The organism is Vibrio spartinae (genome assembly GCF_024347135.1).
Classification (GTDB): Bacteria; Pseudomonadota; Gammaproteobacteria; order Enterobacterales; family Vibrionaceae; genus Vibrio; species Vibrio spartinae.
Genome location: NZ_AP024907.1, coordinates 115001 through 172671 on the forward strand (window position 1 = coordinate 115001; position 57671 = coordinate 172671).

At 46.4% G+C, this 57671-nt stretch carries 38 protein-coding genes, 6 tRNA genes and 2 rRNA genes (1 of these 46 cut by a window edge); 30 read left to right on the plus strand and 16 right to left on the minus strand.

Going from position 1 to position 57671, the window contains the following annotated elements; all coding sequences use genetic code 11:
* From OCU60_RS00520 to OCU60_RS00540, 5 genes are all read left to right on the plus strand, one after another.
* Positions 1-1000, plus strand: a 23S ribosomal RNA gene (locus tag OCU60_RS00520) (it extends 1891 nt beyond the left edge of the window).
* 77 nt (positions 1001-1077) lie between these two features.
* Positions 1078-1193: ribosomal RNA gene (gene rrf, locus OCU60_RS00525) — 5S ribosomal RNA — on the plus strand.
* An 88-nt stretch (positions 1194-1281) separates the two neighbouring features.
* Positions 1282-1372 (plus strand) — tRNA-Ser (locus OCU60_RS00530).
* A gap of 260 nt (positions 1373-1632) precedes the next feature.
* A complete protein-coding gene (locus tag OCU60_RS00535) occupies positions 1633-2118 on the plus strand; it encodes a phospholipase D-like domain-containing protein (RefSeq protein ID WP_235862157.1) in 486 nt (161 codons plus the stop codon).
* Between the two features lie 679 nt (positions 2119-2797).
* Complete coding sequence (locus OCU60_RS00540) at positions 2798-4759, plus strand: methyl-accepting chemotaxis protein (protein ID WP_074372360.1); 1962 nt, start codon at positions 2798-2800, stop codon at positions 4757-4759.
* A 117-nt stretch (positions 4760-4876) separates the two neighbouring features.
* Here the strand turns inward: OCU60_RS00540 and ilvY are convergent, their stop codons facing one another.
* Positions 4877-5773 carry an HTH-type transcriptional activator IlvY gene (ilvY, locus tag OCU60_RS00545; protein ID WP_074372359.1) on the minus strand — a complete coding sequence of 299 codons (897 nt, stop codon included), beginning with the start codon at positions 5771-5773 and terminating at the stop codon, positions 4877-4879.
* A gap of 137 nt (positions 5774-5910) precedes the next feature.
* Between ilvY and ilvC the strand changes: the two genes are divergently transcribed.
* On the plus strand, positions 5911-7395 hold the full coding sequence (ilvC, locus tag OCU60_RS00550) for a ketol-acid reductoisomerase (protein WP_074372358.1): 1485 nt from the start codon (positions 5911-5913) through the stop codon (positions 7393-7395).
* 165 nt (positions 7396-7560) lie between these two features.
* Here the strand turns inward: ilvC and ubiK are convergent, their stop codons facing one another.
* The 3 genes from ubiK to OCU60_RS00565 all read right to left on the minus strand — a co-directional run bounded on the left by ubiK (position 7561) and on the right by OCU60_RS00565 (position 12196).
* The gene (gene ubiK / locus OCU60_RS00555) at positions 7561-7818 is read right to left on the minus strand and encodes a ubiquinone biosynthesis accessory factor UbiK (protein WP_074372357.1); all 258 of its coding nucleotides are present in this window, start codon (positions 7816-7818) and stop codon (positions 7561-7563) included.
* Between the two features lie 134 nt (positions 7819-7952).
* Positions 7953-11066, minus strand: a complete 3114-nt coding sequence (locus OCU60_RS00560) for a multidrug efflux RND transporter permease subunit (RefSeq protein WP_074372356.1) — start codon at positions 11064-11066, stop codon at positions 7953-7955.
* An 11-nt stretch (positions 11067-11077) separates the two neighbouring features.
* Positions 11078-12196, minus strand: a complete 1119-nt coding sequence (locus tag OCU60_RS00565) for an efflux RND transporter periplasmic adaptor subunit (protein WP_074372355.1) — start codon at positions 12194-12196, stop codon at positions 11078-11080.
* Between the two features lie 323 nt (positions 12197-12519).
* Here OCU60_RS00565 and rep point away from each other — a divergent pair, with 323 nt between their 5' ends.
* The 12 genes from rep (at position 12520) to OCU60_RS00625 (ending at position 24278) form a co-directional block, all read left to right on the plus strand.
* Positions 12520-14541: a DNA helicase Rep gene (gene rep / locus OCU60_RS00570; protein ID WP_074372354.1), complete on the plus strand. Its 2022-nt coding sequence runs from the start codon at positions 12520-12522 to the stop codon at positions 14539-14541.
* A 200-nt stretch (positions 14542-14741) separates the two neighbouring features.
* Positions 14742-14818: transfer RNA gene (locus OCU60_RS00575), tRNA-Arg, on the plus strand.
* Positions 14819-14850: 32 nt separating this feature from the next.
* Positions 14851-14926: transfer RNA gene (locus tag OCU60_RS00580), tRNA-His, on the plus strand.
* A gap of 119 nt (positions 14927-15045) precedes the next feature.
* Positions 15046-15122 (plus strand) — tRNA-Pro (locus OCU60_RS00585).
* Between the two features lie 10 nt (positions 15123-15132).
* Positions 15133-15208, plus strand: a tRNA-His gene (locus OCU60_RS00590).
* 3 nt (positions 15209-15211) lie between these two features.
* Positions 15212-15288: transfer RNA gene (locus OCU60_RS00595), tRNA-Pro, on the plus strand.
* Positions 15289-16443: 1155 nt separating this feature from the next.
* Positions 16444-18162, plus strand: coding sequence for a dipeptide ABC transporter ATP-binding protein (locus OCU60_RS00600; protein ID WP_074372352.1), 1719 nt, complete (start codon positions 16444-16446; stop codon positions 18160-18162).
* A gap of 65 nt (positions 18163-18227) precedes the next feature.
* Positions 18228-19784 (plus strand): ABC transporter substrate-binding protein, encoded by a 1557-nt coding sequence (locus tag OCU60_RS00605; protein WP_074372351.1) that lies wholly within the window; start codon positions 18228-18230, stop codon positions 19782-19784.
* 185 nt (positions 19785-19969) lie between these two features.
* Complete coding sequence (locus OCU60_RS00610) at positions 19970-20947, plus strand: ABC transporter permease (RefSeq protein WP_074372350.1); 978 nt, start codon at positions 19970-19972, stop codon at positions 20945-20947.
* A gap of 2 nt (positions 20948-20949) precedes the next feature.
* A complete protein-coding gene (locus tag OCU60_RS00615; RefSeq protein ID WP_074372349.1) occupies positions 20950-21888 on the plus strand; it encodes an ABC transporter permease in 939 nt (312 codons plus the stop codon).
* Positions 21889-22052: 164 nt separating this feature from the next.
* The gene (locus OCU60_RS00620) at positions 22053-22994 is read left to right on the plus strand and encodes an SPOR domain-containing protein (protein WP_074372376.1); all 942 of its coding nucleotides are present in this window, start codon (positions 22053-22055) and stop codon (positions 22992-22994) included.
* 192 nt (positions 22995-23186) lie between these two features.
* Complete coding sequence (locus OCU60_RS00625; RefSeq protein ID WP_074372348.1) at positions 23187-24278, plus strand: ABC transporter substrate-binding protein; 1092 nt, start codon at positions 23187-23189, stop codon at positions 24276-24278.
* A 59-nt stretch (positions 24279-24337) separates the two neighbouring features.
* On the opposite strand, the gene yjfF is transcribed toward OCU60_RS00625, so the two are convergent.
* The 4 genes from yjfF to ytfQ form a co-directional block, all read right to left on the minus strand.
* On the minus strand, positions 24338-25336 hold the full coding sequence (yjfF, locus tag OCU60_RS00630) for a galactofuranose ABC transporter, permease protein YjfF (protein ID WP_074372347.1): 999 nt from the start codon (positions 25334-25336) through the stop codon (positions 24338-24340).
* Positions 25323-26348: a galactofuranose ABC transporter, ATP-binding protein YtfT gene (gene ytfT / locus OCU60_RS00635; RefSeq protein WP_074372346.1), complete on the minus strand. Its 1026-nt coding sequence runs from the start codon at positions 26346-26348 to the stop codon at positions 25323-25325. The genes yjfF and ytfT overlap by 14 nt, the downstream gene beginning before the upstream one ends.
* An 8-nt stretch (positions 26349-26356) precedes the next feature.
* A complete protein-coding gene (gene ytfR / locus OCU60_RS00640; protein WP_074372345.1) occupies positions 26357-27862 on the minus strand; it encodes a galactofuranose ABC transporter, ATP-binding protein YtfR in 1506 nt (501 codons plus the stop codon).
* 95 nt (positions 27863-27957) lie between these two features.
* A complete protein-coding gene (gene ytfQ / locus OCU60_RS00645) occupies positions 27958-28917 on the minus strand; it encodes a galactofuranose ABC transporter, galactofuranose-binding protein YtfQ (RefSeq protein WP_074372344.1) in 960 nt (319 codons plus the stop codon).
* Between the two features lie 554 nt (positions 28918-29471).
* Here ytfQ and OCU60_RS00650 point away from each other — a divergent pair.
* Positions 29472-31493 (plus strand): methyl-accepting chemotaxis protein, encoded by a 2022-nt coding sequence (locus OCU60_RS00650; protein WP_074372343.1) that lies wholly within the window; start codon positions 29472-29474, stop codon positions 31491-31493.
* Positions 31494-31565: 72 nt separating this feature from the next.
* Here the strand turns inward: OCU60_RS00650 and gorA are convergent, their stop codons facing one another.
* On the minus strand, positions 31566-32918 hold the full coding sequence (gorA, locus tag OCU60_RS00655; RefSeq protein WP_074372342.1) for a glutathione-disulfide reductase: 1353 nt from the start codon (positions 32916-32918) through the stop codon (positions 31566-31568).
* A gap of 58 nt (positions 32919-32976) precedes the next feature.
* Positions 32977-33816, minus strand: a complete 840-nt coding sequence (locus tag OCU60_RS00660; protein WP_074372341.1) for a 23S rRNA (adenine(2030)-N(6))-methyltransferase RlmJ — start codon at positions 33814-33816, stop codon at positions 32977-32979.
* A 206-nt stretch (positions 33817-34022) separates the two neighbouring features.
* On the opposite strand from OCU60_RS00660, the gene prlC reads away from it, so the two are divergent.
* Positions 34023-36065 (plus strand): oligopeptidase A, encoded by a 2043-nt coding sequence (gene prlC / locus OCU60_RS00665; protein ID WP_074372340.1) that lies wholly within the window; start codon positions 34023-34025, stop codon positions 36063-36065.
* A 155-nt stretch (positions 36066-36220) separates the two neighbouring features.
* Here prlC and OCU60_RS00670 read toward each other — a convergent pair whose 3' ends face one another.
* Positions 36221-38575: a phosphatase PAP2 family protein gene (locus tag OCU60_RS00670; protein ID WP_074372339.1), complete on the minus strand. Its 2355-nt coding sequence runs from the start codon at positions 38573-38575 to the stop codon at positions 36221-36223.
* Positions 38576-38872: 297 nt separating this feature from the next.
* Between OCU60_RS00670 and uvrD the strand changes: the two genes are divergently transcribed.
* Positions 38873-41047 (plus strand): DNA helicase II, encoded by a 2175-nt coding sequence (gene uvrD / locus OCU60_RS00675; protein ID WP_074372338.1) that lies wholly within the window; start codon positions 38873-38875, stop codon positions 41045-41047.
* A gap of 119 nt (positions 41048-41166) precedes the next feature.
* Positions 41167-41484, plus strand: a complete 318-nt coding sequence (gene yqfB / locus OCU60_RS00680; protein WP_074372337.1) for a N(4)-acetylcytidine aminohydrolase — start codon at positions 41167-41169, stop codon at positions 41482-41484.
* A gap of 697 nt (positions 41485-42181) precedes the next feature.
* Here the strand turns inward: yqfB and ggt are convergent.
* From ggt to rarD, 3 genes are all read right to left on the minus strand, one after another.
* Complete coding sequence (gene ggt / locus OCU60_RS00685) at positions 42182-43927, minus strand: gamma-glutamyltransferase (protein ID WP_235862156.1); 1746 nt, start codon at positions 43925-43927, stop codon at positions 42182-42184.
* Between the two features lie 136 nt (positions 43928-44063).
* The gene (locus OCU60_RS00690) at positions 44064-44723 is read right to left on the minus strand and encodes a LysE family translocator (protein WP_074372335.1); all 660 of its coding nucleotides are present in this window, start codon (positions 44721-44723) and stop codon (positions 44064-44066) included.
* A gap of 55 nt (positions 44724-44778) precedes the next feature.
* Positions 44779-45690: an EamA family transporter RarD gene (gene rarD / locus OCU60_RS00695; protein WP_074372334.1), complete on the minus strand. Its 912-nt coding sequence runs from the start codon at positions 45688-45690 to the stop codon at positions 44779-44781.
* 219 nt (positions 45691-45909) lie between these two features.
* Between rarD and recQ the strand changes: the two genes are divergently transcribed.
* The gene (recQ, locus tag OCU60_RS00700) at positions 45910-47751 is read left to right on the plus strand and encodes an ATP-dependent DNA helicase RecQ (protein WP_074372333.1); all 1842 of its coding nucleotides are present in this window, start codon (positions 45910-45912) and stop codon (positions 47749-47751) included.
* A complete protein-coding gene (locus OCU60_RS00705; RefSeq protein WP_074372332.1) occupies positions 47744-48046 on the plus strand; it encodes a DUF3630 family protein in 303 nt (100 codons plus the stop codon). The genes recQ and OCU60_RS00705 overlap by 8 nt, the downstream gene beginning before the upstream one ends.
* Before the next feature lie 85 nt (positions 48047-48131).
* Here the strand turns inward: OCU60_RS00705 and OCU60_RS00710 are convergent, their stop codons facing one another.
* The gene (locus OCU60_RS00710; protein ID WP_074372331.1) at positions 48132-49220 is read right to left on the minus strand and encodes a hypothetical protein; all 1089 of its coding nucleotides are present in this window, start codon (positions 49218-49220) and stop codon (positions 48132-48134) included.
* 602 nt (positions 49221-49822) lie between these two features.
* Between OCU60_RS00710 and OCU60_RS00715 the strand changes: the two genes are divergently transcribed.
* Complete coding sequence (locus tag OCU60_RS00715; RefSeq protein WP_074372330.1) at positions 49823-50962, plus strand: hypothetical protein; 1140 nt, start codon at positions 49823-49825, stop codon at positions 50960-50962.
* 185 nt (positions 50963-51147) lie between these two features.
* Here the strand turns inward: OCU60_RS00715 and OCU60_RS00720 are convergent, their stop codons facing one another.
* On the minus strand, positions 51148-52467 hold the full coding sequence (locus OCU60_RS00720) for a PTS sugar transporter subunit IIC (RefSeq protein ID WP_074372329.1): 1320 nt from the start codon (positions 52465-52467) through the stop codon (positions 51148-51150).
* A gap of 418 nt (positions 52468-52885) precedes the next feature.
* Between OCU60_RS00720 and OCU60_RS00725 the strand changes: the two genes are divergently transcribed.
* From OCU60_RS00725 to OCU60_RS00745, 5 genes are all read left to right on the plus strand, one after another.
* Positions 52886-53200, plus strand: coding sequence for a PTS sugar transporter subunit IIB (locus OCU60_RS00725; protein ID WP_074372328.1), 315 nt, complete (start codon positions 52886-52888; stop codon positions 53198-53200).
* 25 nt (positions 53201-53225) lie between these two features.
* Positions 53226-54554: a PTS sugar transporter subunit IIC gene (locus OCU60_RS00730; protein ID WP_074372327.1), complete on the plus strand. Its 1329-nt coding sequence runs from the start codon at positions 53226-53228 to the stop codon at positions 54552-54554.
* 79 nt (positions 54555-54633) lie between these two features.
* On the plus strand, positions 54634-56019 hold the full coding sequence (locus OCU60_RS00735; protein ID WP_074372326.1) for a glycoside hydrolase family 1 protein: 1386 nt from the start codon (positions 54634-54636) through the stop codon (positions 56017-56019).
* Between the two features lie 39 nt (positions 56020-56058).
* Positions 56059-56367, plus strand: a complete 309-nt coding sequence (locus tag OCU60_RS00740; protein WP_074372325.1) for a PTS lactose/cellobiose transporter subunit IIA — start codon at positions 56059-56061, stop codon at positions 56365-56367.
* A gap of 178 nt (positions 56368-56545) precedes the next feature.
* Positions 56546-57505 (plus strand): LacI family DNA-binding transcriptional regulator, encoded by a 960-nt coding sequence (locus tag OCU60_RS00745; protein ID WP_074372324.1) that lies wholly within the window; start codon positions 56546-56548, stop codon positions 57503-57505.
* Positions 57506-57671: the final 166 nt, after the last annotated feature.

Consider the following 57671-nt stretch of genomic DNA (forward strand, 5'->3'; position numbering starts at 1 on the left):
CGGCCGTAACTATAACGGTCCTAAGGTAGCGAAATTCCTTGTCGGGTAAGTTCCGACCTGCACGAATGGCGTAATGATGGCCACGCTGTCTCCACCCGAGACTCAGTGAAATTGAAATCGCTGTGAAGATGCAGTGTACCCGCGGCTAGACGGAAAGACCCCGTGAACCTTTACTACAGCTTGGCACTGAACATTGAACCTACATGTGTAGGATAGGTGGGAGGCTTTGAAGCGCAGTCGCTAGATTGTGTGGAGCCATCCTTGAAATACCACCCTTGTAGTTTTGATGTTCTAACTTTGGCCCGTTATCCGGGTCGAGGACAGTGCCTGGTGGGTAGTTTGACTGGGGCGGTCTCCTCCCAAAGAGTAACGGAGGAGCACGAAGGTGGGCTAAACACGGTTGGACATCGTGTGGTTAGTGCAATGGCATAAGCCCGCTTAACTGCGAGAATGACAATTCGAGCAGGTGCGAAAGCAGGTCATAGTGATCCGGTGGTTCTGAATGGAAGGGCCATCGCTCAACGGATAAAAGGTACTCCGGGGATAACAGGCTGATACCGCCCAAGAGTTCATATCGACGGCGGTGTTTGGCACCTCGATGTCGGCTCATCACATCCTGGGGCTGAAGTCGGTCCCAAGGGTATGGCTGTTCGCCATTTAAAGTGGTACGCGAGCTGGGTTTAGAACGTCGTGAGACAGTTCGGTCCCTATCTGCCGTGGGCGTTGGAGAATTGAAAGGGGCTGCTCCTAGTACGAGAGGACCGGAGTGGACGAACCACTGGTGTTCGGGTTGTGATGCCAATCGCATTGCCCGGTAGCTAAGTTCGGGATCGATAACCGCTGAAAGCATCTAAGCGGGAAGCGAGCCTTGAGATGAGTTCTCCCTGGCGCTTAAAGCGTCCTGAAGGGTTGTTCGAGACTAGAACGTTGATAGGCAGGGTGTGTAAGCGCTGTGAGGCGTTGAGCTAACCTGTACTAATTGCCCGTGAGACTTAACCATACAACACCGAAGGGGTTTTAGGACTCTTAGAGACTTGATTGTGTACGAGAATCAGCTTTTCGAATTGAAGAAATTTGCTTGGCGACCATAGCGTTTTGGACCCACCTGAATCCATGCCGAACTCAGACGTGAAACGAAACAGCGCCGATGGTAGTGTGGGGTCTCCCCATGTGAGAGTAGGACATCGCCAGGCTTTAATTATCATCTTGAGATAGTGATATCTGAAGATGGACTCTAAATAGAGCGGTCAATTGTCAGACTTTATTTAGATAACAATTTGTGGAGAGATGGCTGAGTGGTTGAAAGCACCGGTCTTGAAAACCGGCGTACGTTAATAGCGTACCTAGGGTTCAAATCCCTATCTCTCCGCCACCTCTAAAAAGCTGTTGATCATCAACAGCTTTTTTTATGTCAAAAAATCACCTATCTATATCTGTTAAACTTGCCCTATTTTCCAATCCAATTTGAAAACTCGATGTTTTCATCCATCTATTCCATCCCTCTGGCGTATCAGAATATTCATACTAATTACATTAATTAACTGGTCAATATAGTCCAATCTCTAAATAAGTTTTGGGAAATCAGGTCGTCATATCAGCTCCTATTGAAGCTGATATGAGATCATAAAATTAGTGCGATTGGTATTATTTATCAATCATGTTGAATATATTTCTGACATTCCAGGTAAGAATGATCGGAAGCATTTTCTTGGTGGCGGAAGTATTACCAAAGATAAGTTGGTTGAACTTGCAGAACAAGCAACTGACAGTATCATTATTCAGACACCATATTTGATTACGACCAAAAGAGACAGGGCGTTTCTACATAAATTAGTTAACAAAGGGGGCAAAATAAAAATTCTCACCAATAGTCTGGCATCCAACGATAATTTAGAGGCTTTTAGCGGCTACCAAAGAAATAGAGACGCACTACTGGATATTGGTATCGAAATTTATGAATTCAGGCCTGATGTCAGAATTAGGCAGAGGGTAATGTCAGATCATATGTATAAACGGTTACCCTCTGTACCGATATTTGGCCTTCATACCAAAACAATGACGATTGATGATAATATCACGGTGATTGGCACTTATAACTTTGATCCCCCGCAGTGCTAATTTGAATACTGAAAGTATGACAATTATTTACTCTCCTGAGATTACGCAAGATGTGACATCTTCCATGTTAAAAGAAATGGAAGTTGAGAACGCATGGCAGGTTACCAGAGATTTTAATCCTGACGGTAAGGTTCGGTTATCTAAACGAATTGGAGTGAAGCTACGGAGAATTGTGCCGAAAATATACTGTAGTGCCTTGATACTAAAATCATCGGTTGGTTTCTTGTCGGAAGTACTGTGTTGCGTTAGCTCCGTTGATTATTCTTTATGGGTCTAATGCATAAAATATTAAATTGAATTCATATTAATAGTCACTCTCTGAAATAAAGTTCATTCAACCGAAAATATTCTCATTCGTTCAATATAAAAATAGGAATCTAATATTCACTGTGTGGAATATCTCGTCAATGTAGCACGATAAGTATAGTTGCAATTGGTTCTATCATTATTCATGTATTGTGCTTCATTCGTAGACCCGCTAAATAGTTCTATTTACGACTCTTTTGCGAAATAATTGACACTCTCTAGTGATTTTTGATTTTATTTGTGTGATAACTGAACGGATTAGAGTATGTGATGGACTTATTGGACAAGTCCAATGAATCTTGCAAAAACGCGACCAGACACTATTTTCAAATTAGGCATAGTATAATGGCCGAGACTTGGTGAGAGAGGGCTCATGAAGATTAGAACAAAGCTGATTGTAACGTTTGTGGTCGCAGTAACAGTGCCTGTTACTTTTTTAGCGATTTTCTCAATAAGAGAAGTGACTGATGCGGCTATCACGCAATTTCAAAAAGCAACGATGAAAGAAATTTCACAAGTTGATCGTGCATTTAATATTTTCTTTGATAACGCGAAAAAAAGTATTGATTACCTTGCATCGATTCCTGAGGTTACCGAGCATTTATCGAATGCCCCAAGCTTTGTTGATCAACAGAAAGTGGACAACTTTAAGGGATGGTCTTCTCTTGAAGGACAGTCAAAGCAACTCTTTGATATCTTCGAACGGTTTGGAAAAGCAAAACAAAATCTGGCTTATGTCTATACCGGGCGTGAAACAGGCAGTTATATTGAATGGCCGGGGAGTCACTTTTCTTCTCCTTTCGATCCCCGCGTTCGCCCATGGTATAAAGCAGCAATGGCCGCGAATGGCAAAGCAATCATGACCCATGCTTATTATTGGAAGGGCGATGATGCTACTTATATCGCGATTGCCAAAGCGGTAAAAGATAAAAGTAATAAAGTCCTCGGAGCCGTCAGCTTGGATATCTCGGTCAATGAGCTGACTGATATCGTCAAGAATATTACGATTGGTGAGAATGGTTATATTGTTTTACTGGAAGATAATGACACGATTCTGGTCGATCCATTCAAGCCGGAGAATAGTTTTAAATCGGTGAGTGATATTGATACGCCATTTTTTAAATTGATGAGTGAACACCCTAAAAATCTATTTGAAGTGAATCGCGGTGGCACTGATTTTCTTGGACAAATCGTTATTTCTAAGCTGGGTTGGCGTTTTGTTGCATTAGTTCCTAAATCCGAAGTGTATGCAGCAGCGGTGAAACAGACTTATGTGACGTTGGCGATTGTGATTCCTTTAGTGATTATTTTCATTCTGATCGCGTTCTATGTTTCAAAAGTCATAACCTCACAGATCAACAGTGTGACGAATGTGTTGCAACAGATCTCTCAAGGTCATGGTGACCTGACGACTAAGCTCGATACGACGGCAAAAGATGAGGTTGGAGAACTTTCGCGCGCCTTTAATGGATTTGTGGATAAGTTAGGGAGCCTGATTGGAGAAGTTGTCAGCCTCAGTGCTGATCTCAAGCATATGGCGGCTATTGCGACGGAGAAAGCACATCAGTGGCAGGCGGATTCAGGGGAACAGTTAGAGAAAGTCACATTGGTAACCGATGCTATCTCTGAGATGTCAAAGGCGACGGCCGAAATTGCATCTAGCTCCGAGCAGGCTGCGGGGATAGCAGAAAGTAGCTCAACGGCATGTACGGATGGAAAATTAGTCGTTGAAAATACCAGAGAGTCGATAGAGATGCTTGCCAGTGAAGTACATACGACGAGTGATATTATCAGTAAGCTCAATGACAATTCTCAGCATATTACCACGATTATTACCACCATTCAGGGAATCGCAGAACAGACCAACTTACTGGCGCTGAACGCGGCCATTGAAGCCGCCAGAGCCGGAGAGCATGGTCGGGGATTTGCTGTGGTTGCTGACGAAGTCCGTAATCTGTCACAGAAAACAACCAGTTCGACGGAAGAAATTCAGCAAATGATCCAAGAGTTGCAACAAACAACGCAACAAGCAGCAAATGTCATGAAAAATAGTAAGTCGATGACCGATAATGCTGTCGAGCAGGCTAATACTGCCAGCGAAAGTTTGATTATACTCGCCAGTTCGATTGATCAGATAAAAGGTGCTTCAATCCAGATTGCGACAGCAACTGAGGAACAGTCCTGTGTGTGTGAGGATATCACGCTCAATACACAGCAGATTAATGGTATTGCAAATCAACTGACAGAAGATGCACAAGATCAGATTGATAGTGCTGAAGCATTCCGTGCTGTCTCGGAGAAAATGTTCGATTTGGTTGGTAAATTTAAAGTGTGATCAATCTATTTGAATTGTTTTGACACAATATAAGAAATGCCTGAGTCGCTGTACTCAGGCATTTTTTTGAAATCAACAATGCTCTTAAGCTTTCTGTCAAAGATGGTGTTGACTGCATTAAGTCACAATACTTCTTTTCGCGGTGACCACCTGCCATAAGGCTTTTACCAGTGGTTGTTCTAACTGGGACTGACGGCAACAGACACCCAGTTGAAACGGTTGTATCCGTTGACTCTCTGGTAAGCGTTGCACCTTTTCCCGGGCCGGACTGTTATTGATGACGACATCCGGTGCAATGCCTATCCCATATCCGAGCGCAACCATACTTACAATCGCTTCATGCCCGGCACTTTGAGCATAGATGTTTGGCTTAATTCTCATTTCCTTAAACCAAGTATTGGCTCTTTCTCTTGCCGTCCCTGATTCAGGGATGATGAATGGAATCATTGACCAGTCAATCGGGTCGGCACAAAGTGCCTGCTCGAAGCTGCTGACGCCGACGGGGGCGATGACTGATAACGGTATCTCACAGATCGGTTCAAATACAATACGGTTAGGAAGTTGCTCCGGCAACGCTGAGATGGCTAGATCAGCTTCATTGTTCAGAACTTTGTCGATTGCCTGAGCGGGGTCGCCCGTTAATAGCTTAAATTCAATAAACGGGTGTTGAGAGCGAAAATCAGCGAGTAATTCGGGAAGATGGCTATAGCTGGCTGTAACCGAACAAAACAGACGAATTTCACCTTTCAGGGTTTGATTGTTCTCATGCAGCTGCGCTTGAAACTGCTGCCACTCACTGATAATTTTTATGGCAACCGGCAGGAGTTGAAGCCCTGTTGGCGTGACTTCTACCCGGCGATTATCCCGGATAAAGAGATGTTGGCCGATTTCATCCTCGAACTTTTGAATCTGGCGACTTAACGCGGACGGACTGATGTGCATTGCCGCTGCGGTTTTACTGAAATTTTTACTGTCACAGAGATGGACAAAAAGTTCTAATATTCTGATATTCATATCGTTGTCTAATGTGTTGCATTTTTTGCAATACTTGGTTGTGAATATATCACTTTCGGCAATAGAATGTCTGATTTAATATGGGACATTCGGTGCCTGCTACCAACATGATGAATCAATAACGAAGGAGCCCCTACATGGCTAACTATTTCAATACACTGAACTTACGTCAGCAACTGGATCAACTTGGCCGTTGCCGTTTTATGGACCGTGAAGAATTTGCCACTGAAGCAGATTACCTCAAAGGTAAGAAAGTTGTGATCGTTGGTTGTGGTGCACAAGGTTTAAACCAGGGCCTGAACATGCGTGATTCTGGTCTGGATGTTGCGTATGCATTGCGTCAGGCTGCTATCGATGAGCAACGTCAGTCCTATAAGAATGCAAAAGACAATGGTTTTGAAGTAGGTAGCTATGAGCAACTGATTCCTCAAGCCGATCTGGTGGTTAACCTGACCCCGGATAAACAGCATACCAATGTTGTTGAAACCATCATGCCTCTGATGAAAGAAGGCGCTGCTCTGGGCTATTCACATGGCTTCAACATTGTTGAAGAAGGGATGCAAATCCGTAAAGATTTGACCGTTGTGATGGTTGCACCGAAGTGTCCGGGAACTGAAGTTCGTGAAGAGTATAAGCGTGGTTTCGGTGTGCCGACACTGATTGCTGTTCACCCGGAAAATGATCCACAAGATGATGGTCTGGAAATCGCGAAAGCGTGGGCCGCTGCAACCGGTGGACACCGTGCGGGTTGTCTGGAGTCTTCTTTTGTTGCCGAAGTTAAATCAGACTTAATGGGTGAGCAAACTATTCTGTGCGGTATGTTGCAAGCTGGTTCTATCGTATGCTACGAAAAAATGATTGCTGAAGGTATCGATGGCGGTTATGCCGGAAAACTGCTGCAATATGGTTGGGAAACGATCACCGAAGCACTTAAGTTTGGTGGTATCACGCATATGATGGATCGTCTGTCGAACCCTGCGAAAATTAAAGCATTTGAACTGTCTGAAGAATTGAAAGACTTGCTACGTCCTCTATATAACAAACACATGGACGATATCATTGTTGGTGAATTTTCTAGCACAATGATGGCTGACTGGGCAAATGATGACGCAAACCTGTTGAACTGGCGTAAAGAAACGGGTGAAACGGCATTTGAGAATTACCCTGAATCAGATGTGACAATCACTGAACAAGAATATTTTGACCACGGTATCCTGATGATCGCGATGGTTCGTGCCGGTGTTGAGTTGGCATTTGAAGCGATGACTGCTTCCGGAATCATTGATGAGTCTGCTTATTACGAATCTCTGCATGAGCTACCACTGATTGCCAATACTATTGCTCGTAAGCGCCTGTATGAAATGAATGTTGTTATCTCTGATACAGCAGAATATGGAAACTACCTGTTTGCCAATGTTGCGACACCGCTGCTACGCGAAAAATTCATGCCTTCAGTGAGCACGGATGTGATTGGTAAAGGCTTAGGTGAAACATCTAATCAGGTTGATAATGGTTATCTGATCGATGTGAACAGCGTGATTCGCAATCATCCGGTCGAGTATATCGGTGAAGAGTTGCGTGGCTATATGAAAGACATGAAGCGTATTGCTGTTGGTGGTTAAGCGGATCGAGTCGTCACCTGCTGAGGTGACGGTGATTCTCGCTACATTGATGAGATAATAAAAAGGCCTGAATTGAATGATTCAGGCCTTTTGCTTTTGAGTGCCATGAAACGGTTTGTCATGAAAACCCGCAGGACATGACAAGTGGTTCTCCGTTCACAGAGGTTACTGATCCTGTTTGGACAACTTATCTTCCAACTCAGTGACTTTTGTTTCCAGCTGAGTCAGCTTTTCACGGGTACGAAGTAATACTTGTGTCTGAACATCAAATTCTTCACGACTGACTACATCCAGCTTATTCAATTGTCCCTGAATCACCTGACGAACTTTTTGTTCAACATCAGCACCAAGGTCTTTGACGGGTTGAGGCATGGCATCATGAATCTGTTTTGCGACTTGCTCTAGTTTTTTGGGATCAAACATATAGGGTAAAACTCCTCTTCTACTGCTGTTATTCTATGTAATTCAGGCAAGAAAGTCGTTATCAAAGTGGACAAAAAAGGCCACAACGTGTGGCCTTTTACTTATCTGGATATCAAACACACCCGGTGAAGTACCTATGAAGCCGTATGGGTTGGTGTTTCATCGGTTGATTGCTTTTCTTCATCGTTTTCCACAAAAACCGGCAGTGGTTTATGTTTCTCTGCCAAGTAACTGTAGATAACCGGGAGAACAAACAGTGTAAACAATGTTCCGATTGCAAGCCCGGCAACAATTACAATACCAATACTGAAACGTTGTTTGGCGCCAGCACCAGTTGCAGACATTAACGGAATCAGGCCGGCAATCATTGCGGCTGTTGTCATCAGGATTGGGCGCAGACGAATCTTAGCAGCCTCCATAACCGCTTCAATCCGGTCTTTATTAAATTTCAACTGTACCTCTTTGGCAACCTCACAAATCAAAATACCATGCTTGGTTATCAAGCCAATCAAGGTAATTAACCCGACCTGAGAATAGATATTGAGAGATGTGAAACCAAAGAATCCACCCCATGCCAACGCGACCAAAGCCCCACAGATTGCAAGTGGTACAGAGACCATGATGACGATTGGATCTCGGATAGATTCAAACTGAATTGCCAGAACCAAGAAGATAATTGCCAAAGCGAGAGCAAAGGTTGTATAGAGTGCGCTCCCTTCGGTAATGAACTGACGAGATTCACCCATGTAGTCGCGGGTGTATCCGATCGGTAGTGTCTTATCGACCTCATGATTCAACCATTCGAGAGCACTTCCCATCGTGACTCCGGGGGTTGGGACTGCACTGATCGTGGCTGAGTTTAGCTGGTTAAAGTGAGGCAATGCCCGAGGTTCTGAAACCACATCAATCTTAATCAGACTGCGTAAGGGAATTGCATCGCCATTGGCGGCCAGTACATAGTAATTGTTCATCGATTCTGGATTGAGTCGGTATTTACGCTCGACTTGCGGAATCACTTCATACGAGCGTCCATAGAGGTCAACGCGATTGACATAGCCGTCAGCCATCAGCGTTGCCAGTGTCATACCAATATCCTGCATCGTTACGCCATAAGCACCTGCTTTGTCTTTATCAATGCTGATCTTCATGGTTGCAGAATCGAAGTTTAGATCCAGTGTTGAGTAGACAAACAAGGGACTATGTTGAACTTTGCCCAGAATGTCTGAAGCCAAAGTAAATAGGTTTTCAAAGCTATTGGGGGTTTTCAGCACCAACTGAATCGGTAGACCTGAACCTGCACCCGGGAGTTCTGGCATCTCGAAGGCTGACACGGACATACTCGGTACTTCTTTCAGCAGCCCTTGGAGTCGTTTCTGTATCTCAGCCTGACTTGCTTCACGTTGACTCCAAGGCACCATGACGGAGAAACCGAGCGACTGATTTGATGTAGGTACACCAGTGAATTCCAAATTTAAGTCAACTTCGGGTTGAGCCATCAGAATGTCATTGACGTGCTCCATGGTTTTTTGCATGTAATCGAGGTTGGCATTTGACTGACCATTGGCAATAAACATCACCACCCCTTTATCTTCAGCCGGCGCCAGCTCGGTCGGAATAAATTTAAAGAGAACCGGGAGGCTGGCAAGAATGATTAATGCAAAAGCAATCACAACGGTACGGTGGAGCATGACCGCAGACAGCATCTTCTCGTAGCGGTTAGTGATTCGATCCAATACAGAGTGAACCTTACTTTCAAATCCGCTAGGAGAACTGTGTGCGACAAGCATCTTTGAACACATCATCGGTGAGAGTGTCAGGGCGATAATCCCGGAAACGATCACCGATCCTGCCAGAGATAAGGCAAACTCTTTAAATAGTGAGCCCGTTATCCCTTGTGTCAGTGCAATCGGTGCATATACCGCTGCCAATGTCAGTGTCATTGCTATAACCGGCAGTGCAATTTCTCGGGTTCCGATGATAGCAGCCCTAAATGGTGTTTCACCCAGCTTGATGTGACGGTCAACGTTTTCAAGAACAACGATTGCGTCATCAACCACCAAACCGATGGCAAGCACCATTGCAAGCAGTGTCATTAAGTTCCAGGAAAACCCGAAAACCTGCATTACCAGAGAAACTCCGATCAGAGACAGTGGAATCGTGATAATCGGAATCATGACCGCGCGGAAAGAACCAAGGAATAGGGTAATCACCACCAATACGATTAAAACGGCTTCTCCGATGGTTTTGATCACCTCGTCAATCGACTCGTTGATGGCTTCGGTCGAGTCATAGAGCATCGTCATCTTGATATTGCTCGGCATATTCTTGTCGATGCGCGGCATGATAGCTCTGACATCTCGTGCAATATCGATCGGGTTAGCACTGGGTGCAGCATTGATCGCGGCAACAATGGCTTCTTTTCCGTTGGCGGTTGCCCGATAGGTATCATGACTCTTTGCCAGCGAGACTTTAGCAATGTCTCCCAAACGAATGATTTGCCCCTCATCCGACTTGATGACCAACCGTTTTAACTCTGTTGTCGTGGAAACCTGTGTATCAGCATCCCCATTATAGAGAACAAACTCTCCTGTCGATTGCCCTGTCGCCGATTGATAGTTATTGGCACTCAGAACACTCATGACTTGCGAAGCAGATAGTTTCAGCGCGGCCATTTTATTCGGGTCTAACCAGATACGCAGGCCATATTTGATCCCGCCATAGAGATCAACCTTCGACACACCACTGACCGAGAATAACTGTGGGTTGACCACGCGCTCGAGATAGTCGTTGATTTGGCTGGCATTAAGTTCATCACTGGAGAAGCCAATATAGACTACCGCAGTCGTTGAGCCGGTTGACATCGTTACACTCGGGTCTTCCGCTTCTTTTGGTAATTGTGAGCGTACCGAATTGGTTTTTGCCAAGATATCTGCCAATGCCGCATTCGGGTCGGTATTGAGCTTCATTTTGACCGTAATTGTTGAACCACCCATTGAGGATGAAGAGGTCATGTAGTCGATATTATCGGCTTGAGCAATCGCTTGCTCTAAGGGTTGAGTGATGAATCCCTGAATCAAATCCGAGCTGGCACCATAGTAGCCAGTCGTCACAGTGATCACGGTGTTCGTCATCTCTGGATACTCTCGGATTTGCAGTTTGAATACGGCTTGTAATCCAAGCAAGGCAATCAAGAGGCTCAGTGATATGGCGAGAACCGGACGTTTGATGAAAATATCAGTAAAGCGCATGCAACCTCCGGTTAAAGCATGGGAACTTCAGATGATGGTGTCAGCGTATCACTTTCCACCACATGAACTTTTGCCCCATTACTTAAGCGGACTTGACCGGAAGTCACAATCGTATCTCCGTCTTTCACACCACTTAATATGTGAGCTACATCTTTTTTGCGCTCCCCGACCTCAATGACATGTTGCTTGACACGCTTTTCACCATCTTTTTCGGTCACAATGTAAACACTGTCACCATAAAGCGTATAGGCAATTGCCACCTGAGGAATAATCACCTGATCTTTTTGGACCGGTAGGAGGATATTTGCTTTGGCGAACATCCCGCTGCGTAGCTTGCCATCGCTATTTGGAATATTGGCTTCCACCTGAACCAAGCCACTCTGTGCACTGACTGCGGGCTCGATGGCTTTTATCGTCCCTTTGAACGAGTCATCCGGATAAGCATCGACAACGATGTTGACTGTCTGGCCGACCGAAATTTTAGACAGGTCGGTCTGCGGTATTGTGAAGTGTAGACGCATCACGGAAGTATCTTCCAGACGGACGATACTGGAGCCGATATTCATATATTGACCGACATAGATATTGCGGATACCCACCGAACCGGAAAAAGGTGCTGTGATTTCACGTCTGGCGATAGTCGCTTTCAAACTTTCGATATCGGCAGACAAAGAGAAATAAGCCGCTTCAGCTTCATCGAAAGATTCTTTAGACAAAGACCCTTTTGCATACAAGCCTTTGTAGCGTTCATATTTTGCTTTTGCCGCAGGCAAACGAGCTTGCGCACTTTTTAAGTTCGCTTTTTCAACAGCCGAATCGAGCGCCATCAGCATCTGTCCTTTTTCGACGGAAGCGCCTGACTCGAATGCGATATCTTTAATGACACCACTGGTTTCGGAGGTGAGTGTTACACCCTGCTTCGGTTCGATAAAACCGATCGCTTCAATAATCGGTGTCCAATCTTGTGTTTTAATCTGAGAAACTGTAATCGGAAATGAGGGTTCGGGCATGTTCGCAAAATAGTCATTCATCGCTTTTTGCTTGAACAAATTGACTCCGATTACACTACCTAACAGCACAACAACAATCAGTAGCATCGAGAGTGTCCATAGTAATGTCCGCTTTTTCATTCGATGTTAAACTCCAAGTTTAATGATGAACTAGCCTCAACGAGTTTGTTTCCTCAGCATGTGCAACAAGATGCTTCTGATAAAACTGAATCTACTATCAGAATAATTGGTTCGCTTGATTGCTAACGTTTTGGTATTGAAGCATGAATTAGGTTGCCATTATAGCTTACAGAGTAGCCATATATGCAACACACTTGTGCAGTAAATTATGTAAAAACTCGCATATTTACACGAGTGGTAAATTTATCAGTCGGGCATTATCATGAGGACGTGTGAATATTCTCGTAAACCAGCCATCAAGTTCAGAGCAGATGAGATAACGGATGAAGTTAAATCCAAGACAAGATGAAGCCGTCAAATATATATCGGGTCCCTGTTTGGTGCTTGCCGGTGCCGGATCAGGTAAGACCAGAGTAATAACCAATAAAATTGCCTATTTAGTTCAACAGTGTGGCTATAAAGCTCGCAATATTGCTGCGGTGACGTTTACCAATAAAGCTGCCAGAGAAATGAAAGAGCGGGTCGCGCAAACGTTAGGGAAAAAAGAATCCCGTGGCCTGATGATTTCGACCTTCCATACACTTGGTTTGAATATCATTCGCCGAGAATATAAAGCGCTCGGTCTTAAGGCCGGTTTTTCTTTATTTGATGATCAGGACCAATTGGCTCTCCTCAAGGCATTGACGGAAAAACAGATCGATGGGGATAAGGATCTATTGCGTCAGTTGCTCAGTACCATCTCCAATTGGAAGAATGATATGTTCTCTCCGGCTCAGGCCAAGGCGAGCGCCAGAGGCGAGCAGGAACAACTATTTGCTTTTTGTTATGAATGCTATCAGAACCAGATGAAAGCCTATAATGCACTGGATTTTGATGATTTGATTCTGATGCCGGTCGGGTTACTGAAAAACAATGAACAAGTCCGACAGCACTGGCAGTCGAGAATACGTTATCTGCTGGTGGATGAGTATCAGGATACCAATACCAGTCAGTATGAATTGGTTAAGTTGCTGGTGGGAGAGCGAGGTCGGTTTACGGTTGTGGGTGATGATGACCAATCGATTTATTCATGGCGGGGGGCCAAACCTCAGAATCTGGTGTTATTGGGAGAAGATTATCCGAATTTACGGCTCATTAAGCTGGAGCAGAATTATCGTTCAACCAATCGGATTTTGCACTCAGCCAATATTTTGATTGCGAATAATACCCACGTATATGAAAAAAGACTCTTTTCTGAACTGCCGGATGGCGAAACACTGAAAATCATCATGGCAAATAATGATGAGCATGAAGCAGAACGTATTACGGGTGAGATTATTGCTCACAAGTTTATCAATCATACGGGGTATCGTGACTATGCCATTCTGTATCGGGGGAATCATCAGTCCCGTTTGATTGAGAAAAGTTTGATGCAGAACCGCGTTCCTTACAAAATTTCAGGGGGAACGTCTTTCTTTGCACGAGCCGAGATCAAAGACATCATGGCGTACCTACGGGTGTTGGTGAATCCTGATGATGACAATGCTTTTCTGCGGATCGTCAATACGCCGCGCCGTGAGATTGGCCCTGTGACGCTGGAGAAGCTGGGCAGCTATGCCAACATGCGCGGTAAAAGTCTGTTTGAAGCCAGTTTTGAAATCGGTCTGGAACAGCACCTGACGGGAAAGGGGCTGGAAAATTTAAGGCGTTTTACGCAATGGTTGGTGCGGTTATCGGATCAGACAGAGAGAGGTGATACGGTGGCGGTCACGCGATCGCTGGTGCGCGATATTCATTATGAAGACTGGCTGTATGAAACCTCATCAAGCCCGAAAGCGGCGGAGATGCGAATGAAAAATGTGTCTGATCTCTATTCATGGGTCGTCGCGGATTTGGACGGCAACAACCCGGATCAGGAGAAGAAGTCGCTCAAAGAGGTTGTTCAGCGCCTGACTTTACGTGACATGATGGAACGGGGAGAAGAAAATGATGACAGTGATGCGGTACAACTGATGACCTTACACGCATCCAAAGGATTAGAATTTCCGTATGTCTATTTGATCGGGACTGAAGAAGGCATTTTGCCCCATCAAACCAGCATTGATGAAGATAATATCGAAGAAGAACGGCGGCTCATGTATGTCGGCATTACTCGGGCTCAGAAAGAGATGACATTCATCGTATGTAAAGAAAGACGTCAGTACGGTGAGTTGATTCGTCCGACACACAGTCGTTTTTTAGATGAATTACCTTATGATGACGTGACTTGGGAACAGAAGAAAAAAGAGCTTTCACCTCAGGAACGGATGGAAAAAGGACAAGCGCATATTGCTAATTTGAGAGCGATGTTTAAAAAGGATTCTTGACGAATTGAGTGGGAAAAGCAACGATAGAGCACGGCATGATGCGCTGCTTTTCTGGCAACGCTCAACTATCTGATTATCGAAGAGATGCCTTTTTTAATGATGACTGACGAAAAAGGCGTCAAACGAGAAAAAAAGTTGAAAAAAAGCTAGACGACAAAGAGTGATATCCGTATCATTCCCCTCCGCCGATAGGGCATGATGCGCCCGTAGCTCAGCTGGATAGAGCGTTGGCCTCCGGAGCCAAAGGTCGAAGGTTCGAATCCTTTCGGGCGCGCCATTTGCGGAGGAATGATCGGCAACAGACGTATGGTGGCTATAGCTCAGTTGGTAGAGCCCCGGATTGTGATTCCGGTTGTCGCGAGTTCGAGTCTCGTTAGCCACCCCATTTTCCTGAGAGCATTTCCCCATTTGGGTTGTTTTTCAGAGAGACAAACGGACTGTTTGCCTTGAGCATGTATCCTATGCTGTTGGCAGTGATAGATAATATCAAAGAATAAAATGTATCGGTGAATAGCGCAGTTTGGTAGCGCATCTGGTTTGGGACCAGAGGGTCGGGGGTTCGAATCCCTCTTCACCGACCACTTTTCAGTGGTGGCTATAGCTCAGTTGGTAGAGCCCCGGATTGTGATTCCGGTTGTCGCGAGTTCGAGTCTCGTTAGCCACCCCATTTCGGTGAATAGCGCAGTTTGGTAGCGCATCTGGTTTGGGACCAGAGGGTCGGGGGTTCGAATCCCTCTTCACCGACCACTTTCAAAGCCTCGGTTTTACACCGGGGCTTTTTTGTATCGGTCACTACCGGATATCTGCTTTATCGTATGAATATCAGCATTACGTTGTTTGGTAGCGCATCCATTCTTTTAAGAATCAGCGGACCAGAGGATGGTTTTCGGGGGTTCGAATCCCTCTTCACCGACCACTTTCAAAGCCTCGGTTTTACACCGGGGCTTTTTTGTATCGGTCACTACCGGATATCTGCTTTATCGTATGAATATCAGCATTACGTTGTTTGGCAGCGCATCCATTCTTTTAAGAATCAGCGGACCAGAGGATGGTTTTCGGGGGTTCGAATCCCTCTTCACCGACCACTTTCAAAGCCTCGGTTTTATACCGGGGCTTTTTTGTATCGGTCACTACCGGATATCTGCTTTATCGTATGAATATCAGCATTACGTTGTTTGGTAGCGCATCCATTCTTTTAAGAATCAGCGAACCAGAGGATGATTTTCGGGGGTTCGAATCCCTCTTCACCGACCACTTTCAAAGCCTCGGTTTTATATCGGGGCTTTTTTGTATCGGTCACCACCGGATGTCTGTTTTTACAGTATACCCTCGGAAATCGTGTGTTTTTTCGTATATCGGTTTTTTGAATAGATTCAGTTTCATAGCATTGCATATACTAGCCATAGGGCGCTTAGTATAATTGACTAGGTTGTCAGGTTATGGAATGTAAATATTTAGTTAATATAATGATAGTGTTAATAGCCAACATGAGTGATTATTTTGGTCTAATATATTGTATGTATGCTTTATGCTGGGTAATTTATATTTATATCTGAGGTTTTATCAGCATTTTTCTATGTAATAATTTTTACGTAATCATAATTTAATTTAGTTTTTTATCCTGATTATATGTTTTTATTGATATTTTAAACTAATGACGATAGCACCAATAGATGATATTTTTTATTTTTTCAAATAAGAATAATTCACAAAAAAAGCATTTTTATTCGATTTTTATCGCGGCTTTTCCGATTATACTGAATTTATATACTATGTTGATTGCTTTTTTTTGAAATTTTTGCACAATGATAAGCTTTGTGAGTGATCAGCAGAATATGCTGATATGAAAGGATTCAACTCTTTAGGCTCGGTATTTATTGCGGGTCAGAGGTCAAATTTGTCATGTCTCTTTTAGAAGTTAAAAATCTTCAAATCGAATATCCGTCACGGCACGGGGTGCATGCCGCAGTCAAATCTCTTTCTTTTCAGATTGAGCGCGGAGAAATCGTCGGTGTCGTCGGTGAGTCCGGGGCGGGAAAATCAACCGTCGGTAATGCCGTGATTGATCTGCTCAGCCCTCCGGGAGTAATTGCCGGTGGTGAGGTCTATTTAAATGGTGAAAAGATTTCCGGTTTGTCACCGGAGCAAATGAGACGTGTGCGGGGATCGAAAATTGGATTTATTTTTCAGGATCCGATGACATCATTGAATCCGCTCTTTACAGTTGAGCAACAACTGAAAGAAACGATTCATGCCAACATGAAAGTGACGGATGAAGAAGCCGATCAGCGTGCTCTTGCACTCATGCAGCAAGTTGGTATCCCTCAACCAGAGAACCGCTTGAAACAATATCCACATCAGTTTTCCGGTGGCATGCGTCAGCGAGTCGTCATTGCCATTGCACTGGCAGGTGAACCGGATTTGATTATCGCTGATGAGCCGACCACCGCACTGGATGTCTCGATTCAGGATCAAATATTGAGCCTGATTCGCGAATTATGTGTCCAGAATCAAGTCGGCTGTATGCTCGTTACCCATGATATGGGAGTGGTGTCGAATGTAACCGATCAGGTCGCGGTAATGTATCGTGGTGATCTTGTTGAATTCGGACCGACAGCACAAGTTTTGGGAACACCGCAGCACCCTTATACCAAGAGTCTGATTTCGGCCGTCCCCCGTTCGGATATCAAGCTTGACCGTTTTCCTCTGGTCAGTTACATCGAAGAAGCCAGTGAGATGGAACCGCTGGATATTAAGAATCACTGGCTTGGGCAACGTCAGGATCAGCGTGACTATTCCGGTGCATTATTGAAAGTCGAAGATGTTAACTTGCGTTTTGTGACCAAAGATTCGTTGTTTGAAAGTCGGCGTGAGTATGTGCAGGCTTCCAATCATGTGAGTTTTGATGTGATGGAAGGCGAAACCTTCGGTTTGGTCGGTGAGTCCGGTTCAGGCAAATCAACTATTGCACGCATTATTGCCGGTTTGTATGTACCAAATTCCGGGAAGATTACCTTTGAGGGGATCGATCTTACGGCACTCACTTCAGAAAAAGCGCGTCGTCCGCTACGTCGTCAGATGCAGATGGTTTTTCAAAATCCGTATACGTCCATGAACCCTCGCATGAAGGTCTTTGATATCATTGCCGAACCGATACGGTTTCATCATTTGACCAAAAATGAATCTGAAACGCGCCAAATTGTCTATGATTTGCTGGATCATGTTGGCCTGGGACGAATGGCTGGTATCAAGTATCCGCATGAGTTCTCCGGCGGACAACGCCAACGTATTTCAATTGCGCGTGCTCTGGCGACGCGCCCCCGATTATTGATTTGTGATGAACCCACATCTGCGTTGGATGTTTCGGTTCAGGCGCAAATCCTGAATTTGTTAAAAGACTTACAAGCGGAATTGAATCTAACCATGCTTTTTATCAGTCATGATTTACCGGTGATTCGCCAAATGTGCGATCGGGTTGGCGTGATGAAGATGGGCACATTATTGGAAGTTGCACCGACAGAAACACTGTTTTCTGCACCGCAACATGAATATAGCCGTCAGTTAATCTCTCTGATGCCTGAATTTACAGGGCTGAAAGAAGATATTGCGGCAATGCGTTGATCTCAACCCCAGAAGACAAAAGCAAACACACGAAGGGATGAACTTCCCGCATAAGGAGTTATGCAATGAAAATGATAAAAACCAAACTGGCTGTGGCATTAATGGCTGTTGGGCTGAGTTTCTCAGCCGCTGCTGCGGATATTACAATTGCTTATGCTGCTGATCCGGTGTCTATGGACCCGCAGGAACAGTTGTCTGAAGCGACCTTACAACTTTCTCACATGGTGTTCGATCCCCTTGTTCGCTATACCCAATCTAAAGAGTTTGAACCCCGTTTGGCGAAAAGTTGGGAACGTATCAATGCTACCACCATGCGCTTCCATTTGCGTCATGGTGTGAAATTCCACACCGGTAACCCTTTTTCTGCCGATGATGTGATCTGGACGTTCAATCGTCTGAAATCTTCAGGAGATTATAAAGGGATCTTTGCTTCAATCGATAAAGCGGTCAAAGTCGATGATTATACCGTTGATCTGGTGACCAAAGGGCCTTACCCACTCATTCTGCAAAATGCGACTTATATCTTTGCGATGGATAGCAAGTTCTATTCAGGCAAAACCAAAGAGGGTAAAGATAAGTCAGAAATCGTCAAACACGGTAATTCTTTCGCATCAACCCATGAATCCGGTACCGGGCCATTTGCCGTCACTTACCGTGAGCAAGGCGTAAAAGTCGAGTTTGAACGGTTCAAAGACTACTGGGATAAAGATTCAAAAGGCAATGTTGATCACCTCACATGGGTACCCATCAAAGAAGATGCAACGCGTGTCGCTGCCCTGCTATCGGGAGATGTTGATATGATTGCACCGGTTGCACCGAATGATCTGGATCGGATTGATGAAGCAAAAGGCATCGATTTGGTCACCATTCCCGGTGAACGGATTATCACATTCCAGATGAATGAGAAAAGTCAGCCAGCCTTTAAAGATAAGCGTGTGCGTGAAGCAGTGACTTATGCCGTCAACAATACCGGTATCGTGAAAAAAATCATGAAAGGTTTTGCGACCACCGCAGCACAACAGAGTCCGATGGGATATGCAGGCTACAACTCAGATCTGAAACCCCGTTACGATCTGAAAAAAGCCAAAGCGCTGATGAAAGAAGCCGGCTATGAAAAAGGCTTCAGTATCTCGATGATTGCCCCGAATAACCGTTATGTGAATGATGCAAAAATTGCACAAGCGGTGGCTTCGATGTTGTCTAAAATCGGTATCAAAGTCGATCTGAAAACCATGCCAAAAGCACAATACTGGCCAGAGTTCGATAAATGTGCCGCAGATATGCTGATGATTGGTTGGGCTTCAGATACACAAGATTCAGGCAACTTTTCTGAATACCTGACAATGACACGCAATTCTGAAACAGGTAAAGGCCAGTACAACTGCGGCTATTATTCGAACCCGGAAGTTGATCGTCTGGTTGAAGCGTCCAACGTTGAAACCAATTCAGCTAAACGTTCAACCATGTTGAAAGAAGTTGAAGCGAAGTTGTATCAGGACGCTGCATTTGTACCGCTACACTGGCAGAACCTTGCTTGGGGCGCTAAATCCAGTGTGGATATCAAACCTGTTGTGAACTCGATGAATTATCCTTACTTGGGTGATCTGATCGTCAAAGAGTAACGATACCTACTTAGCCAGCCCGATATATTGTTGATCAATAAACGGTTATTGCGTGCTGGCTTGTATTTATTTTTCTGTTATTACGGTGCTTATTTCATTCAGTCGGATAAGCACCTTTTTCAGACTGAACTCTCGTTAGAGTCATTTGGCTTGTAGCGAGGTCACAGATAGCCAAGGGGCAATATATGTTCTCTTTCCTGATCAATCGCCTGATTCAGGCGTTTGTCGTTATGTTTGTCATTAGCTTAGTCGCTTTTGCCATTCAGGATAATTTAGGTGATCCATTGCGTGAGCTGGTGGGTCAGTCCGTGTCAGAAGCACAGCGACAGGTCCTTCGCGATGAAATGGGGCTCAATGACCCATTTATGGTGAAGTATGTCCGGTTTATCAAAGCTGCATCTCACGGTGATCTTGGGACGTCGTATTTCTTTAAGCGTCCGGCACTGGATGTCATTCTGGAAAAACTTGTCGCAACACTGGAGCTGGTATTTGGTGCCGCTGCCATTATTATTTGCCTGTCGATTCCTCTTGGCGTTTATTCAGCGATCCATCCGAAAAGCTTTTTTTCCAAGCTGATTATGGCGGGCAGTAGTATTGGTATCTCGATTCCTGTTTTCCTGACCGCAATCATGTTGATGTATATTTTCTCGATTGAACTGGGATGGCTGCCTTCTTATGGCCGGGGTGACACTGCCAATGTCCTGGGATGGGAATCAGGGTTCTTTACGCTCGATGGTTTAGCACACCTGATTTTACCGTGTATCTCGCTGGCATCGATCATGTTGCCACTGTTTATTCGTCTGGTCCGTTCGGAAATGCTGGAAGTGCTGAGTTCGGAATACATTAAGTTTGCCAAAGCAAAAGGATTGGCATTGCGTAAAATCTATTATCGTCATGCCCTGAAAAATACCATGTTACCCGTATTGACGGTTGGTGGGGTACAGCTCGGCACCATGGTCGCTTATACCATCCTGACCGAGACTGTTTTTCAATGGCCGGGCACTGGTTTTCTGTTTCTGGAAGCCATCAATCGGGTCGATACCCCACTGATTACCGCTTATGTTATTTTCGTCGGGCTTATTTTCGTGGTGACGAATACCATTGTCGATCTGCTATATGGATTGATTAACCCAACCGTAAACCTCACCGGAAAAGGAGCGTGATGATGAAAGAGGCCGTATCCGCCCCGTCTCTCTGGGAGCGCTTTAAAAAATCGGATTTTCTCTACTATTTCTCACATGACAAAGTCGCGATGTTCAGCTTTGCTGTCTTTCTCACTTTTGTTGTGGTTTCTTTATTGGCACCAGTGATTGCCCCGACCAATCCTTATGATCTGACCTCGCTGGATATTATGGATTCGGAAATCCCGCCGGCATGGATGCCCGACGGGGATAGCCGTTTTCTGCTTGGCACCGATGATCAGGGTCGGGATATCCTCTCGACGATGTTATATGGTTCGAGACTCTCTTTGACCATCGGTTTTTTGGCGGTGGCGCTGCAACTATTTCTCGGCATTATTATCGGCCTTTCATCCGGATATTTCGGTGGCCGGATTGATAGCTTTTTGATGCGTTTTGCCGATGTGCAGTTGTCTTTTTCAACCATGATGGTTGCAATTATTGTTTCGGCAATTTTTAAGGCAAGTTTTGGGAGTGAGTTCTATAGTGAATATGCGGTGATCACGCTGGTTGTTATTATCGGTATTGCCGAATGGCCACAATACGCAAGAACGATTCGTGCTTCCGTACTTGCCGAGAAGAAAAAAGAGTATGTTGAAGCTGCCCGCGTGATGGGATTTAAATCACTGCGAATCATGTTTCGTCACATCCTGCCCAACTGCTTATCCCCCATTTTGGTGATTTCAACGGTTCAGGTTGCCAATGCGATTATGTCTGAAGCGGCACTTTCTTTCCTCGGCCTTGGATTGCCGGTTGACCAACCGTCGCTCGGCTCGCTGATTAGTATCGGTTTTAATTATATTTTCTCCGGTTCATGGTGGATTACAGCATTCCCGGGGATAGTGTTGATCCTGTTGGTTCTGGTGATTAACCTGCTTGGTGACTGGCTCAGGGATGTTTTTAATCCTAAAATTTATAAAGGATGATGAAGTCGATTGATTTATCGATGAAAGTTCTCCTAAACTGAGCCGTATAACGAAGAGATACGGCTCTTTTTTTGCATGTTTTCTTGGTATCGTATTGGAGCAAGGTTGTGATCGATTGATTATTTGACAACTTAAAGTAATGAAAGGATTTTGTTGTGAACGTGATGATAAAGGTCACCAGAAATATCCTGATGGGTTCTGCCTTATTTTCTTGTATTTTTGGGGCTCATTGGGTAAACGCACAAGAAGAATTTCTTTGTGATGCGACACAGGCATCCACACAAGAGCTTCCCACATTAGACAGCAACTGTCCGGTTGGTGAAGGCTTATGGGGGAAAAGCCGACCTCGGAGTCAGAACTCAATGTTCTGGATTCAGTGTGGTATTTTTAGTCAGCCAATGCCGTTGGCTGATGCGAAGATACTTTATCGACAAATTTCTACGGATGTCTGGATGAAACCCGGTGCCAATCAATATCGTTGTTTGATCGGCCCGTATCATGATATTCGCAAAGCACGACAGGAGCTCAAGAAAGTTCGTCGGTTGCAAGCATATCACGAAGCATTTATCCGGGAGGTTCGTAAACCGCAACAAGGGGCGGCGAAAACAACCACATCATCGAAAGCATCTGTGGTTCAACGTCGAGTGAGCCAGCCCCGCACACCACGGCAACCATCGACACCCCCCCAGCCATCTCAAGCGGCAAAAACGCCAACGGCACAGACGTCAAATCAGGCTGCGACATCCCCGAGTTCTCCCGTTTCAACGGCTGGGGAAGGTATCGTCATCCGTAAGCAAACCGTCATTGCCGGGGTAAAATATGTGATTCCTTTTCTGGGGGTGAAAGCATCCCTGTTCTATATGGAATACGAAATTCCTTGGAACCGGTTGAGTTATGGACAAGCTAATGCAACCTGTCAAAAAATTGGCATGAAGATGGCGACGGCGAGTCAGTGGAAACGACTGTTGGCATCTCAGGTCATGAACCGGGAGCAGTGGCCTCTCTACCTACCTTATTGGGGCATCGATAAGAAGGGGATGTTCACCAGCGGCAAAGTCAGTCAGTTGAAAGGTTCATCGCTGCTGAATGTGCTGTGTGTTCAATAAGATTATCGTTTTCGGCGACCCACAGAACCTTTTAGTCACCAATTTTTAAGCACCAGTGATTGTCGTCTTCAATGATGACGAACATCAAAGAAGATGATATTCCTTATCAAATGATAATGAATATTATTTATTTTTTTTACTAATCGGGTAAAATCCAGTTTTTGCTGTCCCTATGTGTAAAGGAATTCATTCATGCTTAAAAGGTTTATGACGCTTTTTTTGATTCTATTTGTGCCTCAGGTTGTTGCTCAGGTGACGACAGTGACTGATATACTCGGTCGTCAGGTCACGCTTGACCTACCAGCTAAACGCGTCGTGCTCGGTTTTTATGGCGAAGACTATATGGCCATCGGTACGGAAAAGTCATTTGATCATGTGGTAGGAATGTCAAAGGGGATTTGGGAGCAATGGCGTCCAGCAAACTGGGCGATGTATGTTGCGCACCGGCCATCACTGGAAACCTTACCTGATGTCGGTAAAGTGGATACCCAGACATTCTCGGTCGAAAAAGTGATCAGCCTCCACCCGGACTTACTGGTATTGGCTGAGTGGCAATACAAAGGACTGGGAAGTGATGTTGGCCGTATGGAACAGGCGGGTATCCCTGTGATTGTGGTTGATTACAACGCTCAGACTGTAGAGCGTCATGTCAAAAGTACCCTGATTATCGGTCAAATTACCGGCCAAGAAGCTCGCGCGAAGAAAATTGCAACTGAATACAAGAATATGATTCAGGTGGTGAAAGACCGTCTGGCGAAGGCCAACTTGCCGAAACCAACCATCTATGCAGAGTTTGGTTTTCCGGGAACGAAAGAATATGGTTACACTTTCGGCAAAAATATGTGGGGTGCAATGGCCGATGTTGCCGGAGGTGAGAACATCTCTAAGCCGTTTGTTGAATGGTGGGGACATTTGAATCCTGAGCAAGTTTTAGCGGCCCAGCCAGATGTCGTGTTGATCACCGGTTATGAATTTGGTGGCGCCGATGATGCAATGTTGATTGGTCAGGGGATTGATCGTGCAACCGCACTGGCTCGTTTGCAAGGATACAAGCACCGTTTAGGTTGGGAGAGCCTGCCAGCGGTCAAGAATAACCGGATGATTGGCATCTATCACGGCGCTTCACGCAGTATTATGGATGCCCCGATGACCCAGTATATTGCCAAAGCATTGTATCCGGATTTGTTTGCTGATCTGGATCCTGAAGTGGCATACCTCAACTTCTATAAAAAGTATTTGCCAGTGACCCCGACAGGTACTTTTGCTGTATCTCTCTCCGATTGAGAAAAAGCCGCTGGTTTACAGCGGCTTTGTTTTTTATACAGAGTGGGCATCACAATCCGCTAAGTTCCTTCCACCGTTGCGGCCTTCATGGTGTTCACTACTTTATTCCTTTCTGAAATCACTATCAGTAATCGCTGTAATCCGATGAAAGCAAACAACAGAATACCGATGATGATTTTGGTCCACCATGAACTCAGTGTGCCGTCAAAGGTAATATAGGTCTGAATCAACCCTTGAATCAGGACACCGAACAGAGAACCGAACACCGTCCCGACACCACCGGAAAGTAAAGTCCCCCCGATCACCACCGCAGCAATGGCATCCAGTTCGACCCCGACAGCAGCCAGCGGATAACCGGCAGAAGTGTAGATCGAAAACACAATCCCGGCAGTTGTCGCCAATAAGGTGGACAGCATATAAATCCCGATTGTGGTTTGCTTCACGGCAACTCCCATCAATCCTGCGGAAACCTCATTTCCCCCAATGGCATACACATTGTTACCAAAGCGAGTGCGATGGGCGACGAAAATACCGATAATCACCACCGCCAGCATAATCACCGCCAACAAACTCAGGCGTCCGCCACCGGCAATTTTCCACATACTGCGAGAAAGCTCCCGGAAAAATGGATGGGTAATCGGCAGCGATTGTTCTGAAATCAGAAAGCTGGTTCCCCGTAAGAAGAACATCCCGGCAAGCGTAATGATGAAAGGGGGGATTTTTAAGGTGTGGATTAACCATCCCATCCCGGCACCAAATGCTCCACCGGTCACAAGGACAATCACGATTGCCAATTGTGGTGCAACCTGCCAGTCACCAATCATTTTCGCCAGAAAAACACCGGTAAACGCAATCACGGCACCAACGGACAAATCAATCCCGCCGGAAAGAATGACAAAGGTCATGCCGACCGCGACGATGCCCAAAAAGGCATTGTCCGTCAGAATATTACAAATGACCCGGGTTGATGCAAACGCCGGAAACTCAACCAAGCAGATCAGGTAGCCAATGATGAATACAAGAATGGTAATTACGAGCGGTAAATTACGCTTTATCATGTCGGCGTCCTCCTTTGAGCAGTTGCACCACGGCCGGAGATTGCATGACCAGAACCAACAAGACCACAATTGCTTTGACGATTTGATTCCATTGAGGCTGATAGCCGGAAAGCAGAATTCCGGTGTTCACGCCTTGAATGATCAGCGCGCCAACAAGAGCAATAAAGAGATTGAAACGCCCTCCGGCAAGGGAGGTCCCCCCGATAACCACAGCGAGAATCGCATCCATTTCCAGCCATAATCCGGCATTGTTGGCATCCGCGCCACGGATATCGGCCGCGACGATCATGCCGGCAACAGCCGCAGTAATCCCACTGATCATGTAAGTTGAAATCACCACCGTTGGCGCATTAATCCCGGCATTTTTAGCTGCCCGGATATTAATCCCGACGGATTCAATAAACAGGCCTAATGCCGTTTTCTGAGTCAGCAACCAGATCGCCACCGCAACCACAATCGTGATCACAACCGGTGCCGGTAGATAAAGGAAGGAACCACTACCGATCCAAGCTAATGTTTCATTATTGAATGTGACGATTTGTCCTTCGGTGATGAGCTGGGCAATGCCTCGTCCGGCAACCATCAGGATCAGCGTGGCAACGATCGGTTGTATTTTGAAGACCGCGACCAGAAAGCCATTCCACAAACCACATAAAGCACCAGCCAGCAATGAGACCAGAATAATCACCGCGATCGGATAACCCTGAGTTGCCAGACTGGCAAATGTTGCGCCGCTGATCGCCATCACGGCACCGACAGATAAATCGATGCCACCGGTGGCAATTACCAACGTCATGCCAATGGTTAATAAAGCCACTGGTGAGCAGCGATTGAGGATATCAATCACGCTGCCGAACAGTCGACCGTCTTGTATATTGATAGAAAAGAAGTTATCTGCCGCGAGGCTATTGATCAAGAGCACACAGATGAGTGCTGCGATCTGCGGCGTGCCTTTGGGTAATCTCTGTTGCCAGCCCGAGCTGAAATGAGCCCGTAAACTTGATGTATCCATAATGCGCCTCACATAGCAATCGCTTGCATGATATTGGGGACAGACAGATTTTCCGCTGGAATTTCTGCCACCTGTTTTCGATCTCTCAGCACAATCACGCGATCCGCGTAACCGACCAGCTCTTCCAGCTCTGAAGAGATGACCAGCAAGCCTAATCCGTTGGCACATAAGGACTCAATCAGACGAATGATTTCCGCGTGTGCACCCACATCAATCCCCCGGGTGGGTTCATCGAGGATCAGGAATTTTGGCTTGGTTAATAACCATCGCGCCAGCAGTACTTTTTGCTGATTGCCTCCCGATAAAAATTCGATCGGTTGTTCCATGCTTGGGGTTTTGATTGATAGTTGGCTGATAAAACGTTTTGAAGCCTCTTCTTGTTCCGTGCGGGACAAGGGGCGGAACCAGCCTCGCTGAGCCTGAAGTGCCAGAATGATATTTTCACGCACCGAGGCCGATGCAATGATACCGTCCGTTTTTCGGTCTTCGGGGCAAAAACCGAATCCCAAAGAGGAGGCTTGTCTGGCCGAACGAATTTTGATCGGCTTGCTTTTGATATAACTCTCACCGCTATCATTGGGTTCAATCCCGAAAATGACTTGGGCGGTTTCGGTTCTGCCTGAGCCAAGCAGTCCGGCTAAACCGACAATTTCACCGGGATAGATTTCCAGATCAAACGGTTCAATGGTGCCTTTTTTACCAAACTGAACAAATTTCGCGATAGGACTGTCACTAAGGCGGGTTTTGCCGACTCTTTCCAAGGCGTTGTCTTCGAGTTCACGGCCGAGCATCATTTTAATTAACTCGATACGGGGTAGTTTGGCGGTTTCTTCGGAACCAACCAACTCGCCGTTTCTTAATATCGTGATACGATCACTCACCGCATAGACCTGATCTAAAAAGTGAGTAATAAAGACCAGACTAATCCCTTGGTCGCGCAAATCTCGCATGATGCCGTACAGCATTTCTACTTCATTACTATCCAGACTAGCGGTCGGCTCGTCGAGGATCAGAATTTTTGCAGACAGTGAAACGGCTCGCGCGATGGCAATAACTTGCTGAATCGCGACAGAAAAATTATTGAGCGGCTGAGTGACATCGATATTCAGGTTGTACTGTTTGACAATGTCTCTAGCCTTTGTCTGCATCGTTTTGCGATCCACTAAACCAAATTTTTTCGGTTCGTGACCAATGAACAGGTTATCCATAATGGACATATTCGGTAGCAGATTAACCTCTTGATATACAGTACCGATTCCCAGCGCTTGCGCGTCAGCTGTACTTTGCGGATTGATGGGGTTGCCATCTAACAAAATGTCACCGCTGTCACGCTGATAAACCCCAGTCAGCGACTTAATTAATGTGGACTTTCCTGCACCGTTTTCGCCAAGCAATGCCATGATTTCACCCTTTCTCAGAATAAAATCTACGTTATTCAGGGCTCGTACTCCGGGAAAATGTTTGCAAATTCCTTTGGCATGTAAAACGATGTCATTATTGTTTTCCAATGACATAATCACTCCAATTCTGGCTGACTTTCATCCCGCCTCACCCGATGGTTTAGCGGGATAATTTTGGATCAATGACCATCCGGTCGCATTACCGTTGGTTAATAACCCATGTCTTTTTTCAGCTCCAGTTGTGCTGGTGCATCGGCAGGTTCAAAGAATTTAGATTCAGTTTGAATATGTTTAGGAGGGATGGTCCCATCTTTTTTATAGGCGATGAGCGCGTCAAATGCAGGTCCGGCCATATTGGGTGTCAGTTCAACAGAAGCATTTGATTCACCGGCTATCATTGCTTTGAAAATATCAGGAACGCCATCGACAGACACCATCAAAATATCACTGCCCGGTTTCAGCCCAGCTTCCTTGATCGCTTGAATCGCACCGATTGCCATATCATCGTTATGTGCATAAACCGCGCAGATATTCTTGCCGTTGTCTTCCGCTTTGATAAAGCTTTCCATGACTTCCTTGCCTTTACTGCGCGTGAAGTCTCCTGATTGAGTACGGATAATTTTCACGTTCGGTACTTTGCTAATCGCGTTGGCAAACCCTTTTTTACGGTCTAAAGCCACACTGGCACCAACGGTCCCTTGTAGTTCGACCACATTACATTTTTTGCCATCCACTTTATGGATCAGCCAGTTCCCGGCAACTTCACCCTCATGAACACTGTCGGCAGCGACGGATGTCATATACAGGGAGTCATCATCGACAGTAATACCACGGTCTAACAAAAATACGGGGATATCATAGTCTCGCGCTTCTTCCAGCACCGGTTCCCAGCCCGTCTGAACGACTGGTGCAATAAAGATCGCATCCACACCTTGAGCAATAAAAGAGCGGACGGCTTTGATTTGGTTTTCTTGCTTCTGCTGGGCGTCAGAAATCTTAAGAGTAATCCCTCGTTTTTCTGCTTCCGTTTTTGCCACACTGGTTTCGGCTGCACGCCAACCAGATTCAGAACCGATTTGTGAAAAGCCAACAGTGAGTGTTTTTGCCAATAAGCTTCCTGATAGCAAGATGCTACCGATCGCTGTCGCGATTGCTATTTGTTTTAACATAGGATTCCCTTTTTCGTTTCACGTTACTTTTGTTGTTGTAATCAAAATAGTTATGGGACCAGTCAAGGTGCCACAATTATAGTAATGAGCAATAATTGAGCGGTGCGAGAGCTTAATCACAAATAGATTTCGGTAGCATAATTGTCCATGTATACAGCATGTAATGGGCTATATTACGTACATTGCACACGCCAAATCAGGCAGTTATAGGTGGATTGACTGAAATTTATTATTGTATTAGTTTCATATTTTGTCTGTAGTTGCCGGGATGATGGTCTTGACGAAGTCGGCGTTGAAGCTGTGGCAGGACGGGCGCGAGAGCAACGTTCACTCCCAATTGTGGCCACCTCGAATATACACCACAGTGTTCTATATATTTTATTCTTCTATCGGGTTTCCGTTGTTCAAACTATCTCATATTTATGTGAAGTTGTTAGAGAATGATACTGAGCTTTGAGCATCGTCTTGCCTATCAGTGGTAAGTAACCTATATGTTATTCATTGGTCTTTGGTGATATAGAGACGTTCAACCCGTACGAGATTAAGGATGACAGATGCAGCCGATAACATTGCTTGTAACTTGGATGGAAAATGTTTCATTAAAGCGAATACTACAAATGTTAATGTTGCTTTTCGTGGTTGTGATTACTGGCTTGGTCTCTTATACCGTGATTGCGCTCAAGCTACAAAAAGATGATAGTTTAGTCATTAATATCGCTGGCCGTGAGCGAATGCTTTCGCAAAAAATTGCCAAGGAATTTTTTTTAGAGTTGGAACACGCGACGCTGACCAATAAAGCCCCCGATTTATCAAAAATTAACGCGACCAAAGAATTGTTTGAAGTCTCGTTAGCAGCATTGGATAAAGGTGGTCAGACCTACTCAGATTTGGCGATGCAACAACCAGTGAACCTCCCACCGGCATCAGAAAAAATATCTCAGCAACTCAAGAAAGTCATGGCTTTGTGGCGGCAGCAGCAACAGATGATGGCCAATATCTCAGATGCCAATGTTGAACCTGAAGTTCTGCAAACAATTAATCAGCAAAGTTTAGCCATCCTGAAAAACATGAATGCTGCGGTCACGCTATTTGCTCAGGAATCAGAGCAAAAGATTTTTGTTATGGAACGTAATCAAGTCATTGCTGCAATATTGGCTATTCTGTTGTCAATTATCGTGATCTCGCTGGTGGCTCGCAGCATTCTGAGAGCGGTCAATCAATCGGTGGAGACCACGACTCGGATATCGTCTGGAAATCTAGTCAGTGATGGCAAGCAAGTCTTCGGCACAAACGAACTTGGTTTACTGGCAAAGAATATCGAGCAAATGAGGGAGTCTTTGCATCATGTGATTAATGTGGTGAAACGTAACAGTCGCCAGATGGCACATTCCGCCCAACAAGTGGCTGATGTGTCTACAGAGATATCCAATGGTGGTAAAGTTCAGCGCGAGAATTCATCTGAAGTAAACAGCGCAATTGACTCGTTGCTGGGTACATCTCAGGTGGTGAGTGATACCATCGAACGGACATCCCAGATTTCACAAGATACATTGACCATTGCACAAGAAGGGATTGTTTATGTTAATGAAAGTATTGAAGAACTGAAGAAAGCGGTGGTGTCGGTCAATAACGCATCTGAGCAGATGGAAGTGCTGAAAAACTTCACTTCCCAGATTAATGAAATTACCGAGTCGATTCATAACATTGCAGAACAAACCAATTTGTTAGCCTTAAATGCGGCAATCGAAGCGGCCCGGGCAGGGGAGCAGGGACGAGGATTTGCTGTTGTCGCGGATGAAGTGAGAAATCTTGCCGGAAGGACATCCAGTTCCAGCCGGGATATTTCAGATCTGATTAGTCAGTTAACCGAAAAGGTCGAAAGTTCAGTGAGTTCCATGCAATCTGTGGTTTCAGCCGTGTATCAATCGCAACAAACATCAGAAAAGACGGTAGAGGCATTTACCTCAATGTCTGATGGTATCGGTGAGACAACCGCAAGTACCGAGACCATCTTGCAGTATAACCAGCAGCAAATGAAGAACTTGAATTATCTGAACGACAAACTCAAAGACCTATTTATCGTATTGACGGAAAGCTCGGACAAGGCTGGGACGACATCGATGGTTGCGGGAGACCTGTACCACATCTCAGAACTGTTAGATCAACAAATCAACGGCTTCAAAACCCATGTCAGCGCCTCGGTTGCCAAACAACAAGGCGAGCAGCGCAACGCTCCGCGGGCAGATAACAAACTGCGGGTAAGATTATCGCAAGGTCAACGCTCCGTCGAAGGGATTACCAGTGATATTAGTATGGATGGGATGAAATTACGGACCACATCACCATTGGATGAACATGATACCGTCGCACTCCAATTTCTCTTGCCCGAACAATTAAAACGTTCCGAACAGAATCAACTGGTTGTCCAGGCAAAAATTGTCCATACCAAGCAACTGTCGGATAACTATGACTATGGCTTGAAATTCATCGGCTTATCGAAGGCGCAACACGAAGCACTCAAATCAGTCTTTAAGCATTTCAATGAGTCTTATCGTTACCAAGAGACCCACCAATAAAAAAACCACTGACTGTTCATGTCGAACCGTCAGTGGTTGATTGATATTTCAGATCGAGATTCTGAATCCGCTTTACATCGTAACGAATTCTTCCGAGCCTGTGGGGTGAATTGCCACAACCGCATCGAAGTCTGCTTTGGTTGCGCCCATCTTCATTGCCACAGCGAAGCCCTGAATCATTTCATCGACCGTGAAGCCAATCCCATGCAGGCCGACCACTTTCTCGTCCGGGCCGACGCAGACCAGCTTCATCCGACATGGCTGACGGTGTTGCGTCACCGCGGTGTACATCGCTGTAAAACTCGATTGGTAGACTTTGACATTGTCTTCGCCAAACTTGGCAATGGCTTCCGGTTCAGTCAGGCCGATGGTGCCGATTGGCGGGTGACTAAAGACCACGGTCGCGACCAGATCGTAGTCCATTTTCGCATCGGGTTTATGGTTGAACAGGCGTTCAGATAACTGACGTCCGGCTTTGACCGCAACCGGTGTGAGTTCGATGCCACCAGCCATGATATCTCCGACACAATAAATACCGGTGACATTGGTCTGCTGATACTCATCCACTTTGATGTAGCCTTTCTCATCGGTTGCAACACCGGTGGCTGCCAAATTGATCGCATCGGTTGCCGGATGACGACCAATGGCCCAGATGACTTGGTCTACATTCTGCTGTGTACCGTTTTCCAGATGCAGGGTCAGGCTGCCGTCCGCTTCTTTGCTGATCGATTTCGGGACGGAATGCGTATGCAGCGTCGGACCTTCTGCGTTCATCACTTCCATCAGGGTTTCAATCACCATCGGATCAAAGCTACGTAGCGGGGATTCTTTACGGCAGAACAGGTGTGTTTCTGTGCCTAACGCATTGAGTACGCCGGCAATTTCAACGGCAATGTAGCCAGCCCCAATCACTGCGACACGCTTTGGCTGTGCCTGCAAATCAAAAAATCCATTGGAGTCAATACCGTACTCAGCGCCCGGAATCGCAGGAATTGTCGGACGACCACCAACGGCAATCAGGATATGATCTGCGGTGTAATGTTCACCGTTGACTTCAACGGTCTTGGCATCGATAAATTTAGCGAATCCGCGAATTACTTCGACTTTGTTATTCCCCAGAACACGATCATAAGATTGATGGATCCGGCCGATATAAGCCTGACGGTTCTCAACCAGTTTTGACCAGTCAAAACCGTTTAACTGGGCATCAAAACCGTAGTCTTTGGCGTACAGATGGATCGCTTCCGCAATCTGAGCGCCATGCCACATGACTTTTTTCGGCACACAGCCGACATTGACACAAGTACCGCCTAAATCTTTGGCTTCAATCAGCGCGACTTTCGCGCCATATCTTGCTGCACGGTTGGCTGATGCGATACCGCCGCTACCACCACCGATACAGATATAATCAAAATGTGTTGCCATTACCTTCTCCGTTATTCTTTATTTGCTATGTCTGGCTTGTCTGCCGAGAGACACATATCTATTCAGGAACAACCCACCGGAGGGTTGTATGTCCGTTTTCAGGTGCGATAGCCGATTGCAGATACGGTAAAATCTCTTGCATCTGACTTGCCAGTGTCCAAGGGGGATTGATGACAATCATGCCGGATGCGGTCATCCCTCTTTCGTTGCTGTCAGGGGCAACCCCCAGCTCGATCTGCAGTATTTTACGAATTCCCAATGATTCTAATCCTGCCAGCATATCATCTATATTGGCCCGGTAAACCACCGGATACCAAATCGCATAGATGCCGGTGGCCCAGCGTTTATAGCTTTGAGCGATTGCTTTCACGACATCCTGATATTCATGCGCCAGTTCATAAGGGGGATCGATCAGCACCAGTCCGCGACGTTCTTTGGGGGGCAGGCTGGCTTTGAGGCAGCGAAAACCGTCGTCCTGATAGATTTTGACTTGCGAATCGCGCGCAAATTCTTGCTCGAGCAGCGGGTAATCACTCGGATGAAGTTCTGTCAGCACCATGCGATCCTGCGCTCTCAAATGTACTTTAGCGACCCGGGGTGAACCGGGATAGTAGCGCAGTGCCTCTGATGAATTGAGGGTTTGAATGGCTGCCAGATAGCTTTCCAAAGCTTGAGGTATCTGTGATTGTTGCCAGATTCGGCCAATGCCCTGTTTGTATTCACCGGTTTTTTCTGACCATTCGTGGGTGAGATCGTACCGTCCGGCACCCGAATGGGTATCGTGGTAGACGAAAGGTTTATCTTTCTTTTGCAGCGCAGTCAGAATCAGGCTCTGTACCGTATGTTTAAGGACATCGGCATGATTGCCTGCATGAAAACTGTGGCGGTAACTTAACAAAGTGTGCTCCCCGAACCGGATATGGATAAATACAGAATAGTTGCGATTATACGTGAAGATAGAATCGTTGTGATGATCTGTTGCTATTGAAAATCGTCGAATCTACCTATATTTATTATTTGTAATGTCTATTGGCTTTCAGATGCCGTTTCAGGGAGAATCATCTGTCTGTGTGCCTGATGCTTTTAAAATAAAAGGAATCGTTTATGTCGAACCCACTGCTCACCTTTACGGACTTGCCACCGTTTTCTCAGATTCAACCTGAGCATATTAAACCGGCGATCGAACAGGCAATTGCCAACTGTCGGACCAAAATTGAAGCCGTGCTTGAAGGCAATACTCAGCCGAGCTGGGATAACCTAGTGGCTCCGATTGAAGAGGCTGATGATCATTTAAGCCGGATCTGGTCACCGATCAGTCACATGAATTCTGTGATGAACAGTGAAGCATTGCGGGAAGCGTACGAAAATTGTCTGCCACTCTTATCTGAGTACGGGACTTGGGTCGGACAGCATAAAGGGCTATTTGAAGCGTATCAGAAAATTCGTGAGAGCGAAGCCTATCAATCCCTGTCTCAAGCCCAGCAAAAAACGATTCGGGATGCCTTAAAAGATTTTGAACTGTCTGGTATTGGTCTGCCGCTGACTGAACAAAAACGCTATGGCGAAATCAGTAAACGCATGTCTGAATTAGGCTCAAAGTTCTCTAACAATGTACTTGATGCCACCATGGGCTGGACCAAACATATCACCGATGGGAGCGAATTGTCCGGTCTGCCGGAGAGTGCCTTGGCTGCGGCAAAAGCGGCTGCTGAAGCCAAAGGGAAAGAGGGGTATCTGCTCACGCTGGAAATGCCGTCTTACTTACCGGTCATGACCTATTGTGACAATCAGGCACTACGTCAGGAAATGTATGAAGCCTATGTGACCCGGGCGTCTGATCGCGGGCCGAATGCCGGTCAGTGGGACAACAGCGATATTATCGCGGAGCAACTCAAACTACGGTATGAAATTGCTAAGATACTCGGTTTTAATTGTTTCAGTGAAAAGTCACTGGCGACCAAAATGGCTGAGTCTCCGGAACAGGTACTGACTTTTCTCAATGATTTGGCGAAACGTGCTAAACCACAGGGTGAGAAAGAGGTACAAGAACTGCGTGGCTTTGCGAAAGAAAACTGCGGTGTCGATGAACTGGCATTATGGGATATTGCTTATTTCAGCGAAAAGCAGAAACAGCATTTGTTCCAGATTTCTGATGAAGAACTGCGCCCTTATTTCCCTGAGTCCAAAGTCGTCAGCGGATTATTTGAAGTGATCCACCGTGTCTTTGGGATGAGCGTACAGGCGCGAGAAGGCGTTGATACTTGGCATGAATCGGTACGTTTCTTCGATATTTTCGATCAAAATCAGCAGCTGCGCGGTAGCTTCTATCTGGACCTGTATGCCCGTGAACATAAACGTGGCGGTGCATGGATGGATGATTGCCGGGGACGTCGGGTGACATTATCCGGTGAGTTACAGTCTCCGGTGGCTTACCTGACTTGTAATTTCAATAAACCGGTTGGTGGCAAACCCGCGCTGTTTACGCATGATGAGGTCGTGACGCTGTTCCACGAGTTTGGTCACGGTATCCATCATATGCTGACACAGGTTGATGTCGGTGCGGTCTCTGGGATCAACGGTGTTCCGTGGGATGCAGTCGAATTACCGAGTCAGTTTCTGGAAAACTGGTGCTGGGAAGAAGAAGCGCTTGCGTTCATTTCCGGTCACTATGAAACCGGTGAACCGTTACCCAAAGCGATGTTAGAGAAAATGCTGGCAGCGAAAAACTTCCAGTCTGCAATGTTTATTCTGCGTCAGCTTGAGTTCGGGCTGTTCGATTTCACCCTGCACACCAACTATGATCCGGAAATCGGCCCGCGGGTTCTGGAGACGTTAGCCGAAGTAAAAGCAAAAGTTGCGGTGTTGCCAAGTCTGGAGTGGAACCGTTTCTCACATAGCTTCGGTCATATCTTTGCCGGTGGTTACAGCGCGGGTTATTACAGCTATCTGTGGGCGGAATTGCTCTCGTCCGATGCGTTCTCCCGTTTTGAAGAAGAGGGGATTTTCAATCCGGAAACCGGACAGCGTTTCCTGAAAAACATCCTGGAAATGGGTGGCAGTGAAGAGCCCATGGAACTGTTCAAACGTTTCCGTGGCCGTGCGCCTCAGATTGATGCATTGCTGCGTCATTGTGGGATTGCCGCTTAACGATTTTTCTTGATGTGCAAATGAAAAAGCCCTGTGAGCAATCACAGGGCTTTATACGTATTGGTTAACGACTCATGGGTTAACGACATCATTGGCTAACTACATCGGGCAATGATAAAAACACCGTGATATCACACTAGCACGGTGTGTCGTTATTAAGCTTGCGGTGAAACCGTGACACTTGCGTCGGTACTTGAGTAGTCAATGCTCACCTGATAAGTCTTCCCATCGGTGTCCGTTGCCGTCACTTTCTGGAAGGTCCCTTCCAGATGGTTGGATGACAGCACGGTGTAGGTCGTTGCTGTTGTTAGTGTCGGGATGTCAAGCGTGAGCTGGTTTGCCGTTCCGATCAGGTAAATACCATTGGATGCATTCAGACGCGCGTTTTTGGTCAGATCTAGCTCTAGCTTTCCGTCGGCCTGAACGAAGTCAGAGACAGTTAGCTCGCCCTGAGTTCGATCTGAAGCACCGGCTTTGATTGCCACCCCAACGGTGCCACCCTGTTGATATAAGGTATTCGAACCAAATGCTGTGGCAGATGTTCCGACCAAAAAGCCAGCATTTAAAATGGTGCCGCCTCGATAGGTGTTCTTGCCTTCCAAGTATAAAGAGCCGGTTCCGCTTTTGGTCAGACGGCCCTCACCTGAAATATCGTTCCACCAGTGATCTTCTGCGTTAAATCCGCCTTTTGCCTCATCCATAAACACAGTCGTATTGACATTGAAAGCACCGTAACCGTCAGCCGCATCAACCAGATTCAAGCGTCCCCATCCGCGTGATTTATTAATCACCGGATAATTTGAATCGATTTCAGTGGTTGCCAGCACGACACGACGCTGATTGCTATCCAGATAAGGGAAGCGGGTTTCCAGTAACGCTTCGGCACCTTTCGGAACTTCAGGCGCAAGTTTCGGTTCATTGAGTGGGCTGAAACCATAAGTCATATAAGCTTTGTAGCGGGCTTTCATTGCTGCATGATCGGCATAACGGTCCGTTTTGCTACATGGCTTTTCTGCATCGGTTGTACAGTGTGCGTAGTCATAAATACTATCATAACCAGCCGTAGTTGCTTTGGTCGTAAAGTAGCTGTTGGCCTGACTGTAAGCATTGCTGGCCGTGGTTGCATTATTGGGATCGGTCAGCGTGGCCGCTGTTATCGCCGTTGCCATAATCCGTCCGCCAATCACATCTAACGGAGAGTGCATACCAGCCACAATCCGGTTTTGCCCGAGATCTCCGGCACGAGCCACCATTTCAGCAAAACGCTCCGGAATGGCGTAAGCGTAGCCTAGACCGCGGTCAAATGCTTCTGCCGTATGACCACTCGGGAACGCACCGTCTTTTGCCCGGCTGGAAAATGTCTCGGTTGCCAGCGGAGAAGCATTGAAATCATAGCCCTCACTGTAGCCGCCTCCGCTTTTTTCACGGTAAGTGGTCCGGGCGGCACAAATCAGGCCGGACATGGGGGTAACAATTGGATTCGCCGGACGTTCGTAGTATTTGTCCGTGTCTGTTGTCCCGTCCGGATTGAGACAGGTGACACGATCTAACTTGCTGAAGTCAGTGATGGTACTGTAAACCGATTTAGATGGATCATTAAACTCAGCCACATCGTAGTTATCTTTGCTAATGCGCCACGGACGAGGGGATGCAAAATGATATTTTGGCGCTTGGCTGGATGCGCCGTGAGAAGCTATCGCATTGAGTAAATCGACCACATTGCTTAGTGCCGTTGGACTGCCACCGTCTGTCGTGGTGCCGTATCCGGTTTGGATATGAGTGGCGAGTTTTTTGTTGAGGCCTTTATTATAATTTGCTGAGGTGACATCAACGGTGGTCACGTTGTTGCTATTATCTGTCAGCGTGACATCGTTGTTGCTGTCCGTCCCGTAGGATGAGTGAGAGTTGGCTCCGGTGCGGTAATCTTCGGTGAGCGGCCCCAAACCATCGTTAAGACTGAAACCTTTATCCCGTTGGTCATCCAGATAGGCGAAGACCAGAGCGGCTTTGTCATTGCGATCCACATCTGGCTTTGACTGGCCGGGGCGAGTTAACGTCGTGACATAATCAAAGTTTTCTTTCCAGATGGCCATGTCGCGAATGACGTCATTGGAGAAGTTAAACGGAATCGCCAGTGTCGTACTGGTTGAGCCCCCTCCCGCAACACCGCTGTTACCATTGACGGCGTTCAGCGTATTGGAACCATTACCGGCCCAAGTATCATCACCGGCATACCAGATATTATCAAATCCACTCAAAATCTGAATAATCGGGTTTGAATCCGGGTCAAGGGCCACTGTATTTTTGGTGTCGTTGGTGGTTGGGATATCACCATCAACAACCGCAACATTGGTGCCGCTTAATACTGGTTCGCTGATGAGCAAACTCCCCGATTTTCCTGTCGGAATCCCTGGGTTGGTATAAGTTTTATCGGAGTGATTACATGCGGCTAAGGCCAGCGTGATCGCTGACAATGCCAGATATCGGGTATGATATTTATGATTGATCATAAGAAGTATCCTTACTATTAATTTTAAGCAGCGTGATCCCCACAACCTGGAAATTGTGTCAGGAAAAAAGGGGCGCGTTATATTGGAACAAATAGAATGTTGAGAATTTTCATTTTGAATTCAGTAAATTAGCATTGATATATGAATCAATTGTGACGTTTGTATGATGTATTGATGCAGGTGTCGGTGTGGTAAGAAACCGGTGTGATAGTACAAAGATCACAAAGACAGGCGAGCATTTGATGTCCATTTATGGTTATAATCGACACCCATGTATAAATAGCCAGTGATGTCACCATGATGGACCCCTCTCTCTTAATCGACGGTTTAAACGATAAACAGCGGGAAGCTGTTGCAGCCCCTTTGCAGAATTTATTGGTACTGGCCGGTGCTGGGAGTGGTAAAACCCGGGTATTGGTCCACCGAATTGCCTGGCTAATGACTGTTGAAGAAGCTTCACCATTTTCAATCATGTCAGTGACATTCACCAATAAGGCTGCTGCCGAGATGCGTGGCCGGATTGAAGCGTTGATGATGGGCAGTGCCTCGGGGATGTGGAACGGGACTTTCCATGGTATCTGCCATCGCATCTTGCGCGCTCATTATCTGGACGCCAAATTACCGGAAGATTTTCAGATTATCGATTCTGAAGACCAGCTGCGTTTAATCCGCAGGCTGATCAAAGCGCAGAATCTGGATGAGAAACAATGGCAGGCCCGTCAGGTTTGCTGGTGGATTAACGGGAAGAAAGATGAGGGCATTCGGCCTCAGCATATCGATACCTATCATGATCCGGTGACCACGACTTATCTGCGGTTATATCAGACCTATCAGGAAGCCTGTGACCGTGCTGGTTTGGTGGATTTCGCAGAAATTCTGCTCAGAACGCAGGAGTTACTGCGAGAGAATCAGTTTATCCGCGAGCATTATCAGGCCCGTTTTAAACACATTTTGGTGGATGAGTTTCAGGATACCAACAATATTCAGTACGCTTGGCTCCGGCTGATGGCTGGCCCCGATTGTCATGTGATGATTGTCGGTGATGATGACCAGTCTATTTATGGCTGGCGAGGTGCCAAGGTTGAAAATATCGAGAAATTTGCTCAGGAGTTTCCGGCAGTCAATACGATCCGTCTCGAACAGAACTATCGTTCCACCCAGACCATTCTTGAAGCTGCGAATACGTTGATCGCCAATAACACCGAACGGATGGGGAAAAACCTATGGACGGAAGGACAGAAGGGCGAATCTATTTCGGTGTACTCCGCTTATAACGAGCTGGATGAAGCGCGTTTTGTGGTCAGCAAAATTAAGATTTGGCAGGATGAAAGCGGTGCATTGAAGGATACCGCGTTGCTCTACCGGAATAATGCCCAGTCTCGGGTGCTGGAAGAAGCCTTGATTCAAGCCGGACTGCCCTATCGGATCTACGGTGGGATGCGATTCTTTGAACGACAAGAAATTAAAGATGCACTGTGCTATTTGCGTCTGATTTCAAACCGTAATGATGATGCTGCGTTTGAACGCGTCGTCAATACACCGACACGCGGGCTGGGCGATAAAACGCTGGAAACAGTGCGTTTCGCGGCGCGTGAGCGTGGTTGTACGATGTGGCAGGCGAGTGTTCAGCTTCTGGAAGAAAAAGTGCTGGTGGGCCGAGCCGGTGGTGCAATGAGCCGCTTCGTCGAATTAATCAATGCACTGGAAGATGACACGTTTGAGATGCAGTTGCACCGTCAGACTGACCATGTGATTAAAGCTTCTGGTTTGTATACGATGTATGAGCAAGAAAAAGGTGAGAAGTCAAAAGCCCGTCTGGAAAACTTGGAAGAGCTGGTCACCGCAACGCGTCAATTTGAAAAGCCTGAAGAAGCCGAAGAGATGAGTATGCTGACAGCATTCCTGACTCATGCGGCACTGGAATCCGGAGAAGGGCAGGCCGATGAATTCGATGATGCCGTGCAACTGATGACATTGCACAGTGCCAAAGGCTTGGAGTTTCCGCTGGTGTTTATGGTTGGTGTCGAAGAGGGGATGTTCCCTAGCCAGATGTCGGTAGAAGAAGCCGGGAGGCTGGAAGAGGAGCGTCGTCTTTGCTACGTCGGGATGACCCGGGCGATGAAGAAGCTCTACATTACTTATGCGGAAATGCGGCGTTTATACGGGCAGGATAAATATCACAAACCATCACGTTTTATTCGCGAATTGCCGGAAGGGTGCCTCGATGAAGTACGGATGAAAGCTCAGGTCAGCCGCCCGACCAGCACCGGCCGATTCAGCCAGAAAGTGGTCAAAGAGAGCTTCAATGAAACCGGATTTAGTCTGGGCAGTCGGGTAAAACACCCGAAATTCGGTGAAGGTACCATTATTAATTTTGAAGGGGCTGGGGCACAAAGCCGGGTTCAGGTCGCGTTTAACGGTGAAGGCATCAAATGGCTGGTAACGGCCTATGCGAAGCTGGAAGCGCTTTAGTCATCGGCCTTGTCGTTACCATCATGACTGACTCTGTCATGACAATACGCGGGCTGTGAACTTGTGATCCAGCAATTTGCCCCTTCGGGGCGGTATTTTAAAAACGTGAATGATGAGTGATGCATCCGATTCCAACCCAAATAACATTTTTTGAGTTTCTGACTCCTTTTGTGGCTGAGGGGTTAAAAACGATCACGATCCGAGATCGGTCTGAGAGCCATTATGTCGTCGGTTCGCAGGTTGAGGTGTTTACTCTGGAGACCCATCAAAAGGTGTGCGACATTGAAATTGTTGCGGTTGAGCCGCTCCGGTTTGATGAGATTAATCAAGACCATGCCCGGCAGGAATATCTGGAATTACCGGCACTGAAAGCGCTGATCCGGGAAGTCTACCCCGAAACGGATGAGCTGTTTGTGATCACATTTAAGCGATTGTAATCTCAGATAATATTCATTTATCCCTCAGCGTCAGCCACGCAGAGTGCGTGAGACAGCGGTGGGTGATATTGACTATCGATCGGTCTCAATTCTTGAAAGCGTGGGTTTTACATGAGCGCAGCGCTATCTGTTTCTGTCTGTAAAAGCTTCTGTCTGTCAAAAGAGGCGGAGACAAATAAGGAAAACCCCGGGAGCAATGCCCACCGGGGTTCTATTCTTTGCTTGCAGCCATCCTGCTACGATAAGTGCGTCCTGCATCTAATCCTTGATCAGTCTGCTGAATCCTTCAGCCGATCCTTCCATCGCCTTCCTAGCGGTGTCCTTGACGTCCTCGTCTGCTAACCATCCTGTTAGCACTTCCATCCCTGACATCATCCTGATGTGATTACCCTTCCCGGGTGTGTCCATCGTCATCCCTGTTCGTGACCATCCTGTCAACGAATCAATTCCTTTCGATGTCCTTGTGCCAACTCCCTGCTGACAAGTTATATATTACGGTTTTGCGTGGATTCGGCAATCGTGTGAGATAACAGAATTTTGACAAATAACTGATGGATAAATGTACTTTTTAATACTATTCAATAACTTAAATGTAAATTTGTGAAAATATCTTTAGTCTGAATCTCTATTGGCTCACTCATTTGTGAGAGATCTCTTACAATCGAGTGAGCCAAACAACTATGCTACTGGTTACATCTTATTCACCGATCGCCACGCCTTCTCGCCGTGGGTCGGCCGCGCCTTCAAGACCATCTTTGGTGAGACGAATCGCATGAAGTCCGGAGTTCAGAGCGCGAACATTGACGTGATAGCCCATCTTTTCCAATGCAGGTTTTAGTTGTTCTGCGGTGGTACCTTGTTCAAGATCGACGGGACCAAAGCGATCGACAATATGCGGCATGTTTAAAGCTTGCTGGATATCTTGTCCCCAAGTCAGATGCGCGATCAGAGCCTGAGCCACGTAGCCGATAATGCGACTGCCTCCCGGAGAACCGATTGCCAGATAAGGCTGACCATCTTTCAGAACAATTGTCGGTGACATCGAAGAGCGAGGACGTTTGCCCGGTTCGACGCGGTTCGCGACGGGGTTATCTCCGTCATGTGACTTGAACGAGAAATCTGTCAGCTCGTTGTTGAGTAAAAATCCCCGGACCATCAGGCGAGAGCCAAACCCGTTTTCAATCGTCGTCGTTATCGATACGACATTACCGTCTCGGTCAACAATATTAAAATGACTGGTACAAGGCAGCTCGATGGCCTGATCCGTACCGAGTTGCATGGCGTGCTGCCATGGCGGGTTTCCCGCTGAAACCTTGGTGAGGGCTTGACCGGGCTGAATGAGTTGGGCGCGTTGGGCAAGATAGTCTTGATTGACCAACCCTGATGTTGGCATCGGCACAAAGTCTTCATCTGCCATGAATTTGCCTCGATCTGCAAATGCTAACCGTGAAGCATCTGCAAGCACCTGCCATGACTTCTCACTCGTCGCGCCCCATTTTTTTAAGTCAAAATGTTGAGCCATTGAGAGAATCTGTCCGACGGTGAGTGCGCCTGAACTTGGCGGCCCCATCCCGCAGACATCATAGCCCTGATAGTCCGCACAAACGGGCTGGCGTTCTTTGATGGTATAGTTGTCAAAGTCTGTTTGTGACAGAACCCCGGGATTACCGGGAGCGTGGCGGACCGTTGCCACAATATCTTTGGCGATATCGCCCCGATAGAATGCATTCGCCCCACCGTTGGCAATCGTCGCTAATGTTTGGGCGTATTCCGGGTTTTTGAGCAGCGTACCGGCTGGTTTCGGATTTCCTTGAGGGTCAAAAAAGTAATTGCGTGTCCCGGGGTATCGGCTCAGGCGCTGAGTATCATCAGCAATTTGCTTGGCGAGACGCGGGCTGATGCGGAACCCTTGCTTTGCCTGTTCAATCGCGGGAGCAAAGAGTTTTTTCCAAGGCAGCTTGCCATATTTCTGATGGGTCTCCCAGAGCAGCTTCACGGTGCCGGGAGTACCGACAGAACGGCCACCGACAACGGCATCGTAAAACTGGAGCGGTTGTCCTTGTTCATCCAGAAAAAGTTCAGGTGTGGCCTGCACGGGAGCTGTTTCTCTGGCATCAAAAGTGGTGAGATGCTGTTTTTTCTGATCCCAGTATACCATGAATGCGCCCCCGCCAATCCCTGACGATTGGGGCTCAACTAAACCGAGCATCAATTGTACCGCAACCATTGCATCAATGGCGTTGCCGCCCTGACGAAGGATATCTGCACCTGCTTTGGCCGCGAGCGGGTTTGCTGCTGTGACCATCCACTGCTTGGCATGAGTCAGTGTTTTGACATCATGACCGGTGTTGATTTCTGGTGCGACAGAATCAGCAACTTGTGCAGCGTGGATATTTAGGGTCGTGAACAACCCTGAGAGTATCAGTAATGTTTTTATTTTCACCGGGAAACCTCCATGTTGCATTAACATTTATGCAACACCAAGAATGACATCTCATGTCTTATAAATCCAGCGGCTTAACGTGATTTGTCGCGGGTGACGCGTTGTTGAGTCACCCGAGTCAACAATCGTATGACAATCATGTCAGTGAGGTGACTGCATGATAACCGATCATCAGACCGAGAACGGAGAAAATGACACCGCAGAGTCCATCAATATATACGGCTGCAGCCTGTAATTTATTTTGTAATCGCTGACCGGAAAGTAGCCACGCGAGGAGCGCAAACCAGAAAAAGGATAGCCCCCACAGTATTACCAGAGCGAGTATTTTTCCTGAAGCGGAAAAGTCAGCCGGGATCAGACTCGACATCAGGCTGATGAAAAACACCAGCGCTTTCGGATTGAGGAGATTGGTCAGAAAACCTTTAGAGAAAGCCTGCTTGTGATTGTCCAGACACAAAGAGGCAGGCGGTTGTGTTTCAGGCTGATGACGGACCTTCCTGCGTTGATACAGGCTGTTCAAGGTGGACAGACCCAGCCAGGCCAGATAGCTGCCCCCTGCGATTTGAATCAGCGCAAACCAAACCGGATGGGTATGAACGATCAGACTGATGCCGGTCAGACTGAGAATCGAATGGATCAGAATCCCGAACGATAGGCCGAGCGCAATATAAATACCGGTTGTTCTGCCATAGCGGGTGGCATTCTGAATCACGAGTGCGAAGTCTGGCCCCGGGCTCATTAATGCAATCCAGTGAATGCTCGCGAGCGTCAGGAGAATCTGGTATTCGTTGGTCATATTTGTTGGCGTTCCTCACCGTTGTTTGTGTCGTTTTTGCTTCAGTCTCAAGGGATTATTCTTCTATCACAACGACAGGGCGTTTGCGATGATGACTACGAATACCGTCATAGCTGAAAAGTATCAATGCCCCCCAAATGAATAAAAACGTGGTCGCTTTATCGGGGCTAAAGGGTTCGCCATAAAAAACCGTTGCCAAAATAAACATCATACTCGGGCCGATATATTGAAAGAAACCGAGAGTTGAAAGTTTCATGCGAGTCGCGGCACCGGCAAAACAGAGCAGGGGAAGTGTCGTAACCACACCTGCCATCGCAAGTAATCCATTGAGATGGAATGAATTCTCGGTCAGGTTACTGGTTGCGGAGTTGGCAAAACCAAGCAAATATATCAGGGCTACCGGCACTAAAATCAAGGTTTCAATAAACAAACCATTTAACGCACTGACCATGACTTTTTTACGTAGGAGCCCGTAAATCCCGAAGGTACTGGCAAGTGCAATGGCAATGATAGGGATCGAACCGAACAGGATGAGCTGAATTACCACGCCAATCGTGGCGAGAGCAACCGCTACCCACTGTAGGATGCGTAGTCGCTCATTGAGAAACACCATCCCCAAAATCACATTGAGTAATGGATTGATATAATAGCCAAGACTGGCATCCAGCAGATGATGATTATTAATCGCCCAGATAAAAATCAACCAGTTGCCACCAATCAGCACCGATGTTGCGATTAAATAATAAATTTTGCGTCGATCTGACAGCAGATTGCGAATCATCGGCCATTGCTTCCCGAAATGCAGCAGCACAGCCAGCAGCAGGAAAGACCAGAGAATCCGGTGACAGATAATTTCTACCGGATTGATATGTTCGAGCATTTTGAAATAAACGGGTGCAATGCCCCACATTAGGTAGGCGGCCAGAGCAAAGAGCACTCCTTGTCGCGCTTGCTGTTCATCGTTCATAGTTGTACCGCTGAAGTTATTTTATGCTTAATAAAATAGGATGATATTGTGATAAGAGATGCATTATACACTACGCCAGTGGATCTCCGGCATTGATTTGTTCCGCGTGTTTTCGCGAGAAGGGTCGAAGAATTTATGGTTTTATTCCGCATCTAACCCCACTACAATAGCCGCTGTGCATAACCATTCTTCTGCGAAACCCATCATATTGAGTATTTCATGACCGCTGCATCATTGATTGCCGAACAAGACGACCACGCTTCAACCAGCTCAGAATCTGTACTGAATACCGTCTTCGGTTATCAGACGTTTCGTCTGGGTCAAAAGGATGTGATTGATACGGTACTTGCCGGACGAGATAGTCTGGTCATCATGCCGACCGGCGGCGGAAAATCACTGTGTTACCAAATTCCGGCGATTATGCTTGATGGTATTACGCTGGTGATATCGCCATTGATCTCTCTGATGAAAGATCAGGTGGATCAATTGGTTGCCAACGGTGTCGCTGCGGCCTGTATTAATTCGAGTATGAGTAAAGAAGCGCTGATCAAGACGTATCAGCGGATGAATGCCGGGACTTTGCAGTTGGTGTATGTTTCACCGGAACGGGTGTTAATGGCCGACTTTATCGAACGGTTACACCAGATGCAGATTGCGATGATTGCCGTGGATGAAGCACACTGTATTTCCCAGTGGGGGCACGATTTTCGTCCGGAATATGCGGCTTTAGGACAATTGAAACAGGCTTTCCCCCAAGTGCCGGTTATCGCCCTGACAGCAACTGCCGATGAATCGACGCGGCAGGATATCCAAAGCCGACTGCATTTAAATGCCCCGCATATTTATCTGGGGAGTTTTGATCGACCGAATATTCGTTACGCGCTGCTGGAAAAACATAAACCGGTCTCTCAAGTCATCCGCTTTTTAGGCACTCAGCAAGGGCAATGCGGCATTATTTATTGTGGCAGCCGGAAAAAGGTAGAAATGCTGACTGAAAAATTATGTCAGAACCATTTTCGGGCGGCAGGGTATCATGCCGGTATGGATGTCGATGAACGGAATTATGTTCAGGAAGCATTTCAGCGCGATGATGTTCAGATCGTCGTCGCGACCGTCGCGTTCGGCATGGGGATCAACAAGTCGAATGTCCGTTTTGTCATGCACTTTGATATCCCTCGTAATATCGAATCTTATTATCAGGAAACGGGTCGGGCAGGGCGAGATGGCTTACCGGCTGAAGCCGTGATGCTCTATGACCCGGCGGACATGGGTTGGTTGCGTCGCATTCTGGATGAAAAAGTGGATGGTCCGCAAAAGCAAGTTGAGAGTCATAAGCTCAATGCGATGAGTGCTTTTGCCGAAGCGCAAACCTGCCGTCGTCAGGTTTTACTCAATTATTTCGGTGAATATCGTGAACAGCCTTGTGGCAACTGTGATATTTGTCTGGATCCCCCCAAGATGTTCGATGCAACCAAAGAAGCTCAGAAAGCCTTGTCTTGCGTTTATCGGGTGAAGCAAAATTTCGGGATTGGTTATGTCGTTGAAGTGTTGCGTGGAATGCAGAATATACGGATTCGTGAAAATGGTCATGATCAGCTAAGCACCTACGGTATTGGCCGGGAACACAGCCATGATTATTGGGTCAGTATCTTCCGTCAGTTGATTCATAAAGGGCTGCTCCAACAGAATATTACGCGGAATTCGACATTGCAGTTGACGGAAGAAGCCCGGCCGTTACTGCGGGGAGAAGTGGCGCTGGAATTGGCGGTCCCGCGTTTGGATACTGCGGTGAAAGCATCTAAAGCGGAGAAGCTGAGCAGCAAGACCTATGATCGACAGTTGTTTGCCAAACTGCGCAAACTCAGAAAATCAATTGCAGATGAAGACGGGATTCCGCCTTATGTCGTATTCAGTGATGCAACGTTGATCGACATGGCCGATATTTTACCGACATCGTATGGCGAGATGCTGGCGGTCAGCGGGGTCGGACAAAGAAAACTGGAAAAATATGCCGATCCGTTTTTGGATTTGATTCAGGAGCATTTGACTTATCATGGCTGAATTTTCTCTGCGTGAGTATTTGGTGGATTCCGGTGTGATTATTCTGGAGACCCGACACTTTGATTTCGATTCATTTCCTCGTTTAGGGGCTCGACTGATGGAATTGCTGCCCGCGGCGATTATCGAGAAACAGTGTGATGCCGATATTCACACTTGGCTGATTGATTTTGAAGGGACACACCTGTTTCTCAAAGCGGAACACTATGCCGGGGTCTTATGGTTTGAAGCACTGAATCCAACAGCGGATCGAGAAATCACCGATTTTCTTGCCCATATGTTGACTAAAGGGCTGTGAACGCCATCGATCCACGATCCGCTATCCGTTCGGACTCTATTTCTCCTAACTCAATTTATCCCAATTCAATTTATCTCAACGCCATTCACAGCGCATTATCGGTTTCGTAGAGATTATCCAGCGGCTCTTTGGTGTCGCCACCCGAAACTTGTTGTAAATGATCCGTGGTCGCCATCCAGCGTCTGACTTGTGCGTTGCTCGCGGAGGCAGAAATACCCGGCAGACTACTATCTATGACGACTGGGGCCGGATAAATAATGGACCAGAGGTACAGCCAGATAGCCGCGTTATGCTTTTCTCCCTGCTGTGTCTGATTAAAGAAGTGAGTTTGTTGTTCCACAAAAGCGACCGCATTATGCAGGGCGCGGTTCTCGTCACCGATAAATGGTGTTGATGCGACCGCTGAAGTTCGATAGGAGTCGATCGCGATCCCTTTGGGTTTGAGACGACTGACCGCTTCCCGGGCAGCTTCACCCACCCAGCGGCCATGCAAATAATCTTTACTGTGATTGGAGTAGAATGCATCCAGCAATGATACGCGTTGTGGCACGATGTTGTTGGCAATCTGCCCCCGTTCTGCCAGTGTTGCCAGTTGATCCGCCAGACGGATCGCGACCTGATTACCCAAACTGTGTCCGGCAAGGCGAATATCATTGCCCCGATATCCTTGCATGGCATTGAGATACTGTTGCAGTAATAATTCGGTGACATTCTCCGTCGGGCCAGCATGGTAGTTTCCGCGACTGTCGCGCCAGCGCATTTTTCTCGGCCCGTTGGCTGACCAGATTTTCGCTTCAGCATCTTTTAGCTCAGATTCATCAGCAAATTGATCCCAATATAACATGGCTACATTATAGCCTTCGGCACGCCAGAGGTTGGCAAAGTCGATATCAGGTGTTCCCCCACCGTTTTCCCAGTAGACGGTTCTGTTTTGTTCGATCGTATGATTGGATTGCCAGCCATGAATCAGAATCAGTGTCGGTCTGGATGGATCATAATAGGTGCTGCCATTGCGTGTATTTTGCCCGCCTTTCTGATATTGGTCATTGGCGCCAAACCAGTACAACCCATAACTCAGTTGATCAAAATCTTGTTTCGGAAAGACACCCGTTTTAGCAATCGCGCTGAAAGACAGACATACACTCGCGAAGTAGATGAAATATTTTTTTATCATAATTTATCCATAGGTCTAAGAAAGAAAATAGGTCTAAGAAGTAAGTCACTTGAGCAAATGCTCAAATGGATAAAAACGGCTTTATGTTCAAGTGTCTATAACAAACGTATCTATTTTCTATATGACTCTCTGTTTTCTATACCGGCTCACATTTGTTGGCTCTATTGCATATAGTTATAACGATAACAACCCTTGGATGACTTGTTATTCCTTCTGCTCATTCATTCGAATTCCATCATTCATCATGGCGCCAGAACTTTTTCGAGATAAAAAGGTGATATTCGTAACAATATTGGAAACCGGTTTCCAATATTTGCCCTGAATCTGAAAAATCGTGCTGATCACCACAATCTATTGTTGTTTATAGAATTAGACTGGCTTTGAACAATAACTGAGCTCTCGAAAAAGTGCTGTGATTCTTTAAATATGATCGTTGCTGATGGTTGTTTCCGTATTTTGAAGCGTTGCCAAATCTGTCGACGGTTGTGAGAACTGAGCGTGATGGACCTTTGGTTTCAAGGGAACATGGGGTCAATTTCGGGAGGATGGTCTGAAACGATAGATAAAATAAAGACGAGAAAACTATGGACAGGAAAAAACAGATGGGACTGAAGGTACTCCCAGTGATGCTGGCAGCCTGCTGGTCATTCAGTTCAGTTGCTGCCGCAGTGGATAAAGCAGCGCTGGACACTCAAATCCAACAACTCGAACAGTTACATCAGCAATATCAGAGTGAACTACAAAAGCTGAAAAAAGAAAGAATGGATTATGAAGAGTCGATGGACACTGATTCGATTGCCTCGCTGAAAGCGATGATGGATCGGGTACATATCTTTGGTTTTTTCAGAGCAAAATACGATCACGATGATCGTGAGTCAATTGGTTCCGGTGCCAATAACAAGCATTTCTATATGGATTTAGAAGGCAAGATGAAAGTCTCGGAAGACTGGAGTGCGAACTTCCAGATCGAGACACGTAAAGGCTATACCGTCACGCAGTCATGGCGTAACGGGGATAACGGCAGTAGTGACCAAGATGGGACATTACAGCGGATTTGGGTTGAAGGACGTCCTGGTGGTGTTGGTGTGACATTAGGGACGAAATGGTGGGGCTACGGATTTCAGGCGGTTCCGTTTGGTCATGCGGCCGACGGGGTTCAGCTTGATTATGATGTTTTGCCCGGATGGAATGCTAAAGCATTTTGGCTGAGACCAAGACAGGGTGATTTGGTGACCATGCCAAACAGTTCTGATGTTTCGATTGCCGGTGCGAACTTGACTGGTAGCTTGACCGATGATTTGCAGACCAGTCTGACCTTTGCGACTAACGAAAACAAAAGTGATGCACAGAAAATGGATCGGATGGGCGCATTTGAACTGCAATACCGCCTGACGGATGACATTCTACTCCGTGGTGCATTTGCGATGACAAATGCTGAACATCATAACACCAGCCAAGAGTACCGAATCGATTATAAAGATACTGACTTAGCAGAAGTTGGGTCATATGGAATTTATTTCCGTTATATCGATTTCAGAAGATATGGGGACTACTCCCATGATGATGAATGGGGTTCATTACCCAGTGATGCCAAAGGCGGCATTCTTGGGGTGAAATATGTGTTATTTAAAAATGTTGTCTGGGAAACCTTCTACTCAGTTCAGGAACGGTTCCGTTCTGGCGGTAGTGACGCAGGTGCCTATCGACATCTATTCCGTACTCAGATTGATTTCCATTTCTAAGGAGGGCACAACAGCGTTGTTTTGTTTTTGTTCAATATATAAAGCTGTTTCACCAAACAGCGTCATAGATAGAAGTTAATAAGAAAAGCAGGTTATTAGAAAAGGGAAAACCGACGGTTCAGGGGGAGAACTGTCGGTCTTTCTCATTCAGGTGGCTGCCTGCGGTGATTTCGGGCCATTGGATATTAATGCTTTTGGGGCGCGATTTGCTCTTGCTGCGCGAGAATGATTTTCTCGTGGGCACGGAAAAAGGGGAGATAAAGACAATAGGCATTAACGAGCGCAAACAGCACCATTAATACGTTGGCGATACTGCCATTTGCGGCCCATGTGGCGCCGAGCGGGGCGGGAACAGTCCAAGGCAGCATCATGACGATTCGATCCAGTACGCCAATCGAAGTCAGATACCAAGCAATGGTGGCATTCAATATCGGGACAAAAATGAAAGGGAGAATAAATACCGGATTCATGATAATCGGAAAGCCGAACAAAATCGGTTCATTAATATTAAAAATTGCAGGCAATAGAGCAACTTTACCGACCGACTTCATGTGGTTGGAGCGGCTCTTCAATGCAAGATATACCAGCGGTAGTGTTGAGCCAACGCCACCGATCAGGAGGAAAAAATCCCAGAATGATGCGGTATAAATATGTGGTGGAATTTGGACTCCGGTTTCAATGGCTGCCTGATTGGCGAGCAGGTTGGTCATCCAAAAAGGATTCATGATGCTGGTGATAATGATCGAACCGTGGATCCCGACAAACCACAAGAGCTGACAAACCAGAATCGAAATAATCACCGCAGCCAGACTGTCGGAGGCAAGAATGAGTGGCTTGAACAGTGCTTCAATCAGGTGGGGGAAATGCACACCAGCATCATGCTTTAGGATGAGATCAAATAACGATAATGTCAGGAAGACGACAAAGATCGGAATGAGTAATTTAAACCCTTGTGCGGTAATCAGCGGTACGTCATCAGGCATATGGATGTACCAACCTTTCTTGATAAACAGGTTAATGACTTCAATGGCATAGATACCTGCAACGAGTGCCGTAAAAATGCCACCGCCACCCAGATAGTAAAGTTCTTGGGTATTGAGTGTTGAAAATCCCGACAGCATCAGAAAAGAGAGGCAACCAGTTAATCCGGATAAGCGTTCCGGAAGACGGTATTGTTTTGCCAGACTGGCGGAGACACCAAATGAGACGATCAAAGCAACCAGTCCCAGTGTGATTTGGTACATGGGCAGAATAACGGGTTGTAGACTGAGACTGAATGATTCCCACCACAGTGCGATAGTCGATGAGGATTCGCCCATTGGTAGGGTTGAGGTGAGTGGAAAAATCAGTGGTACCAAAATGCAACCGATAAAGACAAAAGGCATTGAGATCTGAAAACCATCGCGTAACGCGATCAGGTGGGGACTTTGGCTTAACTTCCTTGCATACGGTGAAAAATAATGATCAAGTGTGTCCGCGAACAGTCTGGTAACGGAATGATTCATGGCGATCCTTGTCCTTGATGAGTGGTTTTGGAAACCGATTGTCCAACCTGCTATTCTTTCATAAACAACGATTTATAAATAAAGATTAGATCACACCTTCATATGGTGATATTGCCTTTTACTTTAGTAAAACCGTTGGCAAAATCAGTGCCTTTCTTTCAATCAGCATGACTGTGAATCGATGAATCTGTTTGATGGATCATAGAATCATACTTGCTTGTGACCGTTTTAATGATCAAATTCACATTCCCATGGATTACGCTTGGAAACCGGTTTCCAAGCGTAATCCATGGGCGCATACTTTCGGTGTCTAAACAGATAATCGCCTAAACAAATCAATCCGTATCTAAACAAATTAATGCTTAAGCGAAATCATCGTTGAAGCAAACGTATCGAAACGAAGTAAGGAGTCTCGATTATGAAAAAAATCATGCTGTGTTGCTCAGCTGGAATGTCAACCTCGTTGCTGGTGAAGAAAATGGAAGCCGCAGCAAAAGAGCGTGGCATTGATGTAGATATAAAGGCCTATGGTACCTCGGAGTTCAGTGATCAGGTAGGCAACTATCAAGTGGTTTTGCTGGGCCCTCAGGTTAAGTACATGCAACAGGACTTACAAAAGAAAGCCGACAAATACGGTATCAGAGTCGAGCCTATCAATATGATGGATTATGGGATGCAAAATGGAGATAAAGTGCTTGATTTTGCAATAGAACTGATAGGCGAGTGCGTTTGAGAAAAATCAGGAACAGGACATCAAAATGAGTACTCTATACGACCATGTGGTCAATGCAATTGAACAAAAACTAACACCACTAGCAGTCAAAGTTGGTCAACAGAAATATCTCACCTCGATCAGGGATGGTTTTATTGCGGCACTGCCGTTCATGATTGTCGGATCATTTATGCTAGTGTTTATCTTTCCACCCTTTCCCGCGGATACAACATGGGGCTTTGCCCGAGCGTGGCTGGACTTTTCGTCCGAGTACCGTGACCAACTCATGTTACCTTTCAACCTGAGCATGGGGGTTATGACCGTGTTCATATCGGTCGGGATTGGCTCCAGTCTGGCTAAGCACCATGAGCTTGATCCGATGACGACCGGCCTGCTGGCATTAATGGCATTTCTGCTGGTTGCTGCGCCATTAAAAGATGGTTCGATATCGATGCAATTCTTGTCAGGACAGGGGATATTCACTTCAATCCTGACCGCGATTTATGCGACAGAAGTGTATGCCTTCCTGAAGCGTCATCATGTGACGATTAAACTCCCTCCGGAAGTTCCGACTGGTGTTTCCCGCTCGTTTGAAATTCTTATCCCGGTTTTGTTCATCATTATGACGTTGTATCCACTCAATTTATTGATTGAATCACAAACCGGTATGATTTTACCTCAAGCGATTATGACATTACTTGAGCCATTAGTTTCTGCTTCTGACTCATTAGCCGCAGTATTACTTGCCGTCTTTATTTGTCAGCTCCTTTGGTTTGCTGGGATTCATGGGGCGTTAATCGTTACAGGGATCATGAACCCATTTTGGATGACCAATCTGTCTGAAAACCAAACAGCGATGGCCGCAGGTGAAGCACTGCCTCATATTTTCCTACAAGGTTTCTGGGATCACTACTTATTGATTGGTGGCGTGGGGTCAACCTTACCACTGGCATTTCTACTGCTGAGATCAAAAGCGGTTCACTTGAGAACGATCGGGAAAATGGGCATTGTCCCCGGCTTCTTTAATATCAATGAACCGATTTTGTTCGGGGCGCCAATCATCATGAACCCGATCTTTTTCCTGCCATTCATATTTATTCCGATGATTAATGCGGTGTTTGCGTGGTTTGCAGTGGACTTGGGTCTTGTTGCAAAAGTGGTATCACTGACGCCATGGACAACTCCGGGTCCAATCGGGGCATCATGGGCCGCTAACTGGGCCATTAGTCCGGTGATTCTGTCTCTATTGTGTATGTGTTCTGCTGCGCTGATGTATCTGCCCTTCCTGAAAGCTTATGAGAAACAGCTATTAGATAAAGAAGCAACCGAAGCGAAGAAGAAAGAAGCTGAGCATCCACAAGGCGTTACCGTTTAATCGTGCGGTGCAACATCAACCAACAAGATAAGAGATATATAGTGCGGGCAGAGCAACTGCCCGCTGATGGAGAACAAATATGAAGTATCAATTTCCGCAGCGTTTCTATTGGGGAAGTGCAGCCTCAGCGACACAAACTGAAGGTGCGGCCTTTTCTGGCGGAAAAGGGGAAAATATCTGGGATCACTGGTACAAATCTGAACCGAATCGCTTTCATCAAGGAGTTTCTGCGACAGATGCGTCAACGTTTTATGAGCATTTCCGTTCAGATATTCAATTGATGAAAGACATCAAGCATAACAGTTTCCGGACTTCGATTTCGTGGGCTCGTTTGATCCCTGACGGGACTGGCGACGTTAATCCTGAAGCGGTTGATTTTTACAATCAAGTGATCGACACCCTGATTGAACAAGGGATCGAACCATTTATCTGTCTGTTCCATTTCGATATGCCGATGAAGATGCAGGCACTTGGCGGTTTTGAGAATCGTCGCGTATTACAAGCCTATGCCGATTATGCCGAAACTTGTTTTCGTCTGTTCGGTGATCGGGTGAAGCACTGGTTTACATTTAATGAACCGATTGTGCCGGTTGAAGGTGGTTACTTGTACGATTTCCATTATCCGAATGTGTTGGATTTTCGTCGTGCTGCAACTGTGGCCTATCACACCGTATTGGCTCATGCGATGGCAGTGAGCAAGTATCGCGATCTGAAACTGAGCGGACGGATTGGCATCGTGCTCAATCTGACACCGTCCTATCCTCGTTCACAACATCAGGCAGATCTGGAAGCTGCCAATATTTGTGATTTGATGTTTAACCGAAGCTTCCTTGATCCGGTGATTCGGGGGGAATATCCACAGCAACTCGTGACTTTACTCAAGCAATACGGGCAACTACCGAATATCCATGATGGTGATTGTGAGCTGATTGCTAAAAGTAAAATCGACCTACTGGGGATTAACTACTATCAGCCAAGACGAGTGAAAGCGCGGTTGAGTGCGGTGAACCCTAACGCACCTTTTGTACCGGAATGGTTCTTTGAGCCTTATGAAATGCCCGGCCGCAAGATGAATCCGCATCGGGGTTGGGAAATTTATGAGAAAGGCATTTATGACATTCTGACCAATCTACGGGAACACTACGACAATATTCCTTGCTATATCTCAGAAAATGGCATGGGTGTCGAAGGGGAAGAAAAATTCCTCAAAGACGGACAGATTCAGGATGACTATCGCATTGACTTCATTCGTGAACATCTGAAATGGATACACCGGGCCATTGAAGAAGGCTCTGCGTGTTTCGGCTATCACCTCTGGACCTTTATCGATAACTGGTCTTGGTGCAACGCTTATAAGAATCGTTATGGTTTTTACCGACTGGATTTGGCAACACAGCAACGCAGCCTGAAAAAAAGCGGTGAATGGTTCGCTCAGGTGTCTGAAGGCAATGGATTTGATGATTAAAGTGCCGTATGCAAGGAGCACGGTGAATAGGAGTTTAGTATGGATCTAGAAGAACAAGTCATGGGAATTATTGTCAATGCCGGGCAATCCCGGAGTCTCTGTTATGAAGCGCTACGCAGTGCTAAAAACGGAGATTTTGAACAGGCAGATATGTTGTTACATCAGGCGAGTGAATTTGCAAGTCTCGCACATCGTGTGCAGACGCAATTGATCGAAGCGGATGAAGGGGAAGGAAAAACACCGATGACGCTCATTATGGTTCATGCTCAGGATCATTTGATGACATCGATGCTTGCCAAGGAATTGGTCGTTGAATTGATCGACGTACATCGGCGGATTGCACAGTGAATGACTGGCCTTGATTCGGGTGATACGTTCAATCCGGTGAGTCAATCACTGGATTGTTCGCGTAAATATTGTGCAGTCCTCTTGTTAAATATGTCTTCAAAGGTAAAATGAAAACAGACGGGAACCGTTTTCCATCCTGAATGTTCCCTTTGATTGACCTTGGTTAAATAGGATTGTCATGGTTACTATCACTGATGTCTCACGGTTGGCAAATGTCTCAAAAGCGACGGTTTCTCGCGTGATGAGTGGCAGCCGGGGAGTGAAACAAGAAAGCCGCGAAGCGGTGCTCAGAGCGGCGGAAGAGCTCAATTATCGCCCGAATATCATGGCGCAAAGCCTTGCGACCCAGAAGTCTGATTATATTGGTGTCGTTTTGACCAGCTCAGATACCGGTCAGGTGTCTACTTTTCTGCCATTGCTGTGCGATGCACTTAAGCAAAGAGACAAGCGGATGTTGGTCAGTTTTGCTGACACACCGGAGGAATATCACCGAGTGATGGAATCGTGGGGGCATGGACAGTGTGATGCCATTATCTCCTTTGGCGGTGATATACCGACTTTAGCTCTCGACAAAACGATTGCGGTTGATAGTTATATGCATGACAACTGTCGTTCTATTAGTTATGACTATCGTTTTGCTTGTGAGAGTGCCTGTCGTTATCTTTCCAGTCAGGGACACGCATCAGTCGCGATTTTGCTCGATGGTCAGAATTACGCGTCTCAACAAGTGCTTGAGGGATATAAAATCGCCATGCAAAACATGTCGATTCCGATCAACCGGCAACTCATTGTCAGTGCTGATGAAAGTGCAGAGTTGGCGATGATGAACCTTGTGAACAGTTATTCATCATTTACTTCACTGATCGTGATGAAAGACAGTCATGCCGCCGTCGCAATGAAACTGCTACAGGATTTTAACCTGTCTACCCCACAAGATATCTCTATTCTTTCTCTGGAAGATTCGTCACTGGCCAAGCAACTGACCCCGGCGCTGACGTGTATCAGTTATCCGTCTGAACGATTGATCGCTGTGCTGATGAAAGAGCTCGATAATTTCCTCGACCGTCATCCGTCAGAGAACAAATCAAGTATTCAGGGTAATCTGGTTGTACGAGATTCAGTGGTGAATCGCAACTGATATCGGTTTTGAGAGACAACCGGTTGACTCATCCTCTGTACCACAGACTGAATCGGGCTGTGGTACATGGGGATTGAATTATGACAATTCTTTGATATTAAAAATGCTAACCATCAAATTCATTTATATCCTCAAGTAGCCAGTTAAATTCATCGTCTTTTCAAAT

Excerpts from the sequence above, each read along its gene's own strand:
- OCU60_RS00540 (WP_074372360.1), top strand. The coding sequence starts at position 2,798 with ATGAAGATTAGAACAAAGCTGATTGTAACGTTTGTGGTCGCAGTAACA.
- ilvY (WP_074372359.1), bottom strand. The coding sequence starts at position 5,773 with ATGAATATCAGAATATTAGAACTTTTTGTCCATCTCTGTGACAGTAAA.
- ilvC (WP_074372358.1), top strand. The coding sequence starts at position 5,911 with ATGGCTAACTATTTCAATACACTGAACTTACGTCAGCAACTGGATCAA.
- ubiK (WP_074372357.1), bottom strand. The coding sequence starts at position 7,818 with ATGTTTGATCCCAAAAAACTAGAGCAAGTCGCAAAACAGATTCATGAT.
- OCU60_RS00560 (WP_074372356.1), bottom strand. The coding sequence starts at position 11,066 with ATGCGCTTTACTGATATTTTCATCAAACGTCCGGTTCTCGCCATATCA.
- OCU60_RS00565 (WP_074372355.1), bottom strand. The coding sequence starts at position 12,196 with ATGAAAAAGCGGACATTACTATGGACACTCTCGATGCTACTGATTGTT.
- rep (WP_074372354.1), top strand. The coding sequence starts at position 12,520 with ATGAAGTTAAATCCAAGACAAGATGAAGCCGTCAAATATATATCGGGT.
- OCU60_RS00600 (WP_074372352.1), top strand. The coding sequence starts at position 16,444 with ATGTCTCTTTTAGAAGTTAAAAATCTTCAAATCGAATATCCGTCACGG.
- OCU60_RS00605 (WP_074372351.1), top strand. The coding sequence starts at position 18,228 with ATGAAAATGATAAAAACCAAACTGGCTGTGGCATTAATGGCTGTTGGG.
- OCU60_RS00610 (WP_074372350.1), top strand. The coding sequence starts at position 19,970 with ATGTTCTCTTTCCTGATCAATCGCCTGATTCAGGCGTTTGTCGTTATG.
- OCU60_RS00615 (WP_074372349.1), top strand. The coding sequence starts at position 20,950 with ATGAAAGAGGCCGTATCCGCCCCGTCTCTCTGGGAGCGCTTTAAAAAA.
- OCU60_RS00620 (WP_074372376.1), top strand. The coding sequence starts at position 22,053 with ATGATAAAGGTCACCAGAAATATCCTGATGGGTTCTGCCTTATTTTCT.
- OCU60_RS00625 (WP_074372348.1), top strand. The coding sequence starts at position 23,187 with ATGCTTAAAAGGTTTATGACGCTTTTTTTGATTCTATTTGTGCCTCAG.
- yjfF (WP_074372347.1), bottom strand. The coding sequence starts at position 25,336 with ATGATAAAGCGTAATTTACCGCTCGTAATTACCATTCTTGTATTCATC.
- ytfT (WP_074372346.1), bottom strand. The coding sequence starts at position 26,348 with ATGGATACATCAAGTTTACGGGCTCATTTCAGCTCGGGCTGGCAACAG.
- ytfR (WP_074372345.1), bottom strand. The coding sequence starts at position 27,862 with ATGTCATTGGAAAACAATAATGACATCGTTTTACATGCCAAAGGAATT.
- ytfQ (WP_074372344.1), bottom strand. The coding sequence starts at position 28,917 with ATGTTAAAACAAATAGCAATCGCGACAGCGATCGGTAGCATCTTGCTA.
- OCU60_RS00650 (WP_074372343.1), top strand. The coding sequence starts at position 29,472 with ATGCAGCCGATAACATTGCTTGTAACTTGGATGGAAAATGTTTCATTA.
- gorA (WP_074372342.1), bottom strand. The coding sequence starts at position 32,918 with ATGGCAACACATTTTGATTATATCTGTATCGGTGGTGGTAGCGGCGGT.
- prlC (WP_074372340.1), top strand. The coding sequence starts at position 34,023 with ATGTCGAACCCACTGCTCACCTTTACGGACTTGCCACCGTTTTCTCAG.
- OCU60_RS00670 (WP_074372339.1), bottom strand. The coding sequence starts at position 38,575 with ATGATCAATCATAAATATCATACCCGATATCTGGCATTGTCAGCGATC.
- uvrD (WP_074372338.1), top strand. The coding sequence starts at position 38,873 with ATGATGGACCCCTCTCTCTTAATCGACGGTTTAAACGATAAACAGCGG.
- yqfB (WP_074372337.1), top strand. The coding sequence starts at position 41,167 with ATGCATCCGATTCCAACCCAAATAACATTTTTTGAGTTTCTGACTCCT.
- OCU60_RS00690 (WP_074372335.1), bottom strand. The coding sequence starts at position 44,723 with ATGACCAACGAATACCAGATTCTCCTGACGCTCGCGAGCATTCACTGG.
- rarD (WP_074372334.1), bottom strand. The coding sequence starts at position 45,690 with ATGAACGATGAACAGCAAGCGCGACAAGGAGTGCTCTTTGCTCTGGCC.
- recQ (WP_074372333.1), top strand. The coding sequence starts at position 45,910 with ATGACCGCTGCATCATTGATTGCCGAACAAGACGACCACGCTTCAACC.
- OCU60_RS00705 (WP_074372332.1), top strand. The coding sequence starts at position 47,744 with ATGGCTGAATTTTCTCTGCGTGAGTATTTGGTGGATTCCGGTGTGATT.
- OCU60_RS00710 (WP_074372331.1), bottom strand. The coding sequence starts at position 49,220 with ATGATAAAAAAATATTTCATCTACTTCGCGAGTGTATGTCTGTCTTTC.
- OCU60_RS00715 (WP_074372330.1), top strand. The coding sequence starts at position 49,823 with ATGGGACTGAAGGTACTCCCAGTGATGCTGGCAGCCTGCTGGTCATTC.
- OCU60_RS00720 (WP_074372329.1), bottom strand. The coding sequence starts at position 52,467 with ATGAATCATTCCGTTACCAGACTGTTCGCGGACACACTTGATCATTAT.
- OCU60_RS00725 (WP_074372328.1), top strand. The coding sequence starts at position 52,886 with ATGAAAAAAATCATGCTGTGTTGCTCAGCTGGAATGTCAACCTCGTTG.
- OCU60_RS00730 (WP_074372327.1), top strand. The coding sequence starts at position 53,226 with ATGAGTACTCTATACGACCATGTGGTCAATGCAATTGAACAAAAACTA.
- OCU60_RS00735 (WP_074372326.1), top strand. The coding sequence starts at position 54,634 with ATGAAGTATCAATTTCCGCAGCGTTTCTATTGGGGAAGTGCAGCCTCA.
- OCU60_RS00740 (WP_074372325.1), top strand. The coding sequence starts at position 56,059 with ATGGATCTAGAAGAACAAGTCATGGGAATTATTGTCAATGCCGGGCAA.
- OCU60_RS00745 (WP_074372324.1), top strand. The coding sequence starts at position 56,546 with ATGGTTACTATCACTGATGTCTCACGGTTGGCAAATGTCTCAAAAGCG.